This window comes from Streptomyces sp. SCSIO 75703 (assembly GCF_036607905.1).
GTDB lineage: Bacteria > Actinomycetota > Actinomycetes > Streptomycetales > Streptomycetaceae > Streptomyces.
The window spans coordinates 3,614,035-3,669,871 of sequence record NZ_CP144555.1 but is presented as its reverse complement, the minus strand read 5'-3'; the positions used below and the strand labels follow the sequence as shown (position 1 = coordinate 3,669,871).

Genomic DNA, 55,837 nt, shown 5'->3' with positions numbered 1-55,837 from the left:
TGAGCGGTGCCCGCCTTGCTGCCGGCGCTCTGCATCCGGCGGTACAGGCTTTCCAGGTGTTCGGGCTCCAGGCGGTCGATGCGGTGCCGACTGATTCCCGGCACCAGGTGCACGCGGACTGCCACCTCGTACCCGGCGTACGTGTTCTCGCTCACGACGGGCCGGGCGATGTTCTCGACCCAGTGCTCAAGCCACTTCGCCACCGTCCACGGCTTGCCGGGCTGGCGCGCGGAACCTTCGTCCCGCTGCTTCTCCAGGCGCCGGACTTCGTCCACCAGCTCCTTGCGCGTGGGGCGCGTCAGGTGGCGGCGGTAGGGCGTTCCGTCGTCCTTGTAGCCCATAGGCACACGGGCGTGCCAACGTCCGTCTTTGCCCAGATAGATGGCCGATTCGCCGTTGGCTCGGCGAGTGCGCTTCTTCTCCTCTGACACTGGCAGTTCCTCCGGTCGGTACGAGGCAGACAGACCGGAGCGCCGTCCGCATGTGGGGCGGCGCTCCGGGATGGTCAGATCAGGCGGCGCGCTGTTCGGCGCGGCGTCGGGCGAGGTAGGCGGCCGGGGCGTCAGCGGGGACGCGTCGGAGTCCGCCGATGGTCAGGGACTCCAGCTCTCCGGTGCGGATGAGGGCGTAGCAGGTGGTGCGACCGACACGGAGGCAACGGGCAGCCTCTTCGACGGTCAGCAGCACGGGTGCCGGTTCGCCAGCCTCAGCGAGAGGTGCGATGTCCACGGTGGCGAGGCTCATGGAACGGTCTCCTCTGGGCGGAAGTCTGTGTTGGGAAGGCGCGTGTGTCCTAGGTGCGGATTTCTGCGTCACAGCGTCACGTGCGTCACCCATGCCGTCTGAGCTGCGGTTTCGGGTGACGCAGGGCGCCAGGAGTGCGTCACCTGTGACGCAGGCTGCTCGTCACGCGTGACGCAGGTGACGCGGTGTGACGCAGAGAGAGGCCGTCTGCGTCACGCCCGTATAGGCAGGTCGCGGGGCAGTTTTCATGATCGTGTGACGTTGTGACGCAGTGTCCCTCTACTTAGGAAAAAGAGGGGCGTCTGTGGTGGTGCGGTGCGGCTCAGGGCGCAATGAGGGAGCCGCTTCGCGCACGTCTGTACAGGGCGGCGCTGCCGCCGAACAGCAAGAGGAGCACGCACGGCGCTGGTGCTCCTCTTGCTGTTCGCGGTCGTGCAGTGCGGTTAGAACACCTGCTGTTCGTGTGACGGCATATCCGGTGAGCGGGTCATTTCGATGTAGCGGCCCTCTCTGGTGCGGCCGGAGTCGATGAGGACGCCACGGGCGGCCAGGGTGGGCTGAAGCCGCTTGAGTCGGTCGGAGAGGACTTTGCCGGTCGTCGGCCACCCCTTGGGCAGGGGGCGGAAGTCCTCGCCGGTGTAGAGCTGATTGAGGCAGTGCAGCCACTCAGTAGAGGTCATCCGCTGCTGTGCGCCCGGTTCGAGGTCGGCGGCGTGTCGAAGGACGGTCTGTGCCAACAGGTCGCCCTCGATCACGTCGTCGTTGAGGTCGTCCAGGCTGGCCCGGTACGCGGTGAGCGCTCCGAGACCGGTGGCTGCGTCGAGCTGTGCGCACAGGTGCGCGAAGTCCGCCATGCGCAGGTCGGTCGGGGTGTCCGCCTCAGCCGCCCGAACCTTCACGGTCAGGTCCAGGAGCGAGCCGAGGACCACAGGCAGTACTTCGGCGTACTCGGTCCACAGCTCATCCTCGGTGCGCCGGACCTTCGGCCGTTCCAGGCGGAGCGGCAGGAGCCGTTCGGCGAGGTCGGGCCGAATGACGCCGACGTCGATGCCGGTCAGGAGCAGGGGGCGGCGGTAGCGGGCGCGGAACACGTCCCCGTCGGTGAAGAGAGCGCGCTTGACGCTCTCCGCGCCGGTGACGATGCAGCACATGGCGTCGGACAGGTCCGGGGTCATGTGGGAGAGGTTGTCCAGTGCGGTGACCCATCCGGCGGCCACGGCCGCGATCAGGTTCTCCTCATCCTTCGGTGCCCGGCGCAGGTCCCCGGTCATGCCCTCGACAATCCGCACGAGCATCCGTCCGCCGGTGGACTTGCCGGCGCCCTGCGGCCCGGTGAGGAACGGGGCCGGGACGGGCACGGACGGTCCGAGACAGCCGATGAGCCATGCGATGGCCAGGCACTCAGTCTCGGCGGTGGCGAAGTTGCACAGCCTGAGCAGGAGATCGATGCCCTTGCCGTCGGTGTCCTTGACCGGCAACGGCAGCTCCCCCGTGAGCTGCGTGCGCCGCCAGCACACCTCACGCGGGTCAGGGACGGCGATGTCCCACCCGGTGGGGTGGATACGCACGGACTGCCCGTCGGCCCGTCCCAGATCGAGCCACGTAGCACCGTCGAATCCCGGGGCGACGCGGATGTGCACGGGCTGTACGTCCTCGGTCAGCGCCAGGGCCTCGATCAGGTCGAGAGCTTCCTTGAGGGCGGTGCCGTTGAACACGCCCTGCCCGTCGCGGAAGAGACCGACCATGAGTTCCTGCCGGTGGCTTCCGGTAGTGCCCTGGGAGCGGATCGGGCGGGCCACGGGGTGGCCGTTGCGCTGCGCGTACACGGTGCCGTCGGCGGTGCGGAAGTACCGAAAAAGTGGGATTGCGCGTAGTCGGTGATGATCTCGCGTGCGGGAGTCTTCTCGTCCTCGGACATGTCACAGTCCCAACATGGTGCGGGCGTTGGTCCACGCGTCGGTACAGTGCCGGGCCGTCTCGCCCCTGCGCTGCGCGGCGGCGAACAGCCGGGCGACGTGGGTGTCGGTGAGGCAGCCGCACCGGCCGTGCCTGGACAGCACGGCCAGGAAGGTGCCGTACACGGTCGCGTGGACCGAGTTGGACGCCTCCGTGATGCGCTGCTCCGCCATGGCGACGCCCCGTTCCAGGAAGACGGGCGTGCGGTGCGGGCACTCGCCCTGACCTCCCCTCAGGGGCCCTGGGAGCGCCTGTGGCGCCCTGGGGGCGGGGGACGGCTCCTTTACTGCCAGGGCACGGGCAGCGTCCGGGAGAGCGATGATGGTGCCGGTGCCGGGTCCGAGCCAACGGGCGTAAGCCATGGTCGACTTGATGTCGACACCGGGGCGGACCGCGTTGCGTGAGGTCATGGTGCCCCGGTAGACCCAGTGTTCGCCGCGGGTTGTCGGCACGGTGCGGGTGGCGGGCAGGGTGGTGCGGGCCCAGGTGATGGCGTCGGCGTCGTCGAGGTCGACGACGGTCAGTCCGGCGCCGCCGGGGTGGTAGGCGACGCACACGGCCTGCCGCCAGGCCGCCGCCCATTCGGGGGAGACGATGACGGCCGGGGCGGTGGTGGCGGCGGCCCATCCGTGGCAGGGGGCCGGGCACCGGCACGGGCCGGGCACCTTCATGTTCGGCCGGCCGCCGCACGCGTTGTCCGCGCACGCCGTGCAGTTGCCGAACGGGACCTTGCCCCGGCGCAGGGGCAGCACGGGGATGCCGGACGCTGCGAGGCTCAGCGCCGTGTGCTGTGGGTAGGGCGTGGGTTGCGTCATGCTGGGGTATCTCCAGTTCCTTGACGGTTCTGGTGGGCAAGGGCGGCCCCGCGTTCTTGGCGGAAGGTGGGGGCCGCCCTTGGCGTAGCTAGCCGTGGAAGTGGTTGCGCTTGATCACGGCCTTGCGGATGTTCACGGTGGTGCCGCCCTGGTGGCCGCGCGTGCTGAAGGGCTGCACGGCGATCCATCCGCCGAAGAACACGGCGGCCAGGATGATGAGCTGGGTGATGAACGCGGTGAGTGCGGCGATGAACGAGGTGAGCAGGACCAGCCCGCCGCACACGGCGAAGAAGCCGGCGCCGCCGAGGGCGACGTTCACGGCCGTGCGGGACACGGCCGGTTTGGCGGCGACCGGTTCGGGCTGGGCGGGGTTGATGGCGTAGCCGGTGACGACGCGGCCGTCCGGCAGGACGATGCTCGCCACCGCCGGGACCGTGCCCGGCTGCACCGGCACGACCGGCGCCGACACCGGCACGGCGGGCGGGTACGGGGTGGGCTGGTGGACTTCCACGGCCCGCTGTACGGGCACGTGCGGAGCCTGTTCGGGGTACATGCGGAATCCCTTCCGGCCGAGGGTCAGGGAGGCAGCAGCACCCCCTTCGGGATGCCCTGCAGAGGGTGTTTCGGGGGTGTGACCTGCGTGCCTCCCTAACTCCCTGAGTGATCATTCGCGCAGGTCAGAGCAAGGGAGGCGGGGCAGGGAGGCGGTCAGGGAGTTCTCCCTGCCTCCCTGCCCCGGTGGCGGTTGACTCCCTGCCGTCATTCGGCGGAAGCGGAACCCGCGTCGTCGCGGTTGGCGAGGGCGCGCGCCACGCGGTCGCGGGCCACGCACATGACGCCGTCGGACTTGTACGGTCCGGCGTCGGCGTCGTCGAGGACGCGCTTGAGGTCGAGGAACGACCAGTCGCCGTAGGCGTCCGCGTTGCGCGCGGCGAGCCGTGCGAGCACGTCCTTGGTGCGCACCCGCGGGGCGTCTCCGATGACGGCGGCGATGTCGGCGAGCGGGTCGTGCTCCGTGCTCTGGTCGATGGCGTGCAGGGTGGTGACACCGTCGCGCAGCGCCTTGGCCCGGTCGGTGATCGCGGTGGCGGCGTCGTCGATGTAGTGCGTGCGGACCGTGATGGACGACTGCCCCGCCGGGATGCTGATCCCGTCGGAGGCGACGACCAGGGTTCCCCGGTCCAGCCCCGGACGCAGCAGGTTGGGAGCGGCGCCGCCGTCGACGGCCTTGTCCCCCAGGACCATGCGGGCCTGCGACTCCGTGCCGAGGGCGAGGGAGGCACGGGTGTGGGCGCCCTCACGCACCAGCTTGGGCAGGTTCTCGTTGGTCGGGTCCTGCGTGCCCTGCCACATCAGCACGTTGACCGCACGACCCTGGTTGTGAATCTTCCGCACGGCCATGAAGTACCGGGAATCGGCCTTTGCCCCGCCGTACGGGCGCTTGTCCTTGCCCGTGCCCTTGGCCGGGCACATGAACGCCACCTGCGCTTCGTCGACCAGCACGATCAGCGGCGGGAACACCGTGCCAGGCGGCGCCTGGAGACGCCGGTTCATCTCGGCCACGGCACCCTCGACCATCTCGGTCACCTGGATCACGTGCTCATCCGTCGGCCCCTGGATCAGCGTCGTGGCCAGGCCGTCGAACATGTTCCAGTCGCCCGCGCCCTTGAGGTCGCCCATGAGGAACTGCACGGACTTGTCCAGGGACAGCCACAGCGCCAGGGAGCGCAGGGCCACGGTCTTGCCCTGGTTCGACAGACCCGTGATCAACAGGTGGCGCTGGTAGAGGGACAGGGCGGCGGCGTCCCCGCGCAGGTCCTGACCCCACGGGGCCTTGCCCTTGGTGTAGTCGGCGGTCATCGTGTCGTCGGTGACCAGCGGCGACGGGCCGATCGGCTCGTCCAGCGCGCCGGAGTCGGCGACCCACAGCCGCACCGTACGGGCGGCCTGGGGGATGGTATTGAACACCTCGTGTTCGTGCCGGGTCAGGTTCTCCGCGAGCTTGCGCCGCTTGGCCTGCACCTCGTTGGTCGACACCCCGGAGGGAAGGGTCACGTCAACCTCGACACCGCATCCGGCGATCGTGATCGGGCCGAGCATCGAGGCGCCGGCGTCGCCCATCTCCTTGATGGCACGCGCCAGGGCGGGCACGCCGAGGTCGCGCAGGGCCTTGACCACGATGGACGGGGTGATCGGCTCCCCCTCGGTGTTGCGGACGTTGGCGGGCAGGGCCCAGGCGGGTGCGGCGTGCTGCTTGCGACCGACCGACCACAGGGCGAGCAGGACGAGGAACGGGCCGATCGACAGAGCCGGACCCCACACCACCTGGACGATCCGGATCAGCAGGGCGATGAAGTCGACCGTCGCCGACAGCGGCGTGACCACGTCGCCGACGTGGCCCGTGCTGATCGCCATGACGACGCCGAGGGCGACCAGGACCCCGATGCTCATCCCCGCACCGACGGCGACACCCTTGGCAGCCTCGACCGGGGAGTGCAGGAGGTCCATGCGGCGGTGGTGGCGGGCGGCGCGGAACCGGGTCAGCCGCTCCTCCCACTCCTCCGCCGCCTCCAGGTTCCCCGCAGCTTCCGCCGCACGGATCATCCGCTCGTACCGGGAGCCGGTACGGCCGTCCCACGCGCGACGGGCCACGATCCGGCCCCCGTTGAAGGTGTAGAGGCCGTGCCGGGCCGCCGCCCGGACCGTGGCCCGGGTGGCCACGGTCTTCACCGCGCGGCCGGAGCGCACCCACAGCGGCACCGGCCGTGCGGGCGACGCGTCGGGCACGACCGTGAGCACGGTCGGTGCCGTGTCGGCGGTCGGGGGGTCGGTGGCCTTGTGAAGGTGAACGACGTTCTCAGACATGCTGGAATTGCTCCTGACTGCCCCCAGTGGGGGCGGGAGTAAGGGAGTGAGCCGGGGTGGCCGTGTCCGTGGAAAGTCCCGGTCACCCCGGCGCGGGAAACGGGCTGGTCAGAACCAGCCGGACGACTTCTTGGCGGCCTTGTCGCGGGCGGCCTCGGTCATGAGGCGCTGACGCTCGCCGTGCAGGGCGGTCAGCTCCGCGTTCAGCCGGATCTCGGCGCTGTTGCCGGTGGCGTCCATGCGCTGTTCCTCGCGGCCCGCGCTGCGGCCCCGGGCGACCTTGTAACCGCCGGCGGCCAGCGAGCGGGCCATGGCCCGGCGCTCACTGCCGTTCAGCGGCCACCACTCGCCCCGGCGGACCGCTTCGAGCTTCTTCTGTGTCGCCTGGATCGCGCGGTCCAGGCGGCGGATGTCTGCATTGCGCATCGGTTGGCTACTCCTCGAAGGCTCGGGATGGTCAGGCGGCCGTACGGGCGGGGAGGGCGGCGGGGGCGAGGAAGCGCAGCGCGGCCGTGGCCTGTTGCGGGACCACGCCGTTGCCCAGCGCCTTGAGCTGTGCGGACCGGGACAGGCCGGGGACAGCGGTGACGTGCCCGGCGGGCAGGCCCATGAGCCATTCGACGAAGGCGGGACTCAGCCGTCCCACAGCGTCAACTGGCCCGGGGGCGGAGCGCTGGAGGACCGCCTCCCACCGCGCAACCGCTTCGGCGTACTCGCCCCACCCGTCGGAAACGCGCTCAGCGCCGTCTGCAGATTCGCCCTGCCGGACTGCACCCGCCGGTCCGTCGCATCCGTGCGCGAGACCGCGCCCTTCGCGCCGTCCGTGGCCCGCGGGGTCGGCAGGAGCGAGCCCATCTCGGCAGCCAGGCTCTTGCCATGCCGCCCGGCTTCCTGCGAGGGACTGCGCCGGGTCTGCCGGTTCTCGTTCTCCGACGCGCGCGGGTTCGGCAGCAGCGAGACGACGTGGCGCAGGTTCATCCCGCCCTGCGCCACGTGTCCGGCTCCGGTGTTCTCCGAGGTCGACGGGGTCGGCAGGAGCGAGCCGACGGCGGTCGGAAGCTGCCCGCGCTGCCCGCCGCCCCTCCAGTCCCGTGCTGCCGGAGTCGGCAGGCCAGGCGAGGACGAAGAGGCGCTTGCGCTGGTGAGCCGCTCCCAGGTCAGATGCGCGAAGAGTGCACCACCGCGCATCGAACCCGAGGGCGGCAAGGTCACAGAGGACGGAGTCGAATCCGAGAGAAAGGTGCCCTGCGACGTTCTCAAACACCGCGAGACGGGGTCGTAGAACCCCAAGGGCACGGGCGATGTCGGGCCAGATGTGCCGCTCATCAGCGGTTCCCTTCCTCTTGCCGGCGGAGCTGAACGGCTGGCACGGGTAGCCGCCCGTCACGATGTCGACCGGTTCCACCTCGTCCCAGCAAGTGGCGGTGATGTCGCCCAGGTTCGGCACGTGCGGGTGGTGGTGGGCGAGGATGCGGGAGGCTCCGGCGTCGTTGTCCGCGACCCAGGCCAGCGAGCCGCCGAAGACGGCCTGGACGGCCATGTCCAGGCCGCCGTAACCGGAGCAGAGCGAACCGATCCGCAGCCCGCTCACGCCGCCGCCCCCTCGGCGCGCTCCGCCCGCAGGGTGTCCCGCAGCGCCCGCGCGTTGACCGGGGACGTACGCACCGCACGCCGGATCCCCTCCGCGGTCACCTTCGCGTCTGGCCAATCGGCCGTCGCCTCGTGCGCCTCGGCGAGCAACTGATCCGGCGTGCGCTTCGGCCGACTCGACTTCGCCACCGCCGGGACACGGCCCGTGGCACGACGCGGCCGGGTCGACTCCGCCGCCACCGCACGCCGCTCGATCGGCGCGACCGGGGCCGGGGCGATCGAGGGAGACGGCTTGGCCGGGAGAGTCGACTTCAGGAAGTCGACGGTCACCGGACGGGGCAGCGTCGTCGCGTTCGGGGTGATCGGCGCGAGGGTCGATACGGGCAGGTCAGCCGTAGACCGTTTCATATCGGTCTCGGTAGATTCATCCGCATTCGTGCCCAAGGTGGGGATCGGGGCGGGGCGGTGGTGCAGAACCTTGGCCACGAGGTCGGAACCGAAGTAGATCGACCCGACCGGCAGCGACGTGGCGAGCAGGACCAGGGCCCAGTTCGCCGGATCCCAGTCGGCCAGCCGCCCCCAGTCGACCGTGCGGCCGTGCAGCTCCGGCACCAGACCATGCACGTAGTTGAGGACCAGCGAGGCGACCGTGTACGCCCCCAGCACGCGCAGGGCGAACGTGCGGTCGCGGTCGGCCAGTACCAGGGTGGCGATGAGGGCGAGCGCCATGAGGCCGTCGACCACGAACGGGTACAGCATCGCCGCCGTCTCGTCCGCGCCGACGGCACCGGCGATGTCCCGCAACGCGTTCCACGACACCCTAAACGCCATACCGACCACGGCGACCAGGGCGAGCACCAGGGCCGCGCGGCCCTTGCGGTGAAGGTTCATGCCGCACCCCCGGCTGTGAGCAGGGCGGCGAGGGAGCAGGGCACCGCCGGTCAGGGTGAGGTCGACCGCGCGGCGCAGGCACGTGAACTTGGCGACCGCGAGCCGGGACAGTCCGGCGATGTCGGCGGCCAGGTCCCGGGTAACGGCGGCGCCGATCTCGTCGGCGGTGAGGGTGGCCCACAGGGGGAAGCCGTGCCGTCCGCGCAGGTTCGGGCGCACCGACCGCAGCAGCAGACCGGCCGCACCGACCAGCAACGCCACACCCAGACTGCCCACAACGACAGCAGGCACGGTCAGCGGCAGGTCGCGGGCGACCGTCCACGTACCGGCGAGGATCGCGCCGACGAACGCCAGGAGCAGGGCCGTCTTGGTGTCCGTCCGCGTGATCTCTGCCTTCACCTCGGCGTGCGCGGCACTCAGGTTCTTCTCGGCGGCGCTCATGCGGCACCCCCGGGCAGGCCCACACCGGCCGTGCGGTTGACCAGCGCGGCGCGGGCGGCCAGCGCGCGCCGGCGGGCCCGCCGGGTGCGGCGGTCGTCCAGCTCGGTCGGCGTGCGGTCGAGGGTGACGATGTACGCGTCCAACAGGTCGACGTCCGCGAGGATCACGGGCATCTCCTGCTCGACCGCGTCCAGCTCGGCGTCCGTCGGCTCCATGAAGTCGGCGAACGCGGTAACAGCTTCCTGAACAGTGACGATGGGGTTCATGGGTCGTGGTCTCCCTAGCAGGTGAAACGGCCCGAACGCGGCTCCCGGGTGGCACCCCGGGGGCCGCTCGCCGTTGAAGTCGGTCTCGACTCCCCGCGCCCTCGTCCGTACGCCCTTACGCAGTGCGCGGAGCGGACGGGCGAGAGAGGCAGCCGACGCAGCAACGGTGCTGCGAGCGGTGACGGACCGAGCTACCGCGCAGCGCCGCCGGCCGGTCCTTACCGGGGCGCTCAAGGCCTTCGTTGATGCATCAGGTCTCCTGTAGGTCGAAGGAACAGAACGGCTGCAAGGGGGCCTTAAGCCCCACCCTCCGGCCGTTGCTCGCGGTCACCGGGCCACCTCGCCAGTACGGGCCGAAACCCTGTTTCACCTGGCCTTTAGCGGGATTGCAGCGTCCCCGCCCTGTGCATCAGCGCAGGCGAAGACAACTCAAGGGAATTACTCCGCTTGCTCAACTTGTTGGTACAAGCCGATGCAGTGATGCTGCACCCACGGACAGTGAGCCGTCAAGGGATTGGGGTCCACATGTACCAACAAGTTGAGCGAGTGAGTCATGATGGGGGCATGAGCAAGCAGCCGAAGTACCGGCAGGTGGCCGATGCCCTGCGCCGAGAGATCGACAGCGGCACGTACGCGCCGGGTGCGCGGTTGCCGTCGGAGAGCGACCTGATGAAGCGCTTTGACGCTTCGAGGAACACTGTGCGGAACGGGCTAAGTCTCCTGGTCAGCCAGGGTCTCGTCTCGTCCAGCCAAGGGTTGGGCTACGAGGTTCGATCGCACGAGGTGTTCAAGCTCAACGCGTCCCGGTTCGAGAACCTGGACTTCCCGCAGAACGGCGACGCGTATCGCACGGACGTGACAAACGCCGGCCGCCGACCGCACCAGACGTTCCGAGTCGAGATGACCCCGGCGTCTGCGGATGTCGCGGAACGGCTGAAGGTCGATGTGGGGTCCACCACGGTCCTGCGGTTCTGCCACCGGTACGTCGATGACGTGCCGTGGTCGACACAGGCCACCTGGTACCCGGGGTGGCTCACAGAGCGGTCACCACGGCTCGCAGAACCGGGCGACATCGAAGAGGGGACCACGCGGTATCTCGCGTCGCACGGCATCGAGCAGGTGGGCTACTTCGACGAGATCGCGGCCCGCATGCCGACCCCCGAAGAGGCGCGCCTCTTGGAGATCGGCGCCGGGGTGCCCGTGCTGCTCTGGACGCGCACCGGCTACTCGGAGGATCGGCCGATCCGCTGCACGGTCACCACCTTCCGGGGCGACCTCAACCAGATGAACTACGAGATCGGCACTCTGTCCGGCCGGGAAGAGAACGAGCCTCAGTGAGAATCTGCTCAGCGCAACCGCACGACCTGGCCAAGCTGCTCGCCTTCCGGCAGGAGGCAGCAGCTTGGTTGTCTCGTCTCGGCACTGATCAATGGCAGCGTCCGTACCCGGCCGACAAGCTACTCGCCACCATTGAGGCAGGGGAGGTGTTCATGGTGCGCGACGGTGATGTCACGGCGGCCACGATCACGTTGACCCCGGAAGCGGAGGACGGGCTGTGGACCGCAGAGGAGCTAGAGGAACCCTGCCTGTTCATCAATAAGCTGACCGTGGCGCGGACACATAGTGGCCAGGACCTTGGCGGCCGGCTGCTGGATTGGGCCGGGGATCGCGGCCATCGCGCCGGCGCCAAGTGGCTTCGCCTTGACGCATGGACGACGAACGCAGGCTTGCAGGCGTACTACCTGAACCATGGCTTCCAGCACGTTCGGACCGTTCATCAGGGTCTCGCCGTGAATGGGGGCCCTCGGGTGTCCGGGTGGCTTGCGCAACGGGCAACCGGTCCGGCCACTCACGGGTTCATAGATGAAACTGCATCGCCGAACCGTGTGGGCTGACGCCTTGCGGCGGCTAACGGGCAGGTCACGGGCAGACTTGACCGCCAAGGCGACTGACCTGGCGTGGCCTCATGCAAGTTTTTTCAATCATCATGGGTACATCATGGGAGCGAGGGCTACCAAGACGCTACTCTGAGGCTCCCCAGACAGGGAGGAGGCAGACAAGTGACGGAAGCTGACTTGCAAGACTTGCTTGCGAAGCTGCGCCGGTTCGGCGGGGATCACTTCACGTGTGAGGTGAAGCGTTCACAGGGTGGTCTGCCGGCAAGCATGTGGGAAACAATTAGCGCCTTCGCGAACGCTCAAGGTGGACTCGTCGTTCTCGGCGTCGACGAGAAGACTGACTTCTCCGTTGTTGGGGTACATGAACCTGCAAAAATCGAAGCAAATCTCGCAGTGGTGTGCAGCGAGATGGAACCACCGGTGCGCGCTGAGATGCAGGCTTTCGAGGTAGATGGAAAACATGTGCTCACGTGCTACATTCCACCCACGCCAAAGGACCAAAGGCCATGCCACAAGAAGAGCCTAGGACCCTGGGCTGGATCAAGGGTGCGAGTAAGCGATGGCGACCGAAAGCTCACCGACTACGAAGTCTCACTTCTTCTGGCGAACAGGAATGAGCAGAAGCAAGATCTAAAGCCGATCCTTGAAGCTTCCCTAGAAGACCTCGATAGCGAACTGATCCGCGCGTTCCTCCGCCGCGTTCGCGAAACCAAATCGCCGATCTTTAGCAGAATCAGTGATGCTGAAGCGCTGCGAATGCTAAATGTCCTCGTAAACCATGACGAGAGATTGGTCCCCTCACTTGCTGGCTTGCTCGTGTTCGGGGTCTATCCGCAGCAGTTCGAACCGCAACTGGACATCACGTTCGTTGCATACCCTACGCCTGAGGCTGGTGTACTAGGACCTTCGGGTGAGCGTTTCACTGAGAACAGATCCATTGACGGGTCAATTCCCGAGATGGTGAGCGAATGCATCCGCGTCCTCAAGCGCAATATGCGGCGCCGCAGCATTGTGACAGGCCTGTTCAGGACAGACGAGTGGGAGTATCCCGAAGAAGTACTGCGCGAGGCGCTAGTGAATGCGCTGGTACATCGAGACTACTCTGAGCTCGCCAGAGGTATGCAGGTCCAGGTGGAGATGTACCCAGACCGACTGGTCATCCGTAACCCCGGAGGGCTCTACGGTCCGGTAGAGGTGGGTTCACTTGGCACCGAAACCATCTCCTCCTCACGAAATAAGGCGCTCCTGAAAATCCTCGAAGACACCCCCTATAGCGATAATCGCATGGTTTGCGAGAATCGCGGCAGCGGGATTGCGCGAATGCGTATTGCCCTCGTGGATTCAGGCATGGAGCCTCCACGATTCACCGACGACATCTCGTCATTTACTGCGGAATTCCCCAATCACACACTGATCGATGAGGATGCCCTGAATTGGCTTAGCAGCCTTTCTTCGGACCCGCTTTCGAGGCCGCAAATGACCGCGCTAGTCATGATGCGGAATGGCGAGGTCATGACTAATAGCTCCTATCGCGCTGCTACAGGAGTGCAAGACAGTCGGGCTGCTAGCAGGGATCTGAAGGACCTAGTCGATCGAGGAATTGTTGAGCAAGTAGGGACCCGCGGGTCAACCGTTTACACGCTTGCGGGGCAGGTAGACGAGCATGCCGAGGAAGTTTTGGAGGAATTCGTCGAGGAAGCCTTCCCGCTGTTGAGCACATCAGACGGACCTGAACCCCTTAGTGATCTGCAGAATAAGGTGCTGTCTGCTCTGGGGTCTGAATCCCTCCTCAGGCATGAAATCGAGGAACGGACGGGGCTGGATTCTGGTCAGGTGAGAGGCGCTTTGAAAGCCCTGCGTGACAAAGGCCGCGTTGAGCTCGTCGGAAAGGCTCGCTCGAAGAACGCTCGGTGGCGAGCTACCTGAGCCGTCGTGCACCCCCGAGGGCAGGCGCCCACCCGAGTTGCTTCGGGACGAAGAGGTCGTAGCCCCGGGCTGGTCGGATGCTGGCGGGGTTGGCCATGTTGCCTCATTGCGGCGCGGCCAACCTCTGGCCCACTTGGATTAGGCGGCACTCGCTGATGGGGCGCTCGCGCAGGTCAAGTCGCATTCGGTCGATCAGATCCGGGTGGTCTTGAAAATCCGTTCCATAGCCCCGCCTCCCTCCCTGCTCGGCACCGCTACAGTCACCCCATGCCGTCGCACCCTGTGAACCACCACTTCGTCCCCCAGTTCCTGCTTAAGTACTTCGCGGAACAAGGCGGGCAACTATACGTGCACCAATGGGTCAGCGGACGTGCCTTTCATAGGAATGTAAAGGAGATAGGTCAGCGCAAGTACGGGCATTCGATCTACCAGCCTGGACAAGAACCGGACCACTCATCGATGGAAGCCGCCATGGGCGACATCGAAGGACAGGCCGCCACCGTGGTCAAGGAGCTCGTGCAACGCCGTGAACGTGCCGTGCCTGAGCATGCCCGGGAGGCTTTGGCGTGGCTACTCGCCCTGCAATGGCAGCGCAGCCGCTTCCTACGACACGTAGTCAGTCAATCCGTAGGCGCCAACGACTACGGACTGACCGAGAAAGAAGTTCAGTCCAGCATGATGGGGCTCATTGCCCAGTCAGTGATCTGGCCGTGGAAGGCGCGCAACGACGAGGACGCCCACTACAAGGACCAGTGGAACCACCTCGTGGCGGTCCTGCTGTCCAGGGATATGCACTGGGCCTGCTACAGGCCGCGTGGGGGCGGCCTGATCGTCAGTGACAACCCTCTGTGCATGTCAGGAATCGTGGGCACCCCACCGACGGGCATACCTGCTGGCTTCTTCGATCACGGCGTTGGCATCGGCTTCACCAATTTCCGGCGAATCACTGTGCCGCTCGGCCGCAGCCTCGCCCTCGTCATTTCCCGTGATCCGAATGAGGTGTCCCACCTGAATGTGGCCGCCATCAACCGATTCACCGTGTTCAACAGCCGGGAGTTTGTAGCGCACTCCCGTCACTGGAAGCAAACCCACCCCAAGCTCGCACGAGAGCTCCCTGGCCTGCTGGAGCGGCAACAACTGGTCGCGCCAGCGTTCCTTCATGGGTACAAGCCTGGAATCACCGCGTAAGCCTAGTCAGCCCCGCCCATGTGCGTGGCCTGGCGCACCTCATGCGAGGCCGTGTCGTCGGCTTGCCGACGACACGGTACGGCTCGATGCGTCAGATCATGGAGAAGCGGGTGTCGTACTCGTGGGCCATGCGCTGCACCATCGAGTCGTAATGCAGGACATCGTCCTCCGCAGGAGCCGGAGGGGCCGTAACCAGCGTGCATGGACTAACGCCGTCGTTGACCATGTCCACCACCACGATCCCCAACCCGTCAAAGCCCTGGGAGCTGTGATGGCTACGGCGAGGGAGATCAGTGACCTGTGCGACTGCTCTCCTCAGCGCGTGGGGCTGCCTGTGCTTATTTGGTCCCGGTTTCGCCGTGTTCGTCGGGCTATAGAACTCTTCAGCCGCATTGACCATGAAGAAGCCGATCGAGAGAGCCTGGCTTGAGTGGCCATGCACGATTTGATGGCTTGAGTTCAGCTCGTCGTAGAGTCGCGGGAGCGCCTTGATGTGCTCGGTCATGCACGCCTTCGCCTCAAGCGCCACAAGGACGCTGCCGACCGGCCCCTCTGTGATCACAGGCAAGTCCTGCAGCAGCCCCCACTGTCTGGGAGTGAGCTCGATGCCGTGCTTGTCCACGAGCGTGTGGAGGGTTTGGGGCCTCCTCGGGACAGGGGCGCCGGCCTTCGGACGGCAAAGCACCAAGTCGAGGCGCTTCTTCTTCTCCGGTGAGAAGCTCCTCAGCGTGTGATTGATGCCGAAGACCACCTTGCCTGACTCCACGTGCCAGCGCAGCAAGTCACTCGTCAGCATCAGGTCGAAGAGGATTCCCCAGCAGATGAGCTGGCCGTGCCGGTCGCTGCGACCGTGGTACTGGAGCATCTGGCCATTGATGGGAACGGCCTTACTGAGGCTCCTTGTGAGAATGTCGACGGCTTCCAAGACCCACCCCTTTCGGGGGCACCCTATCGCTCCCCCCGGCCTGCCACTGACGCCTCATCAGCGGACCGCCGATCACACGGCTCGTCCTCCAGTGCTCATCCCACCGCTCAGACGAAGAACGGCGGGATGAGCCCTGAGCCCTCGTTTGGGCTGCTCTGCTAGGCAGGCACAGGGCTGGACATCTGCTCTGCATGCAGCTTGAGCGCATCCGAGAAGGCTTGTGGGTAGCGGAGTCGACTCCTGAGGAGTCGGCCGTGGAAGCCTGTTGTGGCACGAAGGCTCAGTGGAGCAGCCTCGTCCACGTCGATCACGTCCAAAAGGTGCTGATACCTGTGGGTCTCAGGCCACAAGCTCATGGGGACGGACCATCGCTGGCTCGCGCTGCCCCAGGCAGCCGTGGGCCAGCGCATCCCCTTCACCAGTAGTTCCTGGCTTGAGTCGTCGTACGTGCCGGGGTCGACTAGCCGGCGCCCCAGCCACTCGGAGACGCCGACGGTGACGGCGTTACCTACCAGCTTCCACCTGACGCCAGGCTTCGCCTTGCTAAGCGCAGGCTCAGTCCAGCCTCGAGGGAAGCCTTGCAACGCTTCGGCGTCCTCAATTCTCGGCGTCAGGATGGCCCGCCCCGGCTCGGCCTCGCGTACCCACATGGCCGGCGCCGACGGGATGCCGAGGCCCGACCCCCCCTTGAGGGTGGGGAGCGCGTCCTGCGCCCAACCCAGGCCGGTGTTGCCTTCGGTCCAGTAGAACCCGAAAGCGTCCTCGCGGTAGTCGCTCTCAGCGCGTTCCCCTGCGTCATCCGCGAAGAGCACCGAGCAGGGATCTTCCGTACGGGAAGCGACGAAGATCACGCGCTGACGTCGCTGCGGTACGCCTGTGAAGCGGGAGTCAACGAGTCGGTACGCCCATGTGTAGCCGAGCCGCTCGAACTCGCCAACCAGGTACTCCATGGCTGTGCCGCGGTCCAGCGCCAGCATGTTTCGTACGTTCTCGATGACCACCCACTGCGGTGAGGCGTCGCCTAGGAGCTTGATGAGGTGTTTGACCATCCCAGACGCTTCCCCATGGATGCCAGCCGTCCGTCCGGCCTGTGACAGGTCCGTGCAGGGGAAACCGGCCGTCACCACGTCCACATCGGGAAGCGCTGGCAGGGTCTGGATGTCGTCGTGCAGTGGGATGCCCGGAAACTGCTGCTGCAGGACGGCCTGGGCGGGCTCCCACCACTCGCAGAGCAGCTTGGTCTGCATGCCTGCCGCCTTGAGCCCGAGCTCGACTCCGCCGATGCCAGCGAATAGCCCAGCAACGGTCAGTGTTCGAGTGGCGGCGTCCGGGCTTGGCATGGTGACGATGATCCCACGTCCCTTCGTGTGCGAGCACAGTTTCTCCTGCGCACCGAGTGCCGAGCCATGGAGGTGTGTGCGCGGCACCGGTTCTTGTCCTCGTCTTTGTCCAGTGCACCGACGGCCGCCACGGTTCACCGCCGTCCGTGCACCTCCTCTGACCTGCCGCGCGAACCCCTGCGAACACCGCTGTACGGTCACGCGGACAGTTGGAAAGCGTGTTGGGGGCAACCCCTCAAGGGTTCGAATCCCTTATCCTCCGCCAGTGCCTCACTGAGGTTCCCCCGAGATGCGGAGAATGGTGACAGCAGGTCAGGTAGGACTCACAGAGAGGAGCCCTGCTGATGCCTGCCCCGAGGAAATACCCACTGGAGTTGCGTGAGCGCGCGGTGCGGATGTACCGCACCGCGGAGCCGAAGCCCGTGATCCGCCGCATGGCCGAGGAACTCGGTGTCCATCACGAGGCCCTGCGCGGCTGGATCCGCCAGGCCGAGGCCGACGCCGGCGAACGCGACGACCTGCTCACCAGCGACGAACGCGCCGAGCTGACCGCGCTGCGCAAGGAGAACACCCAGCTCAAGCGGTCGAACGAGATCCTGCGGACGGCCTCGGCTTTTTTCGCGGCACAGCTCGACCCGACCCGGCCCAGGTGACCGCGCTCCTCGACGAGCACGAGAACCTGGAGGTCGAGCCCACCCTCCGGGAACTGCACATCCCCTCCTCCACCTACTACCGCTGGCGCCGGGCGAAGAAGGAGCCGTGCGAACGGCACCGCCGGGACACCGAGCTGACCAGGCAGATCCAGCAGATCCACACCGACTCCGGCGGAATCTACGGCTCGCCCCGCGTGCACGCTGTCCTGAAACGCGAAGGCGTCCACGTCGGCCGCAAACGAGTTGAACGGCTCATGCGCGAAGCCGGCCTCGCCGGGATCAGTCCCCGCCGGACGGGCAAGGGCTTCACCCGCCGCGACCGGGACGCCGACCTCGCCCCGGATTTGGTCAGGCGCGACTTCACCGCCGACAGGCCGAACCGGCTGTGGGTCACCGACCTCACCATGATCTCGACCCTTGAGGGGCCCTTGTGGCTGTCGGCGATCAGGGACGCGTTCTCCCGCCGGGTGGTGGCCTGGGAGGCCTCCGCCCACGCGGACGCCGACCTCGTGCTGGCCACCCTCGAGTACGCCCTCGCGTCCCGGGAGGTCGAACCCGGCCAGCTGATTCACCATGCGGACCACGGCTGTCAGTACACGTCCGTGAAGCTCACAACACGCTTGGTGCGGGCAGGAATTGAGGCATCCATGGGCTCCGTCGGGGACTCGTACGACAACGCCCTCGCGGAGAACCTCTGGATGCTCATCAAGACCGAGGGCCTCCGCGGCCGCACCTTCGCCACCCGGGCCGAGGCGAACCTCGCGCTCTTCGAGTACATCGACGGGTTCTACAACAGTCGGCGCATCCAGAAACGCCTCGGCTACCTCAGCCCCGTCGAGTTCGAAGAGAAGCACTACGCCGAGCAGGCAGCGTCCGAACGAGCGAACCTGAAACCCCGCCAACCCGCTCTGACCAGCTGATCAGCCCCTCCCGAGCAACGGGGGAACCTCACACCGGGCACGATGTCGTAGGGCCCCGCTGTTCGCAGCGGGGCCCTACGACGTTGATGGTCTCATTTTTGGTCTCAGTTGCGGTTACCGCCCGTTGAGGGCGGCCCGGCACACGTTGCAGTACATGGCGGCGTTCCGGCCGTATCGCCGCATCAGCTGACCGCAGCCCGCACACAGCCCGAGCTCCCATGGCGGGCATCCCAGTGCGGCGGAGGCGGCAGCCCGCTCGACATCAGTGATCCGCATCGGGTCGCGGGAGCGCTGGACCGGCATGCGTGGCAGCGTGAAGCCGCCGGTCGGTTGATCGAGATCACGAAGGGGTCGGCCGTCGCTGACGAACCAGCCATCCTCTCCCGCTCGGCAGGTGCGGTCGATCTCCTGCTCGGCGAAGGTGATCACGTCGTCCTCGTCTTCGGCCGGGGCCGTGGGGAGCGGGGCCTTCTCACCGATGAGCTCCTGCCACAGAGCACGGTCGTCGGCCGACACCCACATGTGACGGCCGGCGCGGCCGTTCCCTCGACTGGGCACGTAGACCGGGACGCTCTCGCCCGTCGCGCTCTGCAGGACCAGGTCCTCGATGTGGACGGGCTTCCGCTCCGGCAGACACAGCGCGGGCACAAACCAGTCCGCGTGAATCGCGTCACAATAGCTGGCACCCTCACTGATGAGGCAGTGGCGCTCGCTGCTCGGTACGCACTTCCAGACTTCGAGGTGTCGGTACCCGCCGCGGATCACCATCTCCTTGCCGTCGGCGATGTCCTTCCACGGCATGTCGTCGACCCGCGCCCAGGGTGCCCGGTCGATCAGGGAAGCCGTCCGGTCCTTCGCCACCCACAGCGGAGTGATGCCGTGCTCCACGGCGTTGACCGAGCGCCGGTGCACACTGCTGGGGCTGAGGTGGTGGTACTGGATCTCCCAGCCGATCCTGAGACCGCCGGGACCGGTGACAACTGCGTCCGAGACGCTCCGCCGGTTGGCCACGGGCACCTCGGCCTCGGAATCCAGCCCGTGCCGCGCGGCGGTCTCTACCACCCTCTCCTTGGTGGCCTTGTGCTGAGCACTCTCCGCCGGGGTCGCCTTGCGAGTGATCGGCAGGTGCGAGGCGACGAGCGGTCGCCGGCCACCGACCCGGCCTCGGCGGATGAACATCCACGGAGACTTCCCGCCCGCCTCGGACGCGCAAGGCTTCCCCGCCTTGTGTGCGAGGCACTCCAGCAACTGAGGGTTCCGCTCGGAGACGCTGGTCATGATCTCTTCGAGCAGACCGGAGTAGCCGCGGACCCCCAGGTCTGGCTGCGTCAGGCTGCGCCGTTCCTGAGGCTGCTCGACGAGACGATCCCCCGCCTGCCGATCCTCGGCTACCTGTACTTCGAAGCGGTCGCCGAATACCTGATGCTCCACTCGACCTCCCACCACACCCGGCGCCTGGCCGAGCTCGGCGAGCTGAACAACTGGCTGTACAAGGAGCTGCTGTTCGCTGCCTTCCCCGCCATGGCTGGCAAGTTCGACCTCGCAAGATTCCGTCCCCGCCCGAAGCAGCTGGCCGCGCTCATCCACCGAGTCGACCCGACCATCGACGCCAACCACGCCAGCGCGTACCTGGTCGAACGGGTCAGCTACCTCGTCGCGGCTCGTCTCTTCGCACCCGGCGACGCCCCCGAAGCCTGGCACCACACCCGCTGGGAGTTCGACTCCTTGGCCACCCAGCTCGGACCGCTCCTGGGCCACCTCATCCACCGGGAGCTGCGCACCTTCGGCCGCTACCCCGACTTCTACTTCTACTTCGACCAGCACAAGGCACTGCAAGCCTGGAACTACTGGAACCACATGGACATCGTCGCCCCGTTCAACGGCACGATGCCCAAGGGTGAGATCGGCATCAACCCGGCCTACCCCAACCTCGACTACCGCGTCTGGCGCGCCGAGCAGGACGACACCGGCCACCTCCATCCGGCCGAGGAGCTCTCGCTGACTATCGTCCCGCGGCTGGTGGACATCAAGTACACGCTGATGCGCAACAACCAGTGGACTGCCCCCGCGCCCAGCGCCGCCTGATCACCGCTGCAGCCATCCGCAGCCCACCCCACCCCGAGCAACCTCACACGCAGGAGATCCGTGATGAGTCCCTCCGGCATGCCCTCCGTCGTCGACCTCCTCGACGAGCAGATCGCCTCCGTCCTCGCCGACCCCGCCACCACCCACGGCCTCGCCCGCACCCTCCGGGCCGCTGCCAAGGAGATCGAGCTCCACCGCTACCACCACGCCAGTCGGCGCGCCTGGCCCAACGGCCGGATCGAAGACAAGCCCGCCAAGGTCCAGATCGGCGGCGGAGCCCACCGCATCGACGGCTTCTTCAACATCGACCTCGTCCCGCCGGCCGACCTCCTCTGGGACATCCGCGAGGGCATCCCCCTCCAGGACGACAGCACCGAGGAGATCTTCTCCGAGCACTTCCTGGAGCACATCGACTACCCGCGCTCGGCCAAGCACTACATTCGCGAGGCCCACCGCGCCCTCGTGCCGGGCGGCCGGATCATCACCGGTGTTCCCGACTCCGCCTTCGCCCTGAGCCAGTACCCCGGCCCCCTGGACACCTGCGACGAGACGATCAAGCGCTGGTACGCCAAGCGCGACTGCCGCAGCGACATCAACACCCGGCTCGACCTCGTCAACCTCGTCTTCCGCGACCAGGACGACGACCCCACGTACACGCCGCATCTGTGGGCCTACGACCACGAGAAGCTCGTCCAGCTCTTCACCGAGGCCGGCTTCACCACCGTCGTGCCCTGGACCTTCGACCCCACCATGGCCAACCCGAAGCGCCGCTGGGGCAGCGTCTACGTCGTCGCCACGAAGTAGCCCCTCAAGCAGTCCGCGAGCCCGGGACGCCCCCCCATAGCCGCTCCGGACTCGCGGGCCTCCGCCTACGCCCTGGCGCCCCGACACCCACCGCGTCCACAGCACCGTGGCCTGCACCACCGCCTCCCCGCCACCAGTCACCACCGACGACATCCGCAGCTGTCTCGCTGAGCGAGGCACTGCCTGTCGCCTCGAGGCTGCGCGGATCGCGTGGACGCGACCGCCCTGGCGCCTTGGAACCGGCCGTAGTACTGCCGCCGTGCCCGGCGGGCCGCACAGAGCCCGCCGTCGGATCGTGGCCTTTCCGCAGGTGCCGGAGGCCACGATCCGACGCGGATCAATCGGCCAGGGTCAGCTCTCCGGCCGTTTCGATCCCCGCCGTCCGTGCCGCCGCGCGGCAGAACTCCTCGGGTGGGCAGTAATGGTGCGCCGTCATGTAGTGGATCACCAGGTTCGGCGCCGCGTAAAGCGTGCCGTCGGCTCCCTGCACCCGAATCTCCGCGGATCCGAGCCACACCTCGGTGTCCCTGGCGGGGCCGCCGAGGACGACGGGGCGGTCGATGTCGCAGAACTCACAGTGATGGACGCCGCGCATCTGGTTGTCGTAGGCAGCGCTGAGGACCTTCAACGCGCCCACTACGCGCTCATCCACGACTCCTGTGCGGTAGTCGTGCTCCGGCGTCAGCCAGCCGACGTTGAGCATTTCCTGGTCCGACTCGTCGTAGGAGTAACGGGTCAGGTCTGGGTAGTAGGTCATGCCTCGCTCCTCAACGACGAGGGTCGCAGTGCTTCCGGCAGATTGCCAGGTGTACCGGGCCCATGTTGGGTTTGAGGATCTCACTGAGCAGCGTGTCCTTGCTCACCGTGATCGAGCCGTTCATCATTCTAAGGTCGTGGCCCGGAGCCACGGTGTAGTCGGGAAGCGTCTTACCGGGACCGACGATCTCTGTGGGCTTGATTTTCTTGCCCTGTTCGACCGCGAGCCCGACGGACTGGCGAAGACCTATACCGTCCTCCACGTAGAAGTAGCCCCAGGTGCCGCTCGGCATTTGCATGTCGCCGGTGCCACGGACGTACCAGCCGTGGCCTGCGATGACGGCTTGGCCGTCAGGGCGTCCGCCAGGGAGCCGCTCGGCGGCCGGGCCGACGCCCTTGCCGTGCGTGGGGATGTCGTGTCCGCGTACCTCGGGCGTCACAGCCGTCCGCCGCCACCCTGTCAGGCCGCCGATCCCCACGAGGGCGATCTGCTGGGTCAGTTCTTCGGCAGCCTCGGCGTACAGGTCGGCGAGTGCGTCGCAGCCCTGCTGGCGGAGCATGTATTCGGCGCGGTAGAGACGGTAGGCGGGGCGGATGGGGAGGTACTTGTCGACGAAGGCGCCGCCGCCGCCGTTCTGGCCGGTGACGGCGTCGTAGGCGTCGCCAAGGAACTCGAAGGGCAGCTTCAGCCCTTCCAGAAAGCCTTCGCCGAAGATCTTCAGACCCTCCCCGAAACTGTCGACCCGGTCGTTGTTCGGGTCGTCGGGGGTCAGACCGCTGGGGTCGGTCAGGAGCGTGGGAACGTTGTCGGCGTAGGCGTAGGGCGAGAGGTACGGGGTCGTCTGGGCGCGGGTTGCCGGGTCGGGCCGGGTGAAGCGGCCGGTGGCGGTGTCGTACTGGCGGGCGTGGAGGTCGAGGTTTCCGGTGGTGGTCTCGTGGCGGGCGCCGGTGTACGACGGGGTGCTCGCGGGCGCGCCGCCGGTGGTGGTGTTCAGGATGCGGGTGCCGAACGGGTCGTAGGCCCAGCGCTGGTGGAGGGTGCCGGTGCTGCCGGTGACATCGACCGGTGAGCCCTGGGTGTCGTGGTGATAGTAGAAGAGCGTCCCGGCGCCGGTCTTGGTGGCGGTGGGCTGGCCGAGGGGGTCGTAGCGGAAGGACTGCTTGATGGTCCAGGCGCTGTCGTATTCGGTGGCCAGGATCGGCAGCGGGGCGTTGGGGTCCCACTGGGTACGGTGGGTGACCGTGCCGTCCTTGGCGGCGACGACCTGATTGCCGCCGGCGTCGTGGTCGTAGGTGTAGCTGCTGCCGCCGACGGTGGCGGCGGAGATCTGCCCGGCCAGGTCGTAGGTGTAGGTGTCGGCGCCCTTCTTGGTCCGGTTGCCCTCGGCGTCGTGGTCGTAGGCGGTGGTCGTGGTGCCGGTGGTGGTCGAGGTGAGCTGGTCGGCCGCGTCGTAGGCGTAGCTGGTCGAGGCGGTGCCGAGGGTGGAGGCCAGGCGGTTGCCGACCTTGTCGTAGGTGTAGGACGTGGTGCGGCTCGCGGCGCAGCCGGCGACCCAGGGCTGCGGGAAACAGCCCGAGGTGAGGCGGCCGGCGGTGTCGTAGGTGAGGTCGTAGCCGCCGGTGCCGACACCGGCCCGGGTGACGTCGACGCGGGTGGGCAGGCCCGCCGCGGACAGCGTCAGCGCGGTCTTGGTGACGGTGGTGCTCGCCTTGGCGGAGGTGACGGCGGTGAGGCGGCCCGCGCGGTCGTAGGCGCGGTCCTCGGTCTCGGTGTTGGGCAACGCGGACCTGGTGAGGTTGCCTGCCGGGTCCCAGGTGTACGTGGTGGTCTTGCCGTCGGCCAGCATCGTGGCGGTGCGGCCGTCGTTGTCGTACGTGTACGTGATCGTGTTGCCGTCGGAGTACTTGCGGGTGAGCATCTGCCCGGCGGCGTCGTAGGTGTAGGCGAAGCCACGGGTCTTGGTGAGGTTGCCGACAGCGTCGTAGACGAAGTCCTCGGAGATCTTCGAATTGGCGCGGGCGGTCATGCGGCCGGCGTCGTCATAGCCGAACGTCGCGTCGGGGGTGGAGTCGGAGTAGTCGACCTTGGTGAGCAGGCCGCGCGGGTCGTAGGCGTAGCCGGTGGAGCCGCGGGGTGTGGTCTTCTTGGCGAGGTTGCCGTCGGCGTCATATGCGTAGGCCGTCTCCCGCTTCAGCGGGTCGGTGACCGCGGTGAGGCGGCGGGCCGCGTCGTAGCCGTACGTGGTGACGTGACCGTTGGCGTCGGTGCGCTCGGTGACGTTTCCGGCCTTGTCGTGGCCGTAGGTGGTAACCGCGCCGCCGGGGGCGGTGACCTCGGTCAGCCGGTCCAGCTTGTCGTAGCCGTAGACGGTGGCGCGCTTGTCGGCGTCCGTCTGCTTGACGAGGTTGCCCGCCGCGTCGTAGGCGGTGGTGGTCACGCCGCCCAGCGGGTCGGTGACCGTGGTCGGGTTACCGGCCGGGTCGTAGCCATAGGCGGTCGTGTACTGGGCGGGGTCTGCGCCGGTGGCGTTGCCGCGTGGGTCGACTGCGGTGGCCCGGCGGCCGTCGGCGTCGTAGGTCCAGCTCGTCTTGTGGCCGAGCGGGGAGGTGCGGCTGAGCAGGTTGCCGTCGGCGTCGTAGGTGTAGGTGGTGGTCTTGCCCAGCTGACTGGTGCTGCTGGTCGCGGCTCGTCGCGGCCCCCGGGGCGCGGCAGGCCCGCCGTACCGCGCCCGGCGTCTCCGCCGTGCCGGCCTCCCCCGCTACGCTCGGCGGCATGGGGTGGGTGGAGCGGATGGCGACGTTGCGGCAGTGGAGCCGGAACGGGGTCCGTGCGCCGCACAAGCCGCTGTTGCTGCTGTACGCGCTCGGGCGGTTCCAGCGGGACGGCGACGGGGAGTTGGCGTACACCGCGGTGGAGAGGGATCTTCAGGCGCTGCTGGCCGAGTACGGACCGCCCCACCGGACGACACCCGCGTACCCCTTCCACCACCTGGTCGGCGACGGCGTGTGGGAGGTGCGCACGCGGCACGGGGCAGGCAGTCCGGGGACCGGGGTGACCGAGCTGCGGGCGAGCGGTGCCGCGGGGCGGCTGTCGCCGGAGCTGCGGGCGGCGTTGCGGCGCGAGCCGTCGCTCCTCGCCCGGATGGCGCGGGTCCTGCTCGACCTGCACTTCCCGCCGTCGCTCCACGGCGACCTGTGCGAGGCCGTCGGGCTGGAGCTGGAGCCGGCCGAGACCCCGCGAATCGCCACCGCACGCAGGCGGCGGGACCCGGCGATGCGGGAGAAGGTGCTGACGGCCTACGAGTACCGGTGCGCCTTCTGCGGGTACGACGGCTGCCTCGGCGCCCTGCCGGTCGGGCTGGAGGCCGCGCACGTGCGCTGGTGGGCGTTCGACGGCCCCGACGAGGTGGAGAACGGCCTGTGCCTGTGCTCCCTGCACCACAAGCTCTTCGACAAGGGCGTCCTCGGTGTCGGCGACGGCCACCGCGTCCTGGTCTCGCAGCACTTCGTCGGCCGCGGCCCGGTGGCCCGCGCGCACGTGACGGAACTCGCCGGACGCCCGCTGACCGGGCCGCAGCCGGGCGCCCCGACGGTCGCCGAGGCGCACCGGTCCTGGCACTGGGCCCAGGTCTTCCGGGGCGACCCGCGGACCGCCCCGGTCGCCTGACCGGCGGTGCCGTCCGGGTCCGTCACGCCTGCCGGGGCGGGGGTGCCGGGCGGGTGAGGAGGTGGGCCAGGTGGTCGGTGGTCTCGGGGACGAGGCGGTAGTAGACCCAGGTCCCGCGGCGTTCACTGGTGATGAGGCCGGACTCGCGCAGGAGCCTGAGGTGGTGGGAGACGGTCGGCTGGGAGAGGTCGAAGGCGGGCGTCAGATCGCACACGCAGACCTCGCCGCCGGACCGGGAGGCGATCAGTGACAGCAGGCGCAGCCGGACCGGGTCGCCCAGGGCCTTGAAGACCCGGGCCAGACCGGCGGCCCGGTCCTCGCCCAGCGGCGCGGTCAGCAGTCCCGGGCAGCAGGCGGCGGTCGCGGCTCCCGGTGCGTGAACGCCCGCCGGCGCGCCGGCGCTCTGATGAGACATTCCTCTATGTTGACATCCGTCGATACAGAGGCGCAACCTTGAATCGACAGTCATCTATGCAGCCGACAGGAGCCCGCCATGTCCCGCGTGCAACTCGCCCTGCGCGTCAGCGACCTGGAGGCGTCGATCGCCTTCTACTCCCGCCTCTTCGGCGCCGCCCCGGCCAAGCGCCGTCCCGGCTACGCCAACTTCGCCGTCGCCGAACCGCCGCTCAAGCTCGTCCTGATCGAGGGCGAACCCGGACGGGAGACCCGCCTCGACCACCTCGGCGTCGAGGTCGCCTCCACCGAGGAGGTCACCGCTGCCACCGCACGGCTCGCCGCCGCCGGGCTCGCCACCGTCGAGGAGCCCGACACCACCTGCTGCCACGCCCTCCAGGACAAGGTCTGGGTGCACGGACCCGGCCGCGAGCCCTGGGAGGTCTACGTCGTCAAGGCCGACGCCGACGACGGGGCGCGGACCGCCGCGGCGCCGGGCTGCTGCGGGGCCCCCGCCTGATCGCCGGCCGGGGCCTCACCGCCCGACGTACTCCGCCAGGTGCTCCCCCGTCAGCGTCGTGCGGGCGGCGACCAGATCGGCCGGGGTGCCCTCGAAGACGACACGGCCTCCGTCGTGCCCCGCGCCCGGCCCCAGGTCGATGATCCAGTCGGCGTGGGCCATGACCGCCTGGTGGTGCTCCACGACGATGACCGACTTGCCGGCGTCGACCAGCCGGTCGAGGAGCCCGAGCAGCAGCTCCACGTCGGCGAGGTGGAGGCCCGCGGTCGGCTCGTCGAGGACGTAGACGCCGCCCTTGTCGGCCATGTGGGTGGCGAGCTTCAGCCGCTGGCGTTCGCCGCCGGACAGGGTGGTGAGCGGCTGACCGAGGGTGAGGTAGCCGAGGCCCACGTCGGCGAGGCGGCCGAGGACGCGGTGGGCGGCCGGGGTCCGGGCCTCGCCCGCCCCGAAGAACTCGGCAGCCTCGGCCACCGGCATCGCCAGCACCTCGCTGATGTCCTTGCCGCCGAGGTGGTACTCCAGCACCGACGCCTGGAACCGCTTCCCCTCGCAGTCCTCGCAGGTCGTCGCCACACCGGCCATGATCGCCAGGTCGGTGTAGACGACGCCGGCGCCGTTGCAGGTGGGGCAGGCGCCCTCGGAGTTGGCGCTGAACAGCGCGGGCTTCACGCCGTTGGCCTTGGCGAACGCCTTGCGGATCGGGTCGAGCAGCCCCGTGTAGGTGGCGGGGTTGCTCCGCCGCGAGCCGCGGATCGCGCCCTGGTCGACCGAGACCACGTCCGCTCCGGCCGGGATCGAGCCGTGCACGAGGGAACTCTTGCCGGACCCGGCCACCCCGGTGACCACGACCAGCACCCCGAGCGGGATGTCCACGTCGACCTCGCGCAGGTTGTGCGCCGTCGCGCCCCGGATCTCCAGCGCGCCGGTGGGCGTGCGCACCTCCTTCTTCAGGGACGCCCGGTCGTCGAGGTGGCGGCCGGTGAGGGTGCCCGAGGCCCGCAGCCCCTCGACGGTGCCCTCGAAGCAGACGGTGCCGCCCGCCGTACCGGCCCCGGGGCCGAGGTCCACCACGTGGTCGGCGATGGCGATCGTCTCCGGCTTGTGCTCGACGACCAGCACCGTGTTGCCCTTGTCGCGCAGCCGCAGCAGCAGACCGTTCATCCGCCGGATGTCGTGCGGGTGCAGGCCGATGGTCGGCTCGTCGAAGACGTACGTGGTGTCGGTGAGCGAGGAGCCGAGGTGGCGGATCATCTTGACGCGCTGGGCCTCGCCGCCGGACAGCGTGCCCGAGGGGCGGTCGAGCGAGAGGTAGCCGAGGCCGATCTCCACGAAGGAGTCGAGGGTGTCCCGTACCGCCGCGAGCAGCGGCGCCACCGACGGCTCGTCGAGCCCGCGCACCCACTCGGCGAGGTCGCTGATCTGCATCGCGCAGGCGTCGGCGATGGAGACGCCCTTGATCGTGGAGGAGCGGGCGCCCTCGTTGAGGCGGGTGCCGGCGCAGTCGGGGCAGGTGGTGAAGGTGATCGCCCGGTCCACGAACTCGCGGATGTGCGGCTGCATCGCCTCCCGGTCCTTGGACAGCATCGACTTGCGGATGCGGGTGACCAGCCCCTCGTAGGTCATGTTGATGCCCGCGATCTTCATCCGGGTCGGCTCGCGGTGGAGGAAGTCGTCCAGTTCCCGCCTGGTGTACGCGCGGATCGGCTTGTCGGGGTCGACGAGGCCGGACTCGGTGTACATGCGGTAGTTCCAGCCGCCGGGCTTGTAGCCGGGGATGGTGAGCGCCCCCTCGGCCAGCGAGCGGGAGTCGTCGAAGAGCTGGCCCAGGTCCAGGTCGTTGACGGTGCCGCGGCCCTCGCAGCGCGGGCACATGCCGCCGGTGACGGTGAAGGCGCGGCGCTCCTTCACCGTGCGCCCGCCGCGTTCCACGGTGACCGCGCCGGCGCCGCTGACGGAGGCGACGTTGAAGGAGAACGCCTTGGGCGAGCCGATGTGCGGTTCGCCGAGCCGGCTGAAGAGGATGCGCAGCATCGCGTTGGCGTCGGTGGCGGTGCCCACGGTGGAGCGCGGGTCGGCGCCGAGCCGCTGCTGGTCGACGGTGATCGCGGTCGTCAGCCCGTCCAGGACGTCGACCTCGGGGCGGTTCAGGGCGGGCATGAAGCCCTGGACGAACGCGCTGTACGTCTCGTTGATCAGCCGCTGGGACTCGGCGGCGATGGTGTCGAACACCAGGGAGCTCTTGCCGGAGCCGGAGACGCCGGTGAAGACGGTCAGCCGGCGTTTGGGCAGTTCGACGCTGACGTCCTTGAGGTTGTTCTCCCGGGCGCCGTGCACGCGGATCAGCTCGTGGCGGTCGGCGGGGTGCCGCGCCTGGGAGGCCCGCGCGTCCTGACCGGTGGCCTTGCTCATGGTGTCTCCGTCCGTGGGCGGGCCGTCCGCGCGGCCCCGTCGGCGTCGCCCGGCTCGGTGCGACCGGCTTGGAGCATATTTCCGCTTCGCCGCGCACGGCCCGCCCGCCGGGGAACCGGTCCGGATCAGGCCGGTATCTCGACCGTGCGCGCCTCGCTGACCTGGTCCACCTCCGTCAGCCGGACCGTCGCCTTCATGGTCCAGGACCCGGCGAGGGGGAAGGTGACGGAGTTCGCGCTCCAGTAGCCGCCCCGGTCGACGAGTCCGGCCTCGATCGGGCCGATGCCCTGGTCGGCGAGGGTGAAGGTGACGCGCAGCTCGGGCACGGCGGTGAGGCTGCCGTCGGGGGCGTAGACCACGGCCTGCACGGAGTTCTCGCCGGTGCGTCCCGGATCCAGCGTGATCTGGACGGTGCCCCGGCCGGGGCCGGCCTCGAACGGGATCGTGGTCACGGACGCGGGGAGCACCCCGGCCCGCGCGGACCGGGCCGCCTCGGCCGCGGTGCCGGGCATGGTGGCGGTGAGCACGGTCGTGATCACCAGGACGACGGCGGCGACGACCGCCTCGATCAGCACGGAGCGGCGCAGCGCCCGCCGGTGGGCCTCCCAGGGCGGGGCGCCGGGCGCGGGACGCGGGGCCGGGCCGGTCGGTCCGACGGCCGGAGTGGCGGGGGTGTGCGCCGGGGGGATGGCGGGGGCTCGCAGCGGTGGGGGCGGGGGCGTGGACGCCCCGACCGACGGGGTGGCGGGGGCTTGCACCGACGGGGCGGGGGCGGGTCCGGGTGTTTCCCCGGGGGCGGGGGCGGGCGCGGGGGGTGTGCGAGTGGTGGTGAGGGCGGGCACGGCGGGCTCCGGCGGGACGGGGGCGGTGGGGGGCGGCTCCGGCGCGCGGGACGGGGGCGGCACCTTCGCGGAGACCGTCCGTACGGTCGCGGGCGCCGACGCCGGCCGGGCGCGCGGGCCCGCCGAGGGCGCCGGCTCCGCGGCCGGCACCGTCCGTACGCCGGAGGCCGACACCGCGGCGGCCGGCACGGACGGGCCCCGGCGGATCAGCGGGGGCGCGTCCGGCTCGCCGGGCTCGGCGACCGCGCGCAGCGCCGACGTCCACTGCCGGGAGAGCGCGGCCACGGCCAGCAGCACCGTGACCGCCGCCAGCTTGGCGAGCAGCAGCCTTCCGTACGTCGTGCCGTTCAGCGCGGGCCAGGAGCCGAGGCCGCGCCAGGACTGGTAGGCGCCGGTGACCACCAGGACGACGACCGAGGCGAAGGCGATCCGGGAGAAGCGGGCGACGGCGGCGGCGTCCGGGGCTCCGCGCAGGCCGACGAGCAGGGCGGCGAGGCCGCCGAGCCAGACGGCGGTGGCGAGCAGGTGCAGGACGGACGAGGTGATCGCCAGCGGCACCTGGCTGCCGGCGGCGGCGTGCTCGGCGGCGGCCCAGGTGAGGGCGAGGGCGACGGACAGCACGGCGCCCGCCCCGGTGACCCCCGGCGTACGCCGGGCGCGGCGCGAGACGCGGACCAGCAGGAGCCCCGCCGGGAGGAGCAGCGCCAGGCGGGCCAGCAGGAGCATCCCGGGCCGGCCGGTCAGGGTCCGCGCGAACGCCTCGGCGTCCAGGGCGGCCGCCGGCCCCGTCCCCGCCTCGTAGGGGGCGCGCAGCACCAGCAGGGCGACGGTGGCGGCCACCAGCGTCCACCAGCCGGCCACCGCCGGGCGGCGCAGGGGCGCCGGGTCCCGGGGACGGCACAGGACGACGAAGGCCGCCGTGCCGACGAGCAGCGTGGCGGCGAGGTAGGCGAACCAGCGGGCGGTCTTGTGGAGCGCGCCGGTCACCGGGTCCTCGGCGGGGCCGGTGTCCACCTCGGCCGAGGAGACGGACGGTGTGCCGACGGAGAAGGTGAAGGCGCCGGAGGCGGGGTGGCTGTCGGCCGACACCACCCGCCAGGCCACGGTGTAGGTGCCCTCGGCGAGCCGGTCCGGCAGGGTGACCCGGGCGGTGTCGGGGCGGCCGTCGGCACGGCCCGCCTCGCCGGTGCCCAGGCGGCGGCCGTCGGGTCCGAGGACGCGGAAGGAGTCGTCGCGCAGGCCGACGGACTCCGTGAAGGTCACGGTGACGGCGGCGGGGGCGGCGGGGAGGACGGCTCCGTCCGCGGGGTCGGTGGAGCGCAGTCCGGCGTGGGCGGCGGCCGGTCCGGCGCCGCCGAGGAGGAACAGGACGAGCACGGTTCCCAGCAGCACCAGCCCTTGCACGCCGGTTCGCCGCCGGGCTCCACCGCGCGCACCACCACACCCCACGTCGCATCTCCGTCGTCCGGACCTCGCTCGCCGCCTCGGCCCTCAGTACGGACGCGGAGCCCGCGCCGCTCACCGCCCCGGCGTTTCCGCCCGGGAGGGAGTGCCGTCTGTGTTCCGGAGGGAGTGCGTCTCCGGCCGGGAGGGACGCGTCTCCGGCCCAAAGGAGGTGCTCTCCGGCCCGGAGGGGGCGTCTTCGGCCCGGAGGGGATGCGTTTCCGCCCGGGAGGGGTGCGTCTGCGTCCCGCACCGGTGCGTACGTGCCTCCCGGACGGTGCGTACGACCGTCCGTCCGTCGGTCTGACTGTCTGTCTGTCTGTCTGTCCGGGGTGAACGCGCTCGGGTACCGGCGCGCGGCCCGAGCGCCCAGGCGCGATCATCGGAGCATGGACGTCACCCTGCACCTCGCCCAGGACCCCGAGGCCGACGAACTCCTCGGACGCAGTCCGCTCGCCGCGCTGGTCGGCATGCTGCTGGACCAGCAGGTCCCGATGGAGTGGGCGTTCAAGGGCCCGTCGACCATCGCCCGGCGGATGGACGCGGAGGACCTGGACGCGCACGACATCGCCGCGTACGACCCCGAGGAGTTCGCCGCGCTGCTCTCCGCGAAACCGGCCGTGCACCGCTACCCCGGTTCCATGGCGGGCCGCGTCCAGGAGCTGTGCCGGTACCTGGTCGCCACGTACGACGGTGACGCCGAGGCCGTCTGGCGGGGCGTCGCCACCGGCCCCGAACTGCTGAGGCGGCTTCAGGAGCTGCCGGGCTTCGGGCGGCAGAAGGCGCGGATCTTCCTCGCCCTGCTCGGCAAGCAGCTCGGCGTCCGGCCGGAGGGCTGGCGCGAGGCCGCCGGGGAGTACGGCGAGCCCGGCTCCTTCCGCTCCGTCGCCGACATCACCGGGCCCGAGTCGCTGACCAAGGTGCGGGCGCACAAGCAGGAGCTGAAGGCCGCCGCCAAGGCCGCCAAGGCGACCCGCCCGCCGAAACCGCCCGGGACGACGGACGCCGGCTGACGGCACGGACCTGCCCAGCGCGGCGCCCGGTGCCGGGGACGGGTCGCGGGGCGGGTTTCGCCCCGGCGCGGCGGCCGGCCCTCACCCGCCCGGGGGACCGCTCCCCCGGGGGCGCGTCAGGCTCCGGGGGCACCCGCCGCCCGGCCTCCCGCCCCCGTCCGGCCGACGGACCGCCCGGCCCACAGCCGACGGCCCGACAGCCGACCGACAGCCGACGGCCGGCCGCCTTTCAGCCCGCCGGACCGGCCCGGGTGGCGGCACCCGGCCGGGTGCTCTGAGCTGGAACCATGACCGAACCTCCCAGCAGTTCTCCCGGGAACCCGCAGGACGACGACCGGGGCGTGCACGCCCGCCCCGGCGCGCACGCCCCCGCCTCGGGTGCGCCGCGCGGTACGGCCCACGAGCCGGAGCCACCCTTCGAGGGCCCCCTGCACCTGCTCTCCCGCGCCGCCTGGCAGACGGTGCTGTTCACCGGCATCGCCTCGCTGGTGCTCGGCGTACTGGTGCTGGCCTGGCCGGGGGCCACGCTGCTCGCCGCCGGCGTCCTCTTCGGGCTCTACCTCGTCATCAGCGGCATCCTGCAACTCGCCGCCGCCTTCGGCACGCACCGCAGGACCTCGCTGCGCGTCCTCGCCTTCATCAGCGGCGCCGTCTCCATCCTGCTGGGCCTGTTCTGCTTCCGGGGCCCGCTCCAGTCCGTCCTGCTGCTCGGGCTGTGGATCGGCATCGGCTGGCTGTTCCGCGGCATCACGCACACCGTCGCCGCCGCCCACGACCCCGCGATGCCGGCCCGCGGCTGGCACCTCTTCCTCGGGATCGTCACCATCATCGCCGGCATCGTCCTGATCGACTCGCCGGTCGGCTCCGTCGCCGTGCTCACCGTGATCGGCGGCTGGTGGCTGGTGGTCGTCGGCGTGGTCGAGATCGTCACCTCCCTGCGGCTGCGCTCCCGCGCCCGCGACGTGCCGCACGGCGTGTGACGGGCGGCACGCGTGACGGGCACAGCAGGGGGCTCCACCGGGGGCGTACGAGGGCGGCGGAGCGGGCGGGCGGGCGCTCGTCCCGCGCCCCCGCTCCCGCTCTGCCCTGCTTTGCACGCCTCTTACGGGTTCGTACTCCACCGCCATGGCTGCGCCCGCGACGCCTTGGCCGGTAGGCTTTCCGTGTGATCTTCAAGCGCATCGGAAACGGCCGGCCGTACCCCGACCACGGCCGGGAGAGCACCCGGCAGTGGGCGGACGTCGCGCCGCGCCCGATCCGCCTCGATCAGCTCGTGACGACCAAGGGCCAGCTCGACCTGGAGACCCTGCTCGCCGAGGACTCCACCTTCTACGGCGACCTCTTCGCCCACGTCGTCAAGTGGCAGGGCGACCTGTACCTGGAGGACGGCCTGCACCGCGCGGTGCGCGCGGCGCTGCAACAGCGTCAGGTGCTGCACGCCCGGGTCCTCGAACTCGACTGACCGAGGCCGCCCGCTTGGCCCCTTCGGGTGGGATTGGCGGCATCCGGGGAACGTCGAATGATCATCTAGTAGGCATCGCCGTCGCGGCGCACTACGCTGCGTCCATGAGCATGCTGACTCCCCCCGGCATGGGCGGCAAGTACCGGATCACCGGGGGCAGGTACCCCCGGATGCGACCGGTCCGCCGCCGCGGCAGGCTCGCCTTCCTGAGCGTCGCCTGTGCCACCGCCCTCGGCCTGCTCGGCTGGGGCACGCTGCAGCTCATCGACGTCTTCACCGGCGGCGACCAGGCGTCGGCGGCCAGTGGCGCGGCGGACTGCCGGCCGGCCCGCGCGGCGGGGCCGTCCCCGAGCCCGTCACCCGCCGTGGCGGTGCCGAAGCCGGGGCAGATCACCGTCAACGTGCTGAACGCGACGACGCGCAGCGGCCTCGCCCAGCAGACCGCCGACGAGCTGAAGAAGCGCGGCTTCCGCATCGGCGAGGTGACCAACGCGCCCGAGGAGTTCGACAAGAAGCTGGACGGCGCGGGCGTCCTGCTCGGCCCCGACGCCGCGGACAAGGCCGCGCTGCCCGTCCTCGGCACCCAGCTCCCCGGCGCCGAGGCCCGCACGGACGCCGCGCGCGAGGACGCCACCGTCGACCTGATCATCGGCGACGGGTTCAAGGGCCTGGCCCGCCCGGCGGACGCCGACGCGGCGCTCGCCGAACTGACCGCGCCGCGTCCGGCGCCCACGCCGGTCAAGAAGGAGTGCTGAGCGGCGGTTACTCCGCCGCCCCGTACATCCGGTCGCCGGCGTCGCCGAGGCCCGGCACGATGTAGCCCTGGTCGTCGAGGCGCTCGTCGACCGAGGCGGTCACCACGGTCACCGGGGTGCCGGCCAGCTCGCGCTCCATCACCTCGACGCCCTCGGGCGCCGCCAGCAGCACCACGGCGGTCACGTCGTCGGCGCCGCGCTTGATCAGCTCCCGGATCGACGCCACCAGCGTGCCGCCGGTCGCCAGCATCGGGTCCAGGACGTACACCTGACGTCCGGACAGGTCCTCCGGCATGCGCGTGGCGTAGGTGGACGCCTCGAGCGTCTCCTCGTTGCGGATCATGCCGAGGAAGCCCACCTCGGCGGTCGGCAGCAGCCGGACCATGCCGTCCAGCATGCCGAGCCCGGCCCGCAGGATGGGGACCACCAGCGGACGCGGGTGGGAGAGCTTGACGCCGGTGGTCTGCTCGACCGGCGTCTGGATGTCGACCTGTTCGGTGCGCACGTCGCGCGTGGCCTCGTAGGCGAGCAGGGTGACCAGCTCGTCGGCGAGGCGGCGGAAGGTCGCGGAGTCGGTGCGGCGGTCGCGCAACGTGGTGAGCTTGTGGGCGACCAGGGGGTGGTCGACGACGTGGAGACGCATGTCCACCACAGTAACCGGGGGTGGCGGGCCCCCGTCCCCGCAGGGCGGGGCAAGCTCCCCGGCACCGGCCCGCCCCGGTCCGCAGGCGTCAAACCGTCCGGCCCGGGGAAGGTGGCAGGGACCTACGCGGGGTGGTGAGACGGTGCCCGACCGGGACTTCCACGACACGCCGTCCCCGCGCGCCACGCCGAGGGCGGAGCCCGGGACGGCGCGGCGGCGCGGGGCGATATCCGAGCCCGGGAGGGCCGCGGGACCCGGCAGGGCCGCCCAGCCCGGGACGCCCCCGGAACCCGAGCCACGTGCGGCGCGCCCCGGGACGGCATCCCGGCCAGGGGCGACGCCCAAGCCCGGGAGGGCAGCCGAGCCAGGGGCCGCGCCGGCTCCGGGGACGGCTGCCGAGCCACGTGCGGCGCGCCCCGCAACCGCATCCCGGCCACCGGCGGCTTCACGGTCCGCGCGGGCCGCCCAGCCCGGGACGCCCCCGGAACCCGGGGCAGCACCGGAACCCGAGGCGGCCGGGACCAGGACCACCTCCCGGCGCGGGACGCCGTCGCGGCCCCGGACGACGGCACAGCCCGGGACAGGGGCCGAGCCCCGCGCGGCGGAGCGGGCCGGGGCGGAGCCTCCGGAGCCTCGCGCCCGGCGCGCGCCGGCGCCCGCGCCCTCCGCGCTCCCCGACGACCGCGCCGTACCGGGGTCGGACGCCGCGCCGGAGCGCCGTACGCAGGGCGCGCCGGACGCCGAGGCGGAGCGGCGTCGGCGGCGGGCCCAGTTCCTGCGCGAGCTGGCCGAGGCACGGGAGTTGCGGGACCGCGTCCAGCCGCGCCGGGCCAAGGCCGCCCGGCTGCGGCGTGCCCTGCGGATGCGCACCTTCCGCTGGTGACCCGCCGGACGGCGGGCCGTACGGGGGCGATCGGGTGCCGCGCCGGGGGCTCGGGAAGGGCGGCGCGCGCGGGCGGCGGAAACCCGCGTACGATCCGGCACGTGGCGGCGACGGGGGCACGTCCGGCGCCGGCCAGTGCGAACGCTCCGGGAACCGCGGCCGAAACCGCCGGACACAGGGTGCCGAAGGCATCCCCTGAGGGCCATGTTTCTGCCACGATTCCGAGTGGGTGGGGCTTCGGAGCACCGCTCCCCCGCCCGCAGCCTCCGCCGGGGGGAACCCCAACCGGCACGCCTATGACCAGTGGGAGAGTCACGGTGTACTTCGCCGCACTGCTCGCGCGCACCGAAGACGGGTGGGAAGCGAGCGACACGGAGCTCGACGATGTGGAAACCCTGTCGGATCTGGCCGACCTCGCCCGGGAAGCCTCCCCCGACGAGGACACGGTGCTCGTACTGATCGAGCAGGAGGACGCGTGGTTCGGAGTCGTCCGCGTGGACGGTGAGGAGGACCCGCGCATCTACGTCTCCGACGCCGCCGCTGCGGCCCGCAGCAGTTACGGCGAGATCCTGCTCACCGACGAACTGCTCGGCCGCGACCCCGACGACGACGACCTCGACGACCTCGACCTCGACGGCACGGAGGACGGCGAACCCGACGACGAGGACGAGGAGGACGCCGACGACGGTGCCGTCGGCGGCGTGCCGCACGGCCCGGTCGGCGACGCGGGGATCCTCGACGACCTCGGCGTGAGCGAGAAGGAACTGCGCTCGATGTCCGGGGACGCCGTCGGCGAGATCGCCGAGGTGCTCGGCGCCTCCGAGGTACTGGAGACCGTCCGCTGACCGCGTCCGCCCGCCCCGACGGCGTGCCCTCCCCCGATGGACCCGCGGGTTCCGGGGGCCGGCCGCCGGGCGGTGGCATACCCGACGACGCCGGGACGCTCCCGGACCCCGTACGGGACCCGTGGCGGGGCGCGATGCGGCTCGCCCTGGAGGAGGCGGTCCTCGCCGCCCGGGGCGGCGACGTCCCGGTCGGGGCGGTCGTCCTCGCCCCGGACGGGGAGACCGTGCTCGCGCGCGGGCACAACGAGCGCGAGGCGGCCGGCGACCCCACCGCCCACGCCGAGGTGCTGGCGCTGCGGCGGGCCGCCGGGGTCCTCGGCCGCTGGCGGCTGGCCGGCTGCACCCTCGTGGTCACCCTGGAACCGTGCACGATGTGCGCGGGCGCGCTGGTGCAGTCCCGGGTGGACCGCGTCGTCTACGGCGCCCGCGACGACAAGGCCGGCGCCGCCGGTTCCCTGTGGGACGTGGTGCGCGACCGGCGGCTCAACCACCGCCCCGAGGTGATCGAGGGCGTGCGCGCCGAGGAGTGCGCCCGGCTGCTCACGGACTTCTTCCGGGACCGCTGACCACCCGTCGGAAGCGGCCCCCGGAATCGATTTCTGACCATGCCGTCCGGTGCTGTAAGGTCTCCCTCGGTAGCGTGTCCGAGCGGCCGAAGGAGCTCGCCTCGAAAGCGAGTGTGGCGCAAGTCACCGTGGGTTCAAATCCCACCGCTACCGCTTCGGAAGGGCCTCGTCGCACGACGGGGCCCTTCATGCGTCCCGGCCTCGGGCGCCGCCCTCAGACTCGCTTCCGCAGCGCCCTGCGGCTCGCTTTCCGTACCGCCCTCCGCCTCACTTCCGGCCCGCTCCGGACGGAACCCGTGCCCCGGAATCCGGCATGCGCCGGCCCCACACGGAGCACAATCCCCCCAGAGCCCGCCGCGCCGCCCACCGCGGCCCCCGCGGACGGGGGCGACGGGCACGGAACCGAGGACGCCGATGCAACCGGTCTTTCTGCTCATCCTGCTCGCCGTGGCCCTGGTCGCCGTGCTGGCCAGCCCCACCCTGCGCGGGCTCCTGCGGGCCATCTTCCGGCACCCCCGCCGGACCACCGTGATCGTGGAGCTGAACGGCACCCGCGTGGAGCTCAGCGACTCCGACCCGACCGCCGTCCAGGCGGCCCTGGACCGGCTGCTCGGCACCGGCGGCGACGGCCCCGGGCCACCCGGTGACGACGGCGGGCCCACGGGCGGCGGTCAGCCGGACGCCGGCGGCCCACCCGTCGTCGTGCACGACGACCCCTCGTTCACGGCCGGGACGGTCGTCTTCGGCGGCCAGGCCGCGGGGAACACGGGCGTGGCCTCGGGACGGCGCCACGAAGAGGCGGGTGGTCCGGGTGAGTGAGGGTCTCGCGCGCACCGGCACGGACGTCTCCGCGGCCCCCGCGCCCACCGCGGGCCAGGCACCCGCCACGGCTCGGGCTCCCGTCGCCGACCAGGCCCCGGCCGTGGTCGCCGCCGCCCCGGAGGTCACCACGGTGACCGCCCACTTCAAGCTGGTCTTCCTCTGCGTGACGGCGATCACCGTGCTCACGCTGCTGGCAGCCCTGTACATCGGCGTCTTCGTCGGGGAGCCGACCGAGGCCGCGACCTCGGCGATGAACACCTGCTCCACCCTCGCCAACCTGGGCTTCGGCGCCATGGTGGGGCTCCTGGGCGGCAAGGCCGTGAGCTAGGGCCTCTCCAGGGCCGGGGAGGGGCGAGCCGGCCCCGGGCCGGCTCGCCCCGCCGCTCACCCCTGGACATCTCTCTCGAACCGACCGTCGAAAGACGGGGCCCTTCGTGCGATCATGTGCGGCGGACGTGCGTCGGTGGGACAGGGGAGGCCGCGGTGGCGGTGAACGCGAAGAAGATCGCCGTCTGTGTGCTCGTGGTCTTCGTGCTGTATGTGATCATCACGGACCCGGCCAAGGCCGCGGACTACGTCCAGATCGGCTTCCAGGGCATCTCCGACGCCGCGGGCGCCGTCGGCGACTTCATGACCTGGATCGCCAACGGAGGAAAGTGATGATCCGCCACCTGGTGCTCTTCAAGCTGAACGAGGGCGTCACCCGTGACGATCCGCGCGTCGTGGCGGGCGTCGAGGCGTTCCGCGCGCTCGGCGACCGGATCGAGGAACTGCGGTTCTGGGAGTGCGCCTGGAACATCAGCGACCGCCCCATCGCGTACGACTTCGCCATCAACTCCGCCGTGGAGGACGCCGACGCGCTCCGCCGCTACCTGGAGCACCCGGCTCACCAGGCCGGCGTCGCGCTGTGGCGGGAGTTCGCCACCTGGGTGATCGCCGACTACCCGTTCTGACGCGCTCGGCCCCCGGCCCCGTACCCCTCGCGGTGCGGGGCCCTTCCACGTTTCCGCCGGATTAGTCCGAGTTCGACCCACTTGAACCCTCAACACGACGTTTTGCGGTGCTTGCGCACAGTGCACATGTGTTGTGATGCTATGACCGCTTTTGACGGATGAGTTGACGATGATGAGGTGGAGTTGACCGTGCCGGCCAGTACTGCGCCTCAAGCACCGCCGCCCCAGGCAGCCGCGCCCGCGCCGGCGGCGCCGCAGCGCAGCAGGGGCGCCGACACCCGGGCGCTGACCCAGGTCCTGTTCGGCGAACTCAAGGGGCTCCAGCCGGGCACGCCGGAGCACGACCGCGTGCGCACGGCGCTCATCGAGGCGAACCTGCCGCTGGTGCGCTACGCCGCCGCCCGCTTCCGCTCCCGCAACGAGCCGATGGAGGACGTGGTCCAGGTCGGCACGATCGGTCTCATCAACGCGATCGACCGCTTCGACCCCGACCGGGGCGTGCAGTTCCCGACCTTCGCCATGCCGACCGTGGTCGGCGAGATCAAGCGCTACTTCCGGGACAACGTCCGCACGGTGCACGTGCCGCGCCGGCTGCACGAGCTGTGGGTGCAGGTCAACGGCGCGACCGAGGACCTGACGACGGCCTTCGGGCGCTCCCCGACCACCGCCGAGATCGCCGAGCGGCTGCGCATCAGCGAGGAGGAGGTGCTGTCCTGCATCGAGGCGGGACGGTCGTACCACGCCACCTCCCTGGAGGCGGCCCAGGAGGGCGACGGACTGCCCGGACTGCTCGACCGGCTCGGCTACGAGGACCCCGCGCTGGACGGGGTCGAGCACCGCGACCTCGTCCGCCACCTCCTCGTCCAGCTGCCGGAGCGCGAGCAGCGCATCCTCCTGCTGCGCTACTACAGCAACCTGACGCAGTCCCAGATCAGCGCCGAACTCGGCGTCTCCCAGATGCACGTGTCGCGGCTGCTGGCGCGCAGTTTCCAGCGACTCCGGTCGGCCAACCGCATCGACGCGTAGCACCCCCAGGGCGTTACCGCACAAACGAACGAACCATCACCGGGAGGGGCGAATCGCTCCTCCCGGTCTTTGCCGACGTCAGCGGCCCGAAAGCCCGTCAGACCTGGTTTCTCCAGGGCTGATCGCCGTCTCGGATGTCGACATGTCACTACAGCGCGTTGCCGACATGTGACATTCTGCCGGAAGCGCGTTTGCCGGAGCCCCGGCTCCGGTATTCAGGTGAGGGCTGCGTTTCCGTCGAAGGAGCGTGGCCGCGACCGTCCCGCGACCCAAAGGGGGTGGCATGTCCGCAGATCAGGGCAGCTCGAAGGTGCTCGCGCTCGCGGAGAGCGAGACCGCGCCCGACGCGCCCCAGGCGCTCGGCCCCATCGATGACGTCCCGACGCTCGAAGCCGTGCCGGCACAGACCCTCCCGGCAACGGAGGCCATCGACACCCGCACCCTGTCCCGCTCCCTTTTCCTGCGGCTCGCCGCGCTCGACGAGGACAGCCCCGAACGTGCCTACGTCCGGGACACCCTGATCGAACTCAACCTCCCGCTGGTGCGGTACGCCGCCGCCCGCTTCCGCTCGCGCAACGAGCCGATGGAGGACATCGTCCAGGTCGGCACCATCGGCCTGATCAAGGCGATCGACCGCTTCGACTGCGAGCGGGGCGTGGAGTTCCCGACCTTCGCCATGCCGACCGTGGTCGGCGAGATCAAGCGGTTCTTCCGGGACACCTCGTGGTCGGTGCGCGTCCCGCGCCGGCTCCAGGAGCTGCGTCTGGCCCTCACCAAGGCCAGCGACGAACTGTCGCAGAAACTGGACCGCTCCCCGACCGTCGCCGAACTCGCCGCCGTGCTGGGCGTGTCCGAGGAGGACGTCGTCGACGGCCTCGCGGTGGGCAACGCGTACACGGCCTCCTCGCTGGACTCCCCGGCGCCGGAGGACGACGGCGGCGAGGGCTCCCTGGCCGACCGGCTGGGGTACGAGGACACGGCGCTGGAGGGCGTCGAGTACCGCGAGTCGCTCAAGCCGCTGCTGGCCAAGCTCCCGCCCCGGGAGCGGCGGATCATCATGCTCCGCTTCTTCGCCAACATGACCCAGTCGCAGATCGGCGAGGAGGTCGGCATCTCCCAGATGCACGTCTCCCGGCTGCTGACCCGCACGCTGTCCCAGCTCCGTGACGGGCTGATCTCCGACTGACCCGCCCGACCGGCCGGCCCGGCGCACGGGCCGGCCCCCGAAGACGGCTGCGACCGCCGCGGCGCCCCTGGGCACCGTGGCGGTCGTGATGTGCCGTGCGAACGGCTCCGGTCCTACGCGAGCGCCAGCCAGGCCACGGCCGCGACGATCACGATGGCGGCCACGACGCCGACGATCAGACCGACACGGGGTCCGGCCGAGGCGACGGGGTCCGCCGCCTGCTGAGCCTGGGGGGCGCCCTCGTCGACGAACGCGCGGAACATCTGGGTGCTGCCGGCGGGATCGTAATTGCCCTGGGGGCCCTGGTTGTTAGCCATGGGGCGAGACACTAGCGAATCCGCGGGGCAGGCCCAAGCGGGGGTCCGCGGACACCGCGGAAGACCCCGCATCCCCTGCCACCTGGGCATTTACGGTCGCAATACTTGCCTTTGCCAAGTTTTTATGCCTTCGGCGGGCTTTTTATGTGCCTGTAGCAACCATCAGAACTTATCGTTGCCCTAAGCAACGAACCGGGAGGCGTGATGGCCGAGCAGGCGCAGTACGACGAGCTGATCCGACAGTTCAGCGCCTTCGGAGCCGTGAAGCGGGAGCTGGGCCGGCTGCTGCCGGCCGACTGCCCCGGCGGTTCCGCCGCCGTGCTGACGCTCCTCGGCCGCCACGGCGACATGCGCATCAGCAAGCTCTCCGAGCTGCTGGCCGTCGACATGTCGGTGACCAGCCGGCACGTCGCCCACGTCGCCGAGCGAGGCTGGATCGCCCGCTCCCCGGACCCCGCCGACAAGCGCTCGCGCATCCTGCGCCTCACGCCCCGGGGCGAGGAACTGCTGGACGAGATGTCCGAGCGGACCACACGGATGCTCGCCGACCGGCTGAGCGACTGGCCCGACGCCGACGTCGTCCAGCTCACCCGGCTCATGGCGCGGCTCCGGGCCAGCTTCGACGACTGCCGGGTCCCGCCGGCCCGGCCTCCCGCACCCTCCGGGGCCGCACCGTCCACCCGTACACCCGCGATCACCACATAAGCGAAGGAAGTCCATGGCAACGACCACACCAACCGGTGTGCGGGCTCATGCCAAGCACGGGGGAGGCACCTCCGACAACGCTCCGATGACGCACCGGCAGATCATGGAGGCGCTGTCCGGGCTGCTGCTCGGCATGTTCGCCGCCATCCTGTCCTCCACCATCGTCACCAACGCCCTGCCCCAGATCGTCACCGACCTCGGTGGCGGGCAGAGCGCCTACACCTGGGTCGTCACCGCCTCACTGCTGGCGATGACCGCCTCCACCCCCCTGTGGGGCAAGCTCGCGGACCTGGTCAGCAAGAAGGCCCTGGTCCAGATAGCCCTGTGCGTCTTCGTCGTCGGCTCCGTCGTCGCCGGCCTGGCGCACAGCCCGTCCATGCTGATCACCGCCCGGGTGATCCAGGGACTCGGCGCCGGCGGCCTGTCCGCCCTGGCGCAGATCATCATGGCCGCGATGATCGCCCCGCGGGAGCGCGGCCGTTACTCCGGCTACCTCGGCGCCACCTTCGCGGTCGCCACCGTCGGCGGCCCGCTGCTCGGCGGCGTCATCACCGACACCTCGTGGCTCGGCTGGCGCTGGTGCCTCTACGTCGGCGTGCCCTTCGCGCTGATCGCCCTGCTCGTCCTGCAGAAGACGCTGAACCTCCCGGTGGTCAAGCGGCAGGTCAAGGTCGACTGGGCCGGCGCCTTCTTCGTCACCGCGGCCGTCAGCCTGCTGCTGATCTGGGTCACCTTCGCCGACGACAAGTACGCCTGGCTCTCCTGGCAGACGTCCCTCATGGTCGGCGGCGCGATCGCGCTCACCCTGGTCTTCCTGTTCGTCGAGAGCCGGGCCGCCGAGCCGATCATCCCGCTGCGGCTGTTCCGGAACCGGACCATCACGCTGGCGTCGCTGGCCTCGCTCTTCGTCGGCATCGCCATGTTCGCGGGCACCGTCTACTTCAGCCAGTACTTCCAGCTCGCCCGGGACAAGTCGCCGACCATGTCCGGCGTCATGACCATCCCGATGATCGGCGGCCTGTTCGTCTCCTCCACGGCCTCCGGCATGATCATCACCAAGACCGGCAAGTGGAAGGGGTGGCTGCTCGCCGGCGGCCTGCTCCTGACGGCCGGCCTGGGCCTGCTGAGCACCATGCGGTACGACACCCCGTACTGGCACATCGGCGTCTTCATGGCCCTCATGGGTCTCGGCGTCGGCATGATGATGCAGAACCTGGTGCTGTGCACGCAGAACCAGGTGGCCCCCGGCGACCTGGGCGCGGCCTCCTCCGTCGTGACCTTCTTCCGCTCGCTGGGCGGCGCGGTCGGCGTCTCGGTGCTCGGCTCCGTGATGTCCAGCCGGATCACGCACCACGCCACCGACACGATCGGGCAGCTCGGACCCGAGGAGCGGATGGCGGCCGGCCAGGCCATGGGCAGCGGGCGGATCCCCGACATGGACCTGCTCCCCGCGCCCATCCGCACCTGGCTGGAGAGCGCCTACGGCCACGGCATCGCCGACATCTTCCTCTACGTCGCGCCGATCGCCTTCCTCGCCTTCCTGGTGACCCTCTTCATCAAGGAGGTCCCGCTGCGCACCTCCGGCGCCCTCGCGCAGGCCGCCCAGGCGTCCGCCGAGACCGCGTCCCCGGTGGCCCCCGCCCCGGCCGAGGCCGCCCGCGCCGCCGGGACCGTCCCGGCCGGCGGACCGTCCGCCGTCCCGGCCGGCGCCGGTGAGACCGCCGCCGAGACGGCCACCGGGGCCACCGCCCCCTCGGCCGCGGCTCTCGCCACCGCCGCGGCCGAGCGGGAGCCCGCCCCCGGCGGCATCCCGGTCCGCGGCACCGTCCGCGGCCACGAGTCCGCCGCCGTCCCGCACGCCGCCGTCACGCTGATCTCCCTGTCGGGACGCCAGCTCGGCCGGTCGGTCGCCCAGGCCGACGGGACCTACGCGGTCGACGCGCCGCACGCGGGCTCGTACGTCCTGATCGCCTCCGCCGACGGCTTCCAGCCGCAGGCGTCCACCGTCGTCGTCCACGACGAGCCGGTCGCCTACGACATCCTGCTCAGCGGCACCAGCGGCCTCGGCGGGCTGGTGCGGGCCGAGGAGAGCGGGCGGCCGGTCGCCGGCGCGATGGTGATCGTGACCGATGTGCGCGGCGACCTGCTGGCCACCGCCACCACCGGCGAGGAGGGCGAGTTCTCCCTCAGCGAGCTGGTCCCGGGCACCGTGACCGTCGCGGTCAACGCCCCCGGGTTCCGGCCGCGTGCCCTGCCCGTCGAGGTCGGCGGCACCGGCGTCGCCCGGGTCGAGGTCGGCCTCCGGCCCGGCGCCCGGCTCCAGGGCGTCGTCCGGGCCCCGCACGGCCCGCTCGCCGACGCCCGCGTCACGCTGATCGACGCGGCGGGCAACGTGGCCGGCACGGCCGGCACCGGACCGGACGGGGCGTACGCCTTCACCGACCTGGACGCCGGCGAGTACACCGTCGTGGCGACCGGCTACCCGCCCGTGGCGACCGCCCTGACGGTCGAGGGCCCCGGCGTCGACGGCCACGACATCACGCTCGCCCACCCGGGCGAGTAGCCGGGCCCCGGCGCGCGGGCTCCGCGGGGCCCACGGGGTCCGTACGGGCCGGCGCGCCCGCGGGCCTGCGCCGACCCCTGTTCGTCCACCTTCGGCAGGAGAGAGAAACGGGATGGGACTGACCGCGAGGATCCGCACGCGGGACGGATGGGCCGTGCCGCACGCGGTCGTCACACTGACCGACGGCGCGGGCCGCCAGGTGGTGCGCGCCGAGGCGGACGCCGAGGGCGCGGTGCGGGACACCACCGTGCTGGAACCGGGCGCCTACACCGTCGTCGTCACCGCCGTCGGCTACGCGCCCGCCGCGGCCGGCGCCCTCGTGACCGCGAGCGGCCGGGCCGACGCCGGCACCGTCACGCTCGCCCGCCAGGGCGGCACCGAACTGCCGCCGCCCGGCCCCTGGACCGTCGACCCGGCGCACTCCAGCGTGGCCGCCATCGCCCAGCACCTGGGCATCTCCAGCGTGCGCGGCCGGTTCACCGACTTCTCCGGGACGATCGAGATCGCCCCGGACGACGTCACCAAGTCCCGCGTCGAGGCGGTGATCCGGGCGGCCTCCATCGACACCGGCCACGGCGCCCGCGACACCCACCTGCGCTCCGCCGACTTCCTGGACGCCGCACGCTTCCCGGAGATCACCTACCGCTCCACCGGCCTGACCGAGGCCGGCCCGGACCGCTGGACCGTCCACGGCGACCTGCACCTGCACGGCGTGGTCCGCCCGGTCGACCTCGACCTCGCCTACCTCGGCACCGGCGCCGACCCGTGGGGCGGCACCCGCGCCGCCTTCCGCGCCACCACCCGGCTGCGGCGCGAGGACTTCGCGATGAACCACCACCAGGTCCTCCAGGCCGGGATCGCCGCCGTCGGCACCACGCTCCGCGTGGAACTGGACGTGCAGGCCGTCCAGGGCGAGTCACTGCCGGCCGGGTGAACCGCCCGTCCGCGCCGCCGGCTCCGCGCAGAGGTCCCGCAGCTTTGACGTGGCGATCCCGGGAGGCCCGGCGCAGCCGCGCCGGCGCCCGTTCCGCGTCGGTCCGCTCCCAGGCCATGACGATGCCGACCGCCTGGTCGATCACCCCCCGGGAGAGCAGCGCGGTGCGCACGTCGGCGGCGGAGGCCCGCTGCCGTTCGATGCGCACCGCCTCGTTCACCGCGCGGGCGGCCCGTTCCGCGAAGGACCGGGCCGGCGCGCCGGGCCCGGTCCCGTACAGGTTGAGGGCGGCGCCCGTCTCCCCTCGACGGGCAGCGGCAGCGCCGGCACCGCACGCACCCCGGCGGCCCGCGCGTACGCCGTGTACTCCGGCCGGCGGGTCTCCGCCGCCAGGTCGGGGGCGTACCGGGGGCGGCCGGTCTCGGCGGCGTCCACGCAGGGGCCCGAGCCGTTCTCGTACTGGCGCAGGTCCGGGCCGCAGGGGAGGCCGGAGCTGCCGGCCAGGGTCGTCAGACGCCCGGCGCGGCGTACCGTGATCGAGCAGGGGGCCGCGCCGGGCACCTCCGCCATCGCACGGTCGGTCGGATGGCGCAGCAGGGTGTCGAGGCCGCGGCTGCGCGCCATCGCCTGGCCGAGCGTGTCGAGAGAGTCCGAGGTCATGCCGGTACGGATATCCCGTCAGCGGTCGTTGACGCCTCGTCCGCCCGCGGTGTCGTTGGCGTCGACGATGCGCCGGGCGAGATCGCGCAGTTTCACGTTCTCCCGCTGCGAGGCCCGCACCAGGCTCTCGAAGGCGCCGGCCGCGTCGATGTTGAGGCGCTCCATGAGGATGCCGGTGGCCTGGCCGATCAGGTCCCGGGTGCGCATGGCCTCGGTGAGCTGGTCGCGCACGGTCGCCGAGTCCAGCGCCAGGCTGACGTGCGCGGTGAAGAGCCGGCCGATGCGCACCCCGTCCTCGTCGAAGGCGCGGGGCTTGCTGGCGTACGCGGTCAGCACGGTCAGCCGGCGCCGGTCGGCGCGCAGCCGCAGCGAGAGCGCGGAGCGCAGGCCGAGGCCGGAGAGGGTGTTGGCGCCGCCGTCGGCGTCGCTGTCCTCTATCCGCACCACGGGCGTGGACCACAGGTGCTCCCAGTCCGGGTGCGGCTCCCCGCCGCCCTGCCGGGCCTCCGCGAAGCGCACGACCTCGTCGGTCCAGGCGAGGGTGCGGCGGCTGCCCCGGTCTATCTCGGAGATGCCCGCGTGCTCGGCGCCGGGCATGAGGTGCACGGCCAGTTCGACCGCGGTGCGCAGGGTGGTGTCCGCCGAGCCCGTCTCGTGCAGGCGCCGGGCCGCTGTGGTCAGGGCTTCGGCCAGCTCGAAACCCACCGGAAAACGCGGCAAATCAGTAAATTCGGACGCAGCCACCACGAACCTCTTCGGCATGCCCGGCCCGGAGGCCGTGCGCAGGAGAGCTCCGCAGCACATTCCCGACTGCGAGCACAGGACGGATAGCACTTTAGCTGCTCGGTTGCGCAGCGGTGACGCCCGGCCGACGGTCCGGCAGCGCCGCCCTTCCGGGCCCGGCGCCCGTCGTGATGGAATGGCCGCCGGGTCAGGAAGCGGCCTCTCCGGAAGCCGGACGCACGTCTGCCAGGTGATGCCGTGACCCCGCTCCCCCGACCGTACGGGCCCCCGGAACCGCCCGGGTGCGCCGTACTCGCCCTGCCCGGCGAGATCGACTTCTGCAACGCCGCCGGGCTGCTGCCGCTCGTCCTGGCCGCCGCGGAGACCGGCACCGGCCCGCTGCGCCTGCTCGTCCTGGACCTCTCCGGCACGCGTTTCATGGACTCCCAGGGCGTCCGCCTCCTCGACGACGTGCGCCGCCGGCTGGGCGGCCGGGCCCTGCTGCGGGTCGTGGCGGCCCCGGGGAGCGTCCCGTACCGGGTGCTGGAGCTGTCCGGCCTGCGCCGCGACGTGCCGGTCCACGGGGACCTGGCGGAGGCGCTGGCGGCCGGGACCGGCACGTCACCCGCCGGGCGGCTTCCCCGCGACCGGCCGGACGAATCGCCCTAGGGTGACGGCATGGCACCGAAAACAGCGACCAACACCCGTGTCTCCCGCGCGGAGTTGCTCGACTTCGTCCGCCCCCGGCACCGGGCGGTGCTGCTGACCCGCCGGGCCGGCGGCGACCCCCAGGGCTCGCCGGTCGTCTGCGGGGTCGACGGCTCCGGGCGGATCGTGGTCTCCACCTACCCGGAACGGGCCAAGACGCGCAACGCCCGGCGGGACCCCCGGGTCACCCTCGTCGTGCTCAGCGACGACTGGGACGGCCCCTGGGTCCAGGTCGACGGCACCGCCGAGGTCGTCGACCCGCCCGACTCCGTGGAACCCCTCGTCGCGTACTACCGCGCCGTCGCCGGCGAGCACCCCGACTGGGACGCGTACCGGCGGGCCATGGCCGAACAGGGCAAGTCGCTGCTCAGGATCACACCGGATCGGTGGGGCCCGGTGGCGACGGGCGGCTTCCCGGCGCGGGTGGCGGCGGGGCGTGGCGGCGGGGACTGAGGCACGGGGACGCGAGGACGGGCGGGCTGGTGGCGGGGGTCCTGGGCCGGGGGCGAGTGAGGCGTACGGGGCCGGGGTGTACGCGGCCGGGACGGAGCGGGGAGTGAGGGGCACGGGGCCGGGGGCCGGGGCCGGTCTTCCGGTCAGGACGCGGCGGGCTTGATCAGGTAACCGGCGCCGCGACGGGTGTGGATCATCGGCTCCCGGCCCGCGTCGATCTTCCGGCGCAGGTAGGAGATGTACAGCTCGACGACGTTGGCCCGGCCGCCGAAGTCGTAGGACCAGACCCGGTCCAGGATCTGCGCCTTGCTCAGCACCCGCCGCGGGTTGCGCATCAGGAAGCGCAGCAGCTCGAACTCGGTGGCGGTCAGGTGGATGTCCACGCCGCCCCGGGTGACCTCGTGGCTGTCCTCGTCGAGGGTGAGGTCGCCGACCACCAGCACCGAGTCGGGGCGGCGGTCGGCGGCCCCGGAGCGGCGGATCAGCCCGCGCAGCCGGGCGACGACCTCCTCCAGGCTGAACGGCTTGGTGACGTAGTCGTCACCGCCCGCGGTCAGCCCCGCGATCCGGTCCTCCACCGCGTCCCTGGCGGTCAGGAAGAGCACCGGGACGTCCGGCAGACCGCGGCGCAGCCGCCCCAGCGCGCTCAGCCCGTCCATGTCGGGCAGCATCATGTCCAGCACCACCGCGTCCGGCCGGAACTCGCGGGCCGCCCGGACGGCGCCGAGCCCGTCGCCCGCGCTGCGGATCCGCCAGCCCTCGTACCGCAGGGCCATGGACAACAGGTCGGTGATGGACTGCTCGCCGTCCACCACGAGCACGCGGACGGGGCTCCCGTCCGGCCTGAGCAGTGCGGTGCGCCCCTGGGGCGCGGTCGTGGTCATGCCGGACAGGCTGCCGGGGCGCTCTGAGAGGGCTCTTGCGACACCCTGTGATTTCCCTGAGAAACGGGATGCCGACGGGCCGGGACTCAGGAGCGCCCTCCGGGCTCGGGAGCCCCGGGCGCCGTCCGGGCGGGGACCAGGCCGAACAGGCGGGCGGCGTTGTCGTGGCAGACGGCCCGCAGCCAGGCGTCGCCCAGCCCCAGCCGCTCCAGGGCCCGCAGTTGGTGCGCGTACGGGTACGGGATGTTCGGGAAGTCGGTGCCGAGCAGGACCCGGTCGCCGAGCGCCGCCAGCCGGGGCAGCGCCCGGCGCGGGAACGGCGCCAGCCGCTCGCTGAAGTCGGTGAACGCCATGGTCGTGTCCAGCCGCACCTCCGTATACCGCTCCGCCAGGCCCAGGAACTCCTCGTACTCGGTCATGCCGAGGTGGGCGACGACCAGCCGCAGCCGGGGGTGGCGGGCCAGCACCCGCGCGACGGGCTCCGGCCCGGTGTGCGCGCCGGGGGCGGGTCCGGAGCCGCAGTGGATGACGACGGGGACGCCCGCCTCGGCGAGCAGTCCCCAGGCGGCGTCGAGCCGCTCGTCGGCCGGGTCGTACGCCCCCACCTGCACGTGTGCCTTGAAGATCCGCGCCCCGTCCTCGACGGCCTCGCGGACGTACGCCTCGGCGTCCGGCTCGGGGAAGAGGGTCGCGGTGTGGAGGCAGTCGGGGGTGCGCCGGGCGAAGCCGGCGGCCCAGTCGTTGAGCCAGCGGGCCATGCCGGGCTTGTGCGGGTACAGCATGGAGGTGAAGGCCCGGACGCCGAACGCCCGCAGGAGCGCGGTGCGTTCGTCCTCCTCGTGCCGGTAGGTGATGGGCCACTCGACACCGCCGGTCAGCGGGCCGAGCGCGTCGAAGTAGCCCCAGACCTTGCGCAGCACGCGCTCGGGCATGAAGTGCGTGTGCACGTCGACGAGTCCGGGCAGGCCGAGCCCCTGCCAGAACCCGCGCACCTCCCGGACCTCACCGGGGTCGACGGGGTGGGGGGCCGCGGGGCGGGGCCGGCCGGGGTGGTGGTCCGGGTCGGCGCCCTCCGGCGCGGTGCGGTGGGCTCGGTGGCCGGCCTCACCCGGGCGGTGGTCCACCGGCGCAGCGCGGTGGGCAGCGTCGGGGGCCGCGCTCGGGGGCGTGCCGCGGTGGGCCTCACCGGGACCGGGACTCACCCGCGCGGCGTGACGGTCCTGGTGGCGGTCCTCGTCCGGGTCGGCGCCCTCCGGCACGGTGTCGTGATCACTCATGCCGTCCACGATCACCCGGCGGCGGGTGCCGGGTCCACCGTAAGGCTCAGAACAGCCCGTCCTGCACCCCGGCCGCCTCCTTGAACTCCCGAACCGGCACGGCGCACGGCCGGCCCCCGGCGGGCAGCAGCCCCCAGCCCGGCAGGAGCCGCGCGTCGAGGACGACGGCGCCGCGCTCGGTCGCCAGGTGCAGGTCCGGCCCGGCGACCGCCAGCAACTCGCCCCCGACCGCGCCGCCCGGCACCAGCTCGGTCACCTCCCCGACGGCCGCGGGGCCCTCGCCCGCCTCGGCGAGCCGGAAGGCCCCGGCGTGGTCGACGGCCCGGAAGGGCGCCGGCACCAACGACTCGGGCCGTCCGGCCAGCGCGACCGCCCGCGCGTGCAGCTCCGCGAGCTCCGCCGCCCGCTCCCCCGGCGTACCCGGCAGCGCGCCCCGCACGGCCCGTTTGCGGGCGTAGGGGACCCGGTCGGGCACGCCGAGCGCGGCACGCAGCGTCTCCTCGGTGCGGCGCGCCGCCATCAGCGGCCCCTCCCCGAGCCAGGTGAAACAGACCGCGCCCTGCTCCAGCAGCCGCGCCGGGCCCCGCGCGGAGGCGGTGATCCCGACCTTGACGAGGCCCGGCCCGAACCAGGCCAGGTACACCCGGTACGGCCGCGGGTCGTCGGCGACCGTGTCGGCGGCCACCGAGTGCGCCCGCTCCAGCCGCGCGCACTCCTCGCACCGCCCCCCGGTGCTCCGCCCCGGCACCGGCGCCCGCAGCGGACAGGGGTGCCCCCGCGCTCCCCCGCACGTCCGCCCACCCCCCTCGGCGACCGCGAAGGCCACCCTCTTCCCCCAAGTCAGCGCGGAGCGCCCGCCCCCGGCCCAGCACAGCTCAGGCCCGCGCTCCCCCCAGCGCAGCCCCGTACACGTCCACACCCGTCCCATCACCCCGAGCCTAGGGGCAGCCACCGACAACGCCGGCCGTACCGGGGGCCCGCGGCCGAAGGGCCCGGCCGGTCTACGAACCCTCCGCGCAGCGCGCCGCCGTCGGCAGACCCCGGCAGCCCCGTTCCCCGTGCGCCTGAACAGCGGCCCCGCCGACGGCCAGGAGGCAGACAGCACCGCCACGACGGCCTGGCCGGCGACGGTCCCGAAGGCCCCGGCCCGCGCGGCGACGGCCGCCGCCACCACGGCCCCCGTGCTCCACCACGCCGGACCCGGCCCACCACAGGCACCCCACGCGCCATCGGACCGTCCCGTACCGGCTGCACCGGTCGATCTCCGCTGCGTACCGTCCCCCGGCGAGGGTCGGTGTACGTGCCCACGAGCCCGGTGCTCTCTACGTCCAGACCGGTTTCTTCCTCCACCTCACGGACGGCCGTTCCCGGGAGTGAGTCGGTCATCTCCATGCCGCGGTGCGGCCGGTGCCGCGATAGCCGTCTGATCGGCTTCCCGCCCGCCCTCCGGGGCGGTTGCCGTCCAGTCACTGCCGTCAAGGCAAAGCCAGAGGCCCTGCGGACTGCTCCGCAGGGCCTCTGGACTGCTGTGCACTCGGCAGGATTCGAACCTGCAACCTTCTGATCCGTAGTCAGATGCTCTATCCGTTAAGCTACGAGTGCGTGTCTTCTTCTTCGGTTATTCCGCCGCTCCCGGTCCTTTCGGCCCGCTCGCGGCGACAGGAAGAACATTACATGACTGCCGCCGTCATGTGAAATCCATTGCCCATACCCCTTGTGACCTGCGGAGACGCCCTCCGCGAGCCCCTGCGGGCAAGGGCCCGGAAGCGCCGAAGCCCCGGCCGTGGGGCCGGGGCTTCGGTGTGCGGTGCGGAGGCGGAGGGATTTGAACCCTCGATGGGTGTTAAAACCCAAACCGCATTAGCAGTGCGGCGCCATAGACCGGACTAGGCGACGCCTCCAGACGCATCACCCTTCGCGCACGAGCGCGAGTGGTGCGTGCCGATGATGACACAGTGGAGCGGGGTGTCACCAATCGACCCCTACGGTACTGGCAGGCAGGCCGCACGGCAAAGCCCTTATGGGGGGTCCCGCAACGTCCGGCGGCCCCGCGCGTTGATCAGGGCATGGTGCAGCTCATCCCTGACTCAGCCGCCCGCCGCCTCGGCACCGTCGTGGTGTCCGTCGCCGCGCTCGCCTCCCTCTCCTCCGCCGCGTACGCCGACGCCGGGCCCTTCGCCGGGCACCGTTCCGGCCACGTCACCGGCCACGTCACCGGGCTCGGCGCCGGTCACCTCGCCGGGAGCGGCGGCGTCTGGTCGCCGGTGCCCCCGGCCCCGGGCGACGAGGCGCCGGCCGGCGATCATCTGACCATCACCGTGCGGGACGCCGGGCCCGGCGCGGACGGGTCGTACGAGCTGTACTGCCGGCCCGGCGGCGGCAGCCACCCCGATCCGGACGGCGCGTGCGCCGTGGTGGACGGGAACGCGCGCTGGGGGCAGGAGACCTTCGCGCCGGTGCCGGAGGGCAGCATCTGCACCCTCCAGTACGGGGGCCCCGCCACCGCGCACGTCACCGGGGTCTGGGACGGGCGGGCGGTCAACGCCACGTACGACCGCAGCAACGGCTGCGAGATCTCCCGCTGGGACCGCATGGTGCCGCTGCTGCCCGACCTGCGCGCACCGGGGGCGGGGGCGTAGCGGCGGGGCCGGGGCGCCGGGCACAGGGGGGGCGTACCGGACCGGTCCGCGCGCCCCGGCGGGCGTCCGGTGGCGCCGTCTGCCTCATCTCGTCGTGCGACCTCTCTCTCATCCCGCGCCGCACTCCGTGGCCCAGCGCATAGACTCCCTCGCGTGACACGCCGCGAGCCGGTTGGCAAGATGGCCCAGGCGGTCGGCAAGTGCGGTAACCAGGAGGGAAGCGTCTCGTGAGCAGCAGGCCATCCCGAGGCGCTGCTCGCCTCGCAGCCATACTGGACGCCCTGCCGGACGCGTTGCTACTGGTCAACGCCAACGGCACCGTCGTCAACGCCAACTCCATCGCCCTGGAGGCGTTCGAGGCGCCGGGCACGGCGCTGGTCGGACGCGGGCTGCTGGACCTGCTGCCGCAGTTCGACTCGCGGCTCATCCCCGGTTCCATGCGCCGTCCGGACCACGTCGACCCCCGGGCGCGCACCAAGCCGACGCGGATGGTCGCCCGCCGCACCGACGGCAGCGAGTTCCCCGTCGAGGTCGCCAGCGCCAACCTGGAGAACGGCCAGCAGGCGTACGACGGTTCCGGCTACACCGGCGACGAACTGCTGATGCTCGTCGTCCGCGACCTCTCCGGCACCGTCGACACCGAGGCCGAGCTGGCCCGCTCGCAGCGCCAGACGGAGATGATCCTGCGGGCCGCCTCCGAGGGCGTCGTCGGCACCGACACCGACGGGCGGATCGTCCTCGTCAACCCGGCCGCCGCCCAGATCCTCGGGTACCGGGCGAGCGACCTCGGCGGACGCGAACTGCACACCCTCGTCCTGCACTCCCGCGCCGACGGCTCCCCCTTCCCGTACGCCGAGTCGCCGCTGGCCGACACGCTGCGCTCCGGGCGCAAGCACCGGGTGCGCGGGCAGGTGCTGTTCTCCAAGAGCGGCGACCAGCTCCCCGTCGACCTGACGACCGCGCCGGTCCGGGACGGCGACCAGCTCGTCGGCGCCGTGATGACCTTCACGGACCGGCGGCCCCACGACGAACTCGTCAAGGAGCACGAGGAGGCCGAGCGGCGGCACGCCGGGGAACTGGAGCGGCTCGCCGAGGAACACGCCTCCGAGCTGACCGCGCTGCGCCTCCAGCACCTCTCCGAGATCGAGGGCCTGGAGGAGGCGCACGCCGAGGAACTGGCCGCCCACGAGGACCGCTACGCCGCCCTCGGCGAACGCGAGAAGGACCGTTACGAGGCCCTCGCCGCCCGGCACGACCAGCTCCTGACGCTGCTCGCCACCTCCCTGCGCGGCCCCCTGGAGGAACTGCGCCACGAACTGGCCGCGCTCGCCGCCGACGACGCCGGGCAGCTCTGGCCCGAGGCCAACCAGGTGCTCCACCACCTGACCGCCGGCTACTCGCGGATCACCACCCTCATCGACAACGTCCTCGGCTACCAGCGGCTCGACACCGGCGCCGAGACCGTCGCCCGGACGAAGGTCATGCTCGACGCGGTCGTCGCCGCGGGCGTCGACGGCGCCGTGGAGCTGATCGGTCCGGGCCGGGTGCAGTTCGCCGTGCACGCGCCGCCCATCGAGGCCGAGGTCGACCCCCGGCTGCTCGCCACCGCGCTCGCGCACCTGATCGCCGATGTGGCGGGCGTGGACGCGACCGGCAACACGCAGGGGTCGGCGGGCGGTTACCTGGACAACACGGTCGTCGTGGCGGCGGCGCAGCGCGGCGAGGTCGTCCGCATCGAGGTGCGCGGCCCGCACGCCGGCGGCGACCCGGTGCACGAGCCGATCGTGCGCGGCATCGTGCGCGCGCACGGCGGGGTGCTCCAGACGCACGAGGTGCCGGGCATGAGCGGCAGCGCCTATGTCCTGGAGGTGCCGATCGGCGGCGGCGCGGGCACCGTCGCGCCCACCGCGGCACCGGCCGCCGCCGCGATCGAGGCCGGCCCGGCCACCGCGCCGGAGGCGGCGGGAGCGGCCGTGGCCGTGGTTCCGGGCGCCATCCCGGGGGCGGCTCCGGGCGCGGTCCCCGGTGCGGCCCCGGGCGTGATCCCTGGTGCGGCTCCGGGCGCGGTCCCCGGTGCGGCTCCGGATGCGCATCCGGTCGGCTCAGGGGCTGCCGGTGCTTCGGTGGCCGCGGGTGCCGAGGGTGCCGAGGGTACGGCCCCGGGTGTGGTGGACGTGCCCGAGGGCGATACCGGGCACGTTCCGGCCGGAGGCGGGCGGCGGCGGGCGCGGCGGTCCTCCGTCGACGCCTTCCTGGAGAGCGAGGTGGGGGGCGCGTCCGGCGAGGGCGAGGCCCCGGCCGCCGGTCCCGGGACGGAGGGCGCCGTGCCGACCGGGCGGCGCCGTCGCCGGGCGGCCGGCCAGGAGACGGCGCCGGTCCCGGCCCAGGCGGCGCCGGGCGAGGGTTCCGGCGGTACGGGGCGGCGGCGCGGCCGGCCCGCGGAGGACACGGGCGCTTCCGGCGTGCCGGCGCTCCCGGCGGTG

Annotated in this window: 50 protein-coding genes, 3 tRNA genes and 7 pseudogenes (2 of these 60 running past the window's edge); 30 read left to right on the top strand and 30 right to left on the bottom strand. The window is 71.4% G+C overall.

The window, feature by feature from the left end:
• The 12 genes and pseudogenes from VM636_RS16050 to VM636_RS15995 form a co-directional block, all read right to left on the bottom strand.
• Positions 1–431, bottom strand: the start of a protein-coding gene (locus VM636_RS16050; RefSeq protein WP_053914653.1) for a site-specific integrase. It extends 850 nt beyond the left edge of the window; 431 of the gene's 1,281 nt are visible here — the first part of the coding sequence; its start codon is at positions 429–431; its stop codon lies off the left edge, out of view.
• A 79-nt stretch (positions 432–510) separates the two neighbouring features.
• Entirely contained in the window at positions 511–744 is a 234-nt protein-coding gene (locus VM636_RS16045; RefSeq protein ID WP_053914652.1) for a helix-turn-helix domain-containing protein, read from the bottom strand.
• Between the two features lie 443 nt (positions 745–1,187).
• Positions 1,188–2,662 (bottom strand): annotated as a pseudogene (locus VM636_RS16040) (ATP-binding protein).
• 1 nt (position 2,663) lies between these two features.
• The gene (locus tag VM636_RS16035) at positions 2,664–3,515 is read right to left on the bottom strand and encodes a bifunctional DNA primase/polymerase (protein ID WP_053914651.1); all 852 of its coding nucleotides are present in this window, start codon (positions 3,513–3,515) and stop codon (positions 2,664–2,666) included.
• Positions 3,516–3,603: 88 nt separating this feature from the next.
• Entirely contained in the window at positions 3,604–4,068 is a 465-nt protein-coding gene (locus tag VM636_RS16030; RefSeq protein ID WP_053914650.1) for a hypothetical protein, read from the bottom strand.
• Positions 4,069–4,274: 206 nt separating this feature from the next.
• On the bottom strand, positions 4,275–6,380 hold the full coding sequence (locus VM636_RS16025) for a cell division protein FtsK (protein WP_053914649.1): 2,106 nt from the start codon (positions 6,378–6,380) through the stop codon (positions 4,275–4,277).
• A 108-nt stretch (positions 6,381–6,488) separates the two neighbouring features.
• Entirely contained in the window at positions 6,489–6,806 is a 318-nt protein-coding gene (locus tag VM636_RS16020; RefSeq protein WP_053914648.1) for a hypothetical protein, read from the bottom strand.
• A 31-nt stretch (positions 6,807–6,837) separates the two neighbouring features.
• A complete protein-coding gene (locus tag VM636_RS16015; protein WP_234340497.1) occupies positions 6,838–7,026 on the bottom strand; it encodes a hypothetical protein in 189 nt (62 codons plus the stop codon).
• A 516-nt stretch (positions 7,027–7,542) separates the two neighbouring features.
• Positions 7,543–7,920: pseudogene (locus VM636_RS16010) on the bottom strand (DNA cytosine methyltransferase); the annotation flags it as partial.
• A 47-nt stretch (positions 7,921–7,967) separates the two neighbouring features.
• Positions 7,968–8,861 carry a DUF2637 domain-containing protein gene (locus VM636_RS16005; RefSeq protein WP_053914688.1) on the bottom strand — a complete coding sequence of 298 codons (894 nt, stop codon included), beginning with the start codon at positions 8,859–8,861 and terminating at the stop codon, positions 7,968–7,970.
• Positions 8,858–9,302, bottom strand: a pseudogene (locus VM636_RS16000) (Pycsar system effector family protein). Before VM636_RS16000 ends, VM636_RS16005 begins: the two are co-directional and overlap by 4 nt.
• Complete coding sequence (locus tag VM636_RS15995; RefSeq protein WP_053914646.1) at positions 9,299–9,568, bottom strand: DUF6284 family protein; 270 nt, start codon at positions 9,566–9,568, stop codon at positions 9,299–9,301. The pseudogene VM636_RS16000 and the gene VM636_RS15995 overlap by 4 nt, the downstream one beginning before the upstream one ends.
• 564 nt (positions 9,569–10,132) lie before the next feature.
• Here VM636_RS15995 and VM636_RS15990 point away from each other — a divergent pair.
• From VM636_RS15990 to VM636_RS15975, 4 genes are all read left to right on the top strand, one after another.
• Positions 10,133–10,906, top strand: a complete 774-nt coding sequence (locus VM636_RS15990; RefSeq protein ID WP_053914645.1) for a GntR family transcriptional regulator — start codon at positions 10,133–10,135, stop codon at positions 10,904–10,906.
• Positions 10,903–11,463 carry a GNAT family N-acetyltransferase gene (locus VM636_RS15985; protein ID WP_053914644.1) on the top strand — a complete coding sequence of 187 codons (561 nt, stop codon included), beginning with the start codon at positions 10,903–10,905 and terminating at the stop codon, positions 11,461–11,463. Before VM636_RS15990 ends, VM636_RS15985 begins: the two co-directional genes overlap by 4 nt.
• Positions 11,464–11,628: 165 nt before the next feature.
• A complete protein-coding gene (locus VM636_RS15980; protein ID WP_078962835.1) occupies positions 11,629–13,392 on the top strand; it encodes an ATP-binding protein in 1,764 nt (587 codons plus the stop codon).
• 267 nt (positions 13,393–13,659) lie between these two features.
• A complete protein-coding gene (locus VM636_RS15975; protein WP_078962834.1) occupies positions 13,660–14,580 on the top strand; it encodes a DUF4238 domain-containing protein in 921 nt (306 codons plus the stop codon).
• Between the two features lie 91 nt (positions 14,581–14,671).
• Here the strand turns inward: VM636_RS15975 and VM636_RS15970 are convergent, their stop codons facing one another.
• Together VM636_RS15970 and dcm are read right to left on the bottom strand one after the other, a co-directional pair.
• Positions 14,672–15,505: a hypothetical protein gene (locus VM636_RS15970; RefSeq protein ID WP_159042147.1), complete on the bottom strand. Its 834-nt coding sequence runs from the start codon at positions 15,503–15,505 to the stop codon at positions 14,672–14,674.
• 158 nt (positions 15,506–15,663) lie between these two features.
• The gene (dcm, locus tag VM636_RS15965) at positions 15,664–16,845 is read right to left on the bottom strand and encodes a DNA (cytosine-5-)-methyltransferase (protein ID WP_053914687.1); all 1,182 of its coding nucleotides are present in this window, start codon (positions 16,843–16,845) and stop codon (positions 15,664–15,666) included.
• Positions 16,846–17,189: 344 nt separating this feature from the next.
• Between dcm and VM636_RS15960 the strand changes: the two genes are divergently transcribed.
• A complete protein-coding gene (locus VM636_RS15960; RefSeq protein WP_030423472.1) occupies positions 17,190–17,498 on the top strand; it encodes a transposase in 309 nt (102 codons plus the stop codon).
• Positions 17,495–18,418, top strand: coding sequence for an IS3 family transposase (locus VM636_RS15955; protein WP_338484633.1), 924 nt, complete (start codon positions 17,495–17,497; stop codon positions 18,416–18,418). Before VM636_RS15960 ends, VM636_RS15955 begins: the two co-directional genes overlap by 4 nt.
• 114 nt (positions 18,419–18,532) lie before the next feature.
• On the opposite strand, the gene VM636_RS15950 is transcribed toward VM636_RS15955, so the two are convergent.
• Positions 18,533–19,597: a hypothetical protein gene (locus VM636_RS15950; protein WP_338484920.1), complete on the bottom strand. Its 1,065-nt coding sequence runs from the start codon at positions 19,595–19,597 to the stop codon at positions 18,533–18,535.
• 153 nt (positions 19,598–19,750) lie between these two features.
• Between VM636_RS15950 and VM636_RS15945 the strand changes: the two are divergent.
• Both VM636_RS15945 and VM636_RS15940 read left to right on the top strand, forming a co-directional pair.
• A pseudogene (locus tag VM636_RS15945) lies at positions 19,751–20,503 on the top strand (hypothetical protein); the annotation flags it as partial.
• Positions 20,504–20,566: 63 nt separating this feature from the next.
• The gene (locus VM636_RS15940) at positions 20,567–21,307 is read left to right on the top strand and encodes a methyltransferase domain-containing protein (protein WP_053913088.1); all 741 of its coding nucleotides are present in this window, start codon (positions 20,567–20,569) and stop codon (positions 21,305–21,307) included.
• Positions 21,308–21,644: 337 nt separating this feature from the next.
• Here VM636_RS15940 and VM636_RS15935 read toward each other — a convergent pair whose 3' ends face one another.
• Complete coding sequence (locus VM636_RS15935; RefSeq protein WP_030423225.1) at positions 21,645–22,064, bottom strand: hypothetical protein; 420 nt, start codon at positions 22,062–22,064, stop codon at positions 21,645–21,647.
• A 10-nt stretch (positions 22,065–22,074) separates the two neighbouring features.
• A pseudogene (locus VM636_RS15930) lies at positions 22,075–24,744 on the bottom strand (putative adhesin); the annotation flags it as partial.
• Between the two features lie 92 nt (positions 24,745–24,836).
• Between VM636_RS15930 and VM636_RS15925 the strand changes: the two are divergent.
• The gene (locus VM636_RS15925; RefSeq protein WP_338484917.1) at positions 24,837–25,730 is read left to right on the top strand and encodes a phosphorothioated DNA-binding restriction endonuclease; all 894 of its coding nucleotides are present in this window, start codon (positions 24,837–24,839) and stop codon (positions 25,728–25,730) included.
• Between the two features lie 22 nt (positions 25,731–25,752).
• Here the strand turns inward: VM636_RS15925 and VM636_RS15920 are convergent, their stop codons facing one another.
• On the bottom strand, positions 25,753–26,145 hold the full coding sequence (locus VM636_RS15920) for a metalloregulator ArsR/SmtB family transcription factor (RefSeq protein WP_053913086.1): 393 nt from the start codon (positions 26,143–26,145) through the stop codon (positions 25,753–25,755).
• Positions 26,146–26,223: 78 nt separating this feature from the next.
• On the opposite strand from VM636_RS15920, the gene VM636_RS15915 reads away from it, so the two are divergent.
• On the top strand, positions 26,224–26,643 hold the full coding sequence (locus VM636_RS15915; RefSeq protein ID WP_030423229.1) for an ArsI/CadI family heavy metal resistance metalloenzyme: 420 nt from the start codon (positions 26,224–26,226) through the stop codon (positions 26,641–26,643).
• 15 nt (positions 26,644–26,658) lie between these two features.
• Here the strand turns inward: VM636_RS15915 and VM636_RS15910 are convergent, their stop codons facing one another.
• On the bottom strand, positions 26,659–29,052 hold the full coding sequence (locus tag VM636_RS15910; RefSeq protein ID WP_053913085.1) for an excinuclease ABC subunit UvrA: 2,394 nt from the start codon (positions 29,050–29,052) through the stop codon (positions 26,659–26,661).
• Positions 29,053–29,177: 125 nt separating this feature from the next.
• On the bottom strand, positions 29,178–31,286 hold the full coding sequence (locus tag VM636_RS15905) for a copper resistance protein CopC (protein WP_338484915.1): 2,109 nt from the start codon (positions 31,284–31,286) through the stop codon (positions 29,178–29,180).
• A gap of 440 nt (positions 31,287–31,726) precedes the next feature.
• Here VM636_RS15905 and VM636_RS15900 point away from each other — a divergent pair, with 440 nt between their 5' ends.
• The 4 genes from VM636_RS15900 to VM636_RS15885 all read left to right on the top strand — a co-directional run bounded on the left by VM636_RS15900 (position 31,727) and on the right by VM636_RS15885 (position 34,567).
• Positions 31,727–32,350 (top strand): HhH-GPD-type base excision DNA repair protein, encoded by a 624-nt coding sequence (locus VM636_RS15900; RefSeq protein ID WP_051821310.1) that lies wholly within the window; start codon positions 31,727–31,729, stop codon positions 32,348–32,350.
• 287 nt (positions 32,351–32,637) lie between these two features.
• Entirely contained in the window at positions 32,638–33,330 is a 693-nt protein-coding gene (locus VM636_RS15895; protein ID WP_030420161.1) for an HdeD family acid-resistance protein, read from the top strand.
• Positions 33,331–33,515: 185 nt separating this feature from the next.
• A complete protein-coding gene (locus tag VM636_RS15890) occupies positions 33,516–33,812 on the top strand; it encodes a type II toxin-antitoxin system VapB family antitoxin (RefSeq protein WP_030420160.1) in 297 nt (98 codons plus the stop codon).
• Between the two features lie 128 nt (positions 33,813–33,940).
• The gene (locus VM636_RS15885) at positions 33,941–34,567 is read left to right on the top strand and encodes a LytR C-terminal domain-containing protein (RefSeq protein ID WP_030420159.1); all 627 of its coding nucleotides are present in this window, start codon (positions 33,941–33,943) and stop codon (positions 34,565–34,567) included.
• A gap of 7 nt (positions 34,568–34,574) precedes the next feature.
• Here the strand turns inward: VM636_RS15885 and upp are convergent, their stop codons facing one another.
• Entirely contained in the window at positions 34,575–35,210 is a 636-nt protein-coding gene (gene upp, locus VM636_RS15880; protein ID WP_030420158.1) for a uracil phosphoribosyltransferase, read from the bottom strand.
• A 1,200-nt stretch (positions 35,211–36,410) separates the two neighbouring features.
• Between upp and VM636_RS15875 the strand changes: the two genes are divergently transcribed.
• The 9 genes from VM636_RS15875 (at position 36,411) to VM636_RS15835 (ending at position 41,491) form a co-directional block, all read left to right on the top strand.
• Positions 36,411–36,938, top strand: coding sequence for a hypothetical protein (locus tag VM636_RS15875; protein ID WP_030420156.1), 528 nt, complete (start codon positions 36,411–36,413; stop codon positions 36,936–36,938).
• 134 nt (positions 36,939–37,072) lie between these two features.
• A complete protein-coding gene (gene tadA / locus VM636_RS15870) occupies positions 37,073–37,504 on the top strand; it encodes a tRNA adenosine(34) deaminase TadA (protein ID WP_030420155.1) in 432 nt (143 codons plus the stop codon).
• Between the two features lie 68 nt (positions 37,505–37,572).
• Positions 37,573–37,657 (top strand) — tRNA-Ser (locus tag VM636_RS15865).
• A gap of 261 nt (positions 37,658–37,918) precedes the next feature.
• Positions 37,919–38,323 carry a hypothetical protein gene (locus tag VM636_RS15860; protein WP_030420154.1) on the top strand — a complete coding sequence of 135 codons (405 nt, stop codon included), beginning with the start codon at positions 37,919–37,921 and terminating at the stop codon, positions 38,321–38,323.
• Entirely contained in the window at positions 38,316–38,654 is a 339-nt protein-coding gene (locus VM636_RS15855; protein ID WP_158786416.1) for a hypothetical protein, read from the top strand. The genes VM636_RS15860 and VM636_RS15855 overlap by 8 nt, the downstream gene beginning before the upstream one ends.
• A 155-nt stretch (positions 38,655–38,809) precedes the next feature.
• Entirely contained in the window at positions 38,810–38,986 is a 177-nt protein-coding gene (locus tag VM636_RS15850; RefSeq protein WP_030420152.1) for a hypothetical protein, read from the top strand.
• Positions 38,986–39,279: a Dabb family protein gene (locus VM636_RS15845; RefSeq protein ID WP_053913081.1), complete on the top strand. Its 294-nt coding sequence runs from the start codon at positions 38,986–38,988 to the stop codon at positions 39,277–39,279. The genes VM636_RS15850 and VM636_RS15845 overlap by 1 nt, the downstream gene beginning before the upstream one ends.
• Positions 39,280–39,468: 189 nt before the next feature.
• Positions 39,469–40,305, top strand: a complete 837-nt coding sequence (locus VM636_RS15840; protein WP_030420150.1) for an RNA polymerase sigma factor SigF — start codon at positions 39,469–39,471, stop codon at positions 40,303–40,305.
• Between the two features lie 283 nt (positions 40,306–40,588).
• Complete coding sequence (locus VM636_RS15835) at positions 40,589–41,491, top strand: RNA polymerase sigma factor SigF (protein WP_030420149.1); 903 nt, start codon at positions 40,589–40,591, stop codon at positions 41,489–41,491.
• A 113-nt stretch (positions 41,492–41,604) separates the two neighbouring features.
• On the opposite strand, the gene VM636_RS15830 is transcribed toward VM636_RS15835, so the two are convergent.
• Positions 41,605–41,808, bottom strand: coding sequence for a hypothetical protein (locus VM636_RS15830; RefSeq protein ID WP_030420148.1), 204 nt, complete (start codon positions 41,806–41,808; stop codon positions 41,605–41,607).
• A gap of 204 nt (positions 41,809–42,012) precedes the next feature.
• Here VM636_RS15830 and VM636_RS15825 point away from each other — a divergent pair, with 204 nt between their 5' ends.
• From VM636_RS15825 to VM636_RS15815, 3 genes are all read left to right on the top strand, one after another.
• Positions 42,013–42,513 (top strand): MarR family transcriptional regulator, encoded by a 501-nt coding sequence (locus VM636_RS15825; RefSeq protein WP_030420147.1) that lies wholly within the window; start codon positions 42,013–42,015, stop codon positions 42,511–42,513.
• 13 nt (positions 42,514–42,526) lie between these two features.
• Positions 42,527–45,076: an MFS transporter gene (locus VM636_RS15820; protein ID WP_078962567.1), complete on the top strand. Its 2,550-nt coding sequence runs from the start codon at positions 42,527–42,529 to the stop codon at positions 45,074–45,076.
• Between the two features lie 112 nt (positions 45,077–45,188).
• Positions 45,189–46,010 (top strand): YceI family protein, encoded by an 822-nt coding sequence (locus VM636_RS15815; RefSeq protein ID WP_030420145.1) that lies wholly within the window; start codon positions 45,189–45,191, stop codon positions 46,008–46,010.
• Here VM636_RS15815 and VM636_RS15810 read toward each other — a convergent pair.
• Both VM636_RS15810 and VM636_RS15805 read right to left on the bottom strand, forming a co-directional pair.
• Positions 45,993–46,670: pseudogene (locus VM636_RS15810) on the bottom strand (GAF and ANTAR domain-containing protein). The gene VM636_RS15815 and the pseudogene VM636_RS15810 overlap by 18 nt on opposite strands.
• A gap of 18 nt (positions 46,671–46,688) precedes the next feature.
• The gene (locus VM636_RS15805) at positions 46,689–47,432 is read right to left on the bottom strand and encodes an ANTAR domain-containing protein (protein ID WP_051821309.1); all 744 of its coding nucleotides are present in this window, start codon (positions 47,430–47,432) and stop codon (positions 46,689–46,691) included.
• A 219-nt stretch (positions 47,433–47,651) separates the two neighbouring features.
• Between VM636_RS15805 and VM636_RS15800 the strand changes: the two genes are divergently transcribed.
• Together VM636_RS15800 and VM636_RS15795 are read left to right on the top strand one after the other, a co-directional pair.
• On the top strand, positions 47,652–48,062 hold the full coding sequence (locus VM636_RS15800; RefSeq protein ID WP_051821308.1) for an STAS domain-containing protein: 411 nt from the start codon (positions 47,652–47,654) through the stop codon (positions 48,060–48,062).
• 9 nt (positions 48,063–48,071) lie between these two features.
• Entirely contained in the window at positions 48,072–48,554 is a 483-nt protein-coding gene (locus VM636_RS15795; RefSeq protein ID WP_030420141.1) for a PPOX class F420-dependent oxidoreductase, read from the top strand.
• Positions 48,555–48,697: 143 nt separating this feature from the next.
• Here the strand turns inward: VM636_RS15795 and VM636_RS15790 are convergent, their stop codons facing one another.
• From VM636_RS15790 to VM636_RS15765, 6 genes and pseudogenes are all read right to left on the bottom strand, one after another.
• Positions 48,698–49,438, bottom strand: a complete 741-nt coding sequence (locus VM636_RS15790) for a response regulator transcription factor (RefSeq protein ID WP_030420140.1) — start codon at positions 49,436–49,438, stop codon at positions 48,698–48,700.
• A gap of 86 nt (positions 49,439–49,524) precedes the next feature.
• Entirely contained in the window at positions 49,525–50,430 is a 906-nt protein-coding gene (locus VM636_RS15785; RefSeq protein ID WP_053913099.1) for an amidohydrolase family protein, read from the bottom strand.
• Between the two features lie 331 nt (positions 50,431–50,761).
• Positions 50,762–51,643, bottom strand: a complete 882-nt coding sequence (locus VM636_RS15780) for a DUF2797 domain-containing protein (protein ID WP_030420138.1) — start codon at positions 51,641–51,643, stop codon at positions 50,762–50,764.
• Between the two features lie 356 nt (positions 51,644–51,999).
• Positions 52,000–52,110: pseudogene (locus VM636_RS15775) on the bottom strand (NUDIX domain-containing protein); the annotation flags it as partial.
• A gap of 134 nt (positions 52,111–52,244) precedes the next feature.
• Positions 52,245–52,317, bottom strand: a tRNA-Arg gene (locus VM636_RS15770).
• 208 nt (positions 52,318–52,525) lie between these two features.
• Positions 52,526–52,616: transfer RNA gene (locus VM636_RS15765), tRNA-Ser, on the bottom strand.
• Between the two features lie 165 nt (positions 52,617–52,781).
• On the opposite strand from VM636_RS15765, the gene VM636_RS15760 reads away from it, so the two are divergent.
• Both VM636_RS15760 and VM636_RS15755 read left to right on the top strand, forming a co-directional pair.
• Entirely contained in the window at positions 52,782–53,354 is a 573-nt protein-coding gene (locus VM636_RS15760) for an SSI family serine proteinase inhibitor (RefSeq protein ID WP_053913069.1), read from the top strand.
• Between the two features lie 227 nt (positions 53,355–53,581).
• On the top strand, positions 53,582–55,837 hold the 5' end (the start) of the coding sequence (locus VM636_RS15755) for a PAS domain-containing protein (RefSeq protein WP_338484903.1). Its footprint extends 2,376 nt past the window's final position; only the first 2,256 of its 4,632 coding nucleotides appear in the window; it begins with the start codon at positions 53,582–53,584; its stop codon lies off the right edge, out of view.

What these genes read in the sequence shown, in the direction of transcription:
- VM636_RS15835 (WP_030420149.1), top strand. Translation starts at nt 40,589, where the DNA reads ATGTCCGCAGATCAGGGCAGCTCGAAGGTGCTCGCGCTCGCGGAGAGC.
- VM636_RS16025 (WP_053914649.1), bottom strand. Translation starts at nt 6,380, where the DNA reads ATGTCTGAGAACGTCGTTCACCTTCACAAGGCCACCGACCCCCCGACC.
- VM636_RS16030 (WP_053914650.1), bottom strand. Translation starts at nt 4,068, where the DNA reads ATGTACCCCGAACAGGCTCCGCACGTGCCCGTACAGCGGGCCGTGGAA.
- VM636_RS16020 (WP_053914648.1), bottom strand. Translation starts at nt 6,806, where the DNA reads ATGCGCAATGCAGACATCCGCCGCCTGGACCGCGCGATCCAGGCGACA.
- VM636_RS15815 (WP_030420145.1), top strand. Translation starts at nt 45,189, where the DNA reads ATGGGACTGACCGCGAGGATCCGCACGCGGGACGGATGGGCCGTGCCG.
- VM636_RS15790 (WP_030420140.1), bottom strand. Translation starts at nt 49,438, where the DNA reads ATGACCACGACCGCGCCCCAGGGGCGCACCGCACTGCTCAGGCCGGAC.
- VM636_RS15960 (WP_030423472.1), top strand. Translation starts at nt 17,190, where the DNA reads ATGCCTGCCCCGAGGAAATACCCACTGGAGTTGCGTGAGCGCGCGGTG.
- VM636_RS15845 (WP_053913081.1), top strand. Translation starts at nt 38,986, where the DNA reads ATGATCCGCCACCTGGTGCTCTTCAAGCTGAACGAGGGCGTCACCCGT.
- VM636_RS15915 (WP_030423229.1), top strand. Translation starts at nt 26,224, where the DNA reads ATGTCCCGCGTGCAACTCGCCCTGCGCGTCAGCGACCTGGAGGCGTCG.
- VM636_RS15820 (WP_078962567.1), top strand. Translation starts at nt 42,527, where the DNA reads ATGGCAACGACCACACCAACCGGTGTGCGGGCTCATGCCAAGCACGGG.
- VM636_RS15935 (WP_030423225.1), bottom strand. Translation starts at nt 22,064, where the DNA reads ATGACCTACTACCCAGACCTGACCCGTTACTCCTACGACGAGTCGGAC.
- VM636_RS15975 (WP_078962834.1), top strand. Translation starts at nt 13,660, where the DNA reads ATGCCGTCGCACCCTGTGAACCACCACTTCGTCCCCCAGTTCCTGCTT.
- upp (WP_030420158.1), bottom strand. Translation starts at nt 35,210, where the DNA reads ATGCGTCTCCACGTCGTCGACCACCCCCTGGTCGCCCACAAGCTCACC.
- VM636_RS15805 (WP_051821309.1), bottom strand. Translation starts at nt 47,432, where the DNA reads ATGCCGAAGAGGTTCGTGGTGGCTGCGTCCGAATTTACTGATTTGCCG.
- VM636_RS16035 (WP_053914651.1), bottom strand. Translation starts at nt 3,515, where the DNA reads ATGACGCAACCCACGCCCTACCCACAGCACACGGCGCTGAGCCTCGCA.
- VM636_RS15885 (WP_030420159.1), top strand. Translation starts at nt 33,941, where the DNA reads ATGGGCGGCAAGTACCGGATCACCGGGGGCAGGTACCCCCGGATGCGA.
- VM636_RS15920 (WP_053913086.1), bottom strand. Translation starts at nt 26,145, where the DNA reads ATGTCTCATCAGAGCGCCGGCGCGCCGGCGGGCGTTCACGCACCGGGA.
- VM636_RS15990 (WP_053914645.1), top strand. Translation starts at nt 10,133, where the DNA reads ATGAGCAAGCAGCCGAAGTACCGGCAGGTGGCCGATGCCCTGCGCCGA.
- VM636_RS15825 (WP_030420147.1), top strand. Translation starts at nt 42,013, where the DNA reads ATGGCCGAGCAGGCGCAGTACGACGAGCTGATCCGACAGTTCAGCGCC.
- VM636_RS15900 (WP_051821310.1), top strand. Translation starts at nt 31,727, where the DNA reads ATGGACGTCACCCTGCACCTCGCCCAGGACCCCGAGGCCGACGAACTC.
- VM636_RS15895 (WP_030420161.1), top strand. Translation starts at nt 32,638, where the DNA reads ATGACCGAACCTCCCAGCAGTTCTCCCGGGAACCCGCAGGACGACGAC.
- dcm (WP_053914687.1), bottom strand. Translation starts at nt 16,845, where the DNA reads ATGCCAAGCCCGGACGCCGCCACTCGAACACTGACCGTTGCTGGGCTA.
- tadA (WP_030420155.1), top strand. Translation starts at nt 37,073, where the DNA reads ATGCGGCTCGCCCTGGAGGAGGCGGTCCTCGCCGCCCGGGGCGGCGAC.
- VM636_RS15860 (WP_030420154.1), top strand. Translation starts at nt 37,919, where the DNA reads ATGCAACCGGTCTTTCTGCTCATCCTGCTCGCCGTGGCCCTGGTCGCC.
- VM636_RS15830 (WP_030420148.1), bottom strand. Translation starts at nt 41,808, where the DNA reads ATGGCTAACAACCAGGGCCCCCAGGGCAATTACGATCCCGCCGGCAGC.
- VM636_RS15780 (WP_030420138.1), bottom strand. Translation starts at nt 51,643, where the DNA reads ATGGGACGGGTGTGGACGTGTACGGGGCTGCGCTGGGGGGAGCGCGGG.
- VM636_RS15995 (WP_053914646.1), bottom strand. Translation starts at nt 9,568, where the DNA reads ATGAACCCCATCGTCACTGTTCAGGAAGCTGTTACCGCGTTCGCCGAC.
- VM636_RS15760 (WP_053913069.1), top strand. Translation starts at nt 52,782, where the DNA reads ATGGTGCAGCTCATCCCTGACTCAGCCGCCCGCCGCCTCGGCACCGTC.
- VM636_RS16045 (WP_053914652.1), bottom strand. Translation starts at nt 744, where the DNA reads ATGAGCCTCGCCACCGTGGACATCGCACCTCTCGCTGAGGCTGGCGAA.
- VM636_RS15925 (WP_338484917.1), top strand. Translation starts at nt 24,837, where the DNA reads ATGGGGTGGGTGGAGCGGATGGCGACGTTGCGGCAGTGGAGCCGGAAC.
- VM636_RS16005 (WP_053914688.1), bottom strand. Translation starts at nt 8,861, where the DNA reads ATGAACCTTCACCGCAAGGGCCGCGCGGCCCTGGTGCTCGCCCTGGTC.
- VM636_RS15950 (WP_338484920.1), bottom strand. Translation starts at nt 19,597, where the DNA reads ATGTTCATCCGCCGAGGCCGGGTCGGTGGCCGGCGACCGCTCGTCGCC.
- VM636_RS15910 (WP_053913085.1), bottom strand. Translation starts at nt 29,052, where the DNA reads ATGAGCAAGGCCACCGGTCAGGACGCGCGGGCCTCCCAGGCGCGGCAC.
- VM636_RS15940 (WP_053913088.1), top strand. Translation starts at nt 20,567, where the DNA reads ATGAGTCCCTCCGGCATGCCCTCCGTCGTCGACCTCCTCGACGAGCAG.
- VM636_RS15795 (WP_030420141.1), top strand. Translation starts at nt 48,072, where the DNA reads ATGGCACCGAAAACAGCGACCAACACCCGTGTCTCCCGCGCGGAGTTG.